Source organism: Sphingomonas sp. UNC305MFCol5.2 (genome assembly GCF_000712135.1).
GTDB lineage: Bacteria > Pseudomonadota > Alphaproteobacteria > Sphingomonadales > Sphingomonadaceae > Sphingomonas.
This window is the reverse complement of the sequence record NZ_JOOE01000003.1, coordinates 111,538-167,488: the sequence shown is the minus strand read 5'-3', so window position 1 is coordinate 167,488 and position 55,951 is coordinate 111,538. Positions and strand designations below refer to the sequence as shown.

Annotated in this window: 53 protein-coding genes and 1 pseudogene (2 of these 54 running past the window's edge); 26 read left to right on the top strand and 28 right to left on the bottom strand. The window is 66.0% G+C overall.

Annotation, left to right across the window (positions count from 1 at the left end; translation table 11 throughout):
* The 10 genes from BR78_RS0112520 to BR78_RS0112475 all read left to right on the top strand — a co-directional run.
* Nucleotides 1-219 carry the 3' end of a hypothetical protein gene (locus BR78_RS0112520; RefSeq protein WP_029936617.1) on the top strand. 297 nt of this gene lie to the left of the window's left edge, so only the last 219 of its 516 coding nucleotides appear in the window; its start codon lies beyond the left edge, outside the window; it ends in the stop codon at nucleotides 217-219.
* Between the two features lie 82 nt (nucleotides 220-301).
* A complete protein-coding gene (locus BR78_RS0112515) occupies nucleotides 302-727 on the top strand; it encodes a hypothetical protein (protein WP_231478253.1) in 426 nt (141 codons plus the stop codon).
* A complete protein-coding gene (locus BR78_RS0112510; RefSeq protein ID WP_029936615.1) occupies nucleotides 724-1,023 on the top strand; it encodes a hypothetical protein in 300 nt (99 codons plus the stop codon). Before BR78_RS0112515 ends, BR78_RS0112510 begins: the two co-directional genes overlap by 4 nt.
* On the top strand, nucleotides 1,010-1,774 hold the full coding sequence (gene sufC / locus BR78_RS0112505) for a Fe-S cluster assembly ATPase SufC (protein WP_443027677.1): 765 nt from the start codon (nucleotides 1,010-1,012) through the stop codon (nucleotides 1,772-1,774). The genes BR78_RS0112510 and sufC overlap by 14 nt, the downstream gene beginning before the upstream one ends.
* A complete protein-coding gene (locus tag BR78_RS0112500; protein WP_029936613.1) occupies nucleotides 1,771-2,853 on the top strand; it encodes a SufD family Fe-S cluster assembly protein in 1,083 nt (360 codons plus the stop codon). The genes sufC and BR78_RS0112500 overlap by 4 nt, the downstream gene beginning before the upstream one ends.
* Nucleotides 2,850-4,061, top strand: coding sequence for a cysteine desulfurase (locus BR78_RS0112495; RefSeq protein ID WP_029936612.1), 1,212 nt, complete (start codon nucleotides 2,850-2,852; stop codon nucleotides 4,059-4,061). The genes BR78_RS0112500 and BR78_RS0112495 overlap by 4 nt, the downstream gene beginning before the upstream one ends.
* Nucleotides 4,058-4,555: an SUF system Fe-S cluster assembly protein gene (locus tag BR78_RS0112490; protein ID WP_029936611.1), complete on the top strand. Its 498-nt coding sequence runs from the start codon at nucleotides 4,058-4,060 to the stop codon at nucleotides 4,553-4,555. Before BR78_RS0112495 ends, BR78_RS0112490 begins: the two co-directional genes overlap by 4 nt.
* Nucleotides 4,556-4,677: 122 nt before the next feature.
* Nucleotides 4,678-5,034 carry a HesB/IscA family protein gene (locus tag BR78_RS0112485; RefSeq protein WP_029936610.1) on the top strand — a complete coding sequence of 119 codons (357 nt, stop codon included), beginning with the start codon at nucleotides 4,678-4,680 and terminating at the stop codon, nucleotides 5,032-5,034.
* A 44-nt stretch (nucleotides 5,035-5,078) separates the two neighbouring features.
* Complete coding sequence (gene mgrA, locus BR78_RS0112480; RefSeq protein ID WP_029936609.1) at nucleotides 5,079-6,140, top strand: L-glyceraldehyde 3-phosphate reductase; 1,062 nt, start codon at nucleotides 5,079-5,081, stop codon at nucleotides 6,138-6,140.
* Nucleotides 6,137-6,604 (top strand): GreA/GreB family elongation factor, encoded by a 468-nt coding sequence (locus BR78_RS0112475; RefSeq protein WP_029936608.1) that lies wholly within the window; start codon nucleotides 6,137-6,139, stop codon nucleotides 6,602-6,604. Before mgrA ends, BR78_RS0112475 begins: the two co-directional genes overlap by 4 nt.
* Before the next feature lie 288 nt (nucleotides 6,605-6,892).
* On the opposite strand, the gene BR78_RS0112470 is transcribed toward BR78_RS0112475, so the two are convergent.
* Together BR78_RS0112470 and ligA are read right to left on the bottom strand one after the other, a co-directional pair.
* On the bottom strand, nucleotides 6,893-9,658 hold the full coding sequence (locus BR78_RS0112470) for a TonB-dependent receptor (protein WP_029936607.1): 2,766 nt from the start codon (nucleotides 9,656-9,658) through the stop codon (nucleotides 6,893-6,895).
* A gap of 166 nt (nucleotides 9,659-9,824) precedes the next feature.
* On the bottom strand, nucleotides 9,825-11,957 hold the full coding sequence (gene ligA, locus BR78_RS0112465; protein ID WP_029936606.1) for an NAD-dependent DNA ligase LigA: 2,133 nt from the start codon (nucleotides 11,955-11,957) through the stop codon (nucleotides 9,825-9,827).
* A gap of 73 nt (nucleotides 11,958-12,030) precedes the next feature.
* Between ligA and BR78_RS0112460 the strand changes: the two genes are divergently transcribed.
* Both BR78_RS0112460 and BR78_RS0112455 read left to right on the top strand, forming a co-directional pair.
* Complete coding sequence (locus tag BR78_RS0112460) at nucleotides 12,031-13,182, top strand: MBL fold metallo-hydrolase (protein ID WP_037566680.1); 1,152 nt, start codon at nucleotides 12,031-12,033, stop codon at nucleotides 13,180-13,182.
* An 11-nt stretch (nucleotides 13,183-13,193) separates the two neighbouring features.
* The gene (locus BR78_RS0112455; RefSeq protein ID WP_029936604.1) at nucleotides 13,194-13,826 is read left to right on the top strand and encodes a trimeric intracellular cation channel family protein; all 633 of its coding nucleotides are present in this window, start codon (nucleotides 13,194-13,196) and stop codon (nucleotides 13,824-13,826) included.
* Here the strand turns inward: BR78_RS0112455 and BR78_RS0112450 are convergent.
* From BR78_RS0112450 to BR78_RS0112440, 3 genes are all read right to left on the bottom strand, one after another.
* Nucleotides 13,823-14,386 carry a GNAT family N-acetyltransferase gene (locus BR78_RS0112450; protein WP_029936603.1) on the bottom strand — a complete coding sequence of 188 codons (564 nt, stop codon included), beginning with the start codon at nucleotides 14,384-14,386 and terminating at the stop codon, nucleotides 13,823-13,825. The genes BR78_RS0112455 and BR78_RS0112450 overlap by 4 nt on opposite strands.
* Nucleotides 14,383-16,278 carry a signal peptide peptidase SppA gene (sppA, locus tag BR78_RS0112445; protein ID WP_029936602.1) on the bottom strand — a complete coding sequence of 632 codons (1,896 nt, stop codon included), beginning with the start codon at nucleotides 16,276-16,278 and terminating at the stop codon, nucleotides 14,383-14,385. The genes BR78_RS0112450 and sppA overlap by 4 nt, the downstream gene beginning before the upstream one ends.
* A gap of 89 nt (nucleotides 16,279-16,367) precedes the next feature.
* The gene (locus tag BR78_RS0112440) at nucleotides 16,368-17,156 is read right to left on the bottom strand and encodes a DUF2189 domain-containing protein (RefSeq protein WP_029936601.1); all 789 of its coding nucleotides are present in this window, start codon (nucleotides 17,154-17,156) and stop codon (nucleotides 16,368-16,370) included.
* Between the two features lie 186 nt (nucleotides 17,157-17,342).
* Here BR78_RS0112440 and BR78_RS20970 point away from each other — a divergent pair, with 186 nt between their 5' ends.
* The 4 genes from BR78_RS20970 to groL all read left to right on the top strand — a co-directional run bounded on the left by BR78_RS20970 (nucleotide 17,343) and on the right by groL (nucleotide 21,241).
* Nucleotides 17,343-18,539, top strand: coding sequence for an HNH endonuclease (locus BR78_RS20970; RefSeq protein WP_051683317.1), 1,197 nt, complete (start codon nucleotides 17,343-17,345; stop codon nucleotides 18,537-18,539).
* Between the two features lie 44 nt (nucleotides 18,540-18,583).
* Nucleotides 18,584-19,030, top strand: coding sequence for a YrhA family protein (locus tag BR78_RS0112430; RefSeq protein ID WP_029936599.1), 447 nt, complete (start codon nucleotides 18,584-18,586; stop codon nucleotides 19,028-19,030).
* A 226-nt stretch (nucleotides 19,031-19,256) separates the two neighbouring features.
* Nucleotides 19,257-19,544 carry a co-chaperone GroES gene (gene groES, locus BR78_RS0112425; protein ID WP_029936598.1) on the top strand — a complete coding sequence of 96 codons (288 nt, stop codon included), beginning with the start codon at nucleotides 19,257-19,259 and terminating at the stop codon, nucleotides 19,542-19,544.
* Nucleotides 19,545-19,597: 53 nt separating this feature from the next.
* Nucleotides 19,598-21,241: a chaperonin GroEL gene (gene groL, locus BR78_RS0112420; RefSeq protein ID WP_029936597.1), complete on the top strand. Its 1,644-nt coding sequence runs from the start codon at nucleotides 19,598-19,600 to the stop codon at nucleotides 21,239-21,241.
* 10 nt (nucleotides 21,242-21,251) lie between these two features.
* Here groL and BR78_RS21750 read toward each other — a convergent pair whose 3' ends face one another.
* Nucleotides 21,252-21,671, bottom strand: a complete 420-nt coding sequence (locus BR78_RS21750) for a hypothetical protein (protein ID WP_156022310.1) — start codon at nucleotides 21,669-21,671, stop codon at nucleotides 21,252-21,254.
* 43 nt (nucleotides 21,672-21,714) lie between these two features.
* On the opposite strand from BR78_RS21750, the gene pepF reads away from it, so the two are divergent.
* Complete coding sequence (gene pepF / locus BR78_RS0112410) at nucleotides 21,715-23,580, top strand: oligoendopeptidase F (protein ID WP_029936595.1); 1,866 nt, start codon at nucleotides 21,715-21,717, stop codon at nucleotides 23,578-23,580.
* Nucleotides 23,581-23,620: 40 nt separating this feature from the next.
* On the opposite strand, the gene BR78_RS0112405 is transcribed toward pepF, so the two are convergent.
* Nucleotides 23,621-24,676 (bottom strand): mannose-1-phosphate guanylyltransferase/mannose-6-phosphate isomerase, encoded by a 1,056-nt coding sequence (locus BR78_RS0112405; RefSeq protein ID WP_081855763.1) that lies wholly within the window; start codon nucleotides 24,674-24,676, stop codon nucleotides 23,621-23,623.
* A 166-nt stretch (nucleotides 24,677-24,842) separates the two neighbouring features.
* Here BR78_RS0112405 and BR78_RS0112400 point away from each other — a divergent pair, with 166 nt between their 5' ends.
* From BR78_RS0112400 to BR78_RS0112385, 4 genes are read left to right on the top strand one after another with little or no spacing between them, the layout of a single operon-like run.
* Complete coding sequence (locus tag BR78_RS0112400; RefSeq protein WP_029936593.1) at nucleotides 24,843-26,231, top strand: TIGR03013 family XrtA/PEP-CTERM system glycosyltransferase; 1,389 nt, start codon at nucleotides 24,843-24,845, stop codon at nucleotides 26,229-26,231.
* Nucleotides 26,231-28,288 (top strand): XrtA/PEP-CTERM system histidine kinase PrsK, encoded by a 2,058-nt coding sequence (gene prsK / locus BR78_RS0112395; protein WP_029936592.1) that lies wholly within the window; start codon nucleotides 26,231-26,233, stop codon nucleotides 28,286-28,288. Before BR78_RS0112400 ends, prsK begins: the two co-directional genes overlap by 1 nt.
* Nucleotides 28,285-29,637 carry a PEP-CTERM-box response regulator transcription factor gene (prsR, locus tag BR78_RS0112390; protein WP_029936591.1) on the top strand — a complete coding sequence of 451 codons (1,353 nt, stop codon included), beginning with the start codon at nucleotides 28,285-28,287 and terminating at the stop codon, nucleotides 29,635-29,637. The genes prsK and prsR overlap by 4 nt, the downstream gene beginning before the upstream one ends.
* Nucleotides 29,621-31,702 (top strand): tetratricopeptide repeat protein, encoded by a 2,082-nt coding sequence (locus BR78_RS0112385; protein ID WP_037566677.1) that lies wholly within the window; start codon nucleotides 29,621-29,623, stop codon nucleotides 31,700-31,702. Before prsR ends, BR78_RS0112385 begins: the two co-directional genes overlap by 17 nt.
* Nucleotides 31,703-32,242: 540 nt before the next feature.
* Here the strand turns inward: BR78_RS0112385 and BR78_RS0112380 are convergent.
* The 6 genes from BR78_RS0112380 to BR78_RS0112355 form a co-directional block, all read right to left on the bottom strand.
* Nucleotides 32,243-32,785 carry a hypothetical protein gene (locus BR78_RS0112380; protein WP_029936589.1) on the bottom strand — a complete coding sequence of 181 codons (543 nt, stop codon included), beginning with the start codon at nucleotides 32,783-32,785 and terminating at the stop codon, nucleotides 32,243-32,245.
* 42 nt (nucleotides 32,786-32,827) lie between these two features.
* The gene (locus tag BR78_RS0112375; protein ID WP_197021367.1) at nucleotides 32,828-33,253 is read right to left on the bottom strand and encodes a hemerythrin domain-containing protein; all 426 of its coding nucleotides are present in this window, start codon (nucleotides 33,251-33,253) and stop codon (nucleotides 32,828-32,830) included.
* A 130-nt stretch (nucleotides 33,254-33,383) separates the two neighbouring features.
* Nucleotides 33,384-35,579, bottom strand: a complete 2,196-nt coding sequence (gene uvrB / locus BR78_RS0112370) for an excinuclease ABC subunit UvrB (protein WP_029936587.1) — start codon at nucleotides 35,577-35,579, stop codon at nucleotides 33,384-33,386.
* Nucleotides 35,580-35,950: 371 nt separating this feature from the next.
* Complete coding sequence (locus BR78_RS0112365) at nucleotides 35,951-36,424, bottom strand: YbaK/EbsC family protein (protein WP_029936586.1); 474 nt, start codon at nucleotides 36,422-36,424, stop codon at nucleotides 35,951-35,953.
* A gap of 73 nt (nucleotides 36,425-36,497) precedes the next feature.
* Nucleotides 36,498-37,001: an SRPBCC family protein gene (locus tag BR78_RS0112360; protein ID WP_029936585.1), complete on the bottom strand. Its 504-nt coding sequence runs from the start codon at nucleotides 36,999-37,001 to the stop codon at nucleotides 36,498-36,500.
* Nucleotides 36,985-37,341 carry an ArsR/SmtB family transcription factor gene (locus BR78_RS0112355; protein WP_029936584.1) on the bottom strand — a complete coding sequence of 119 codons (357 nt, stop codon included), beginning with the start codon at nucleotides 37,339-37,341 and terminating at the stop codon, nucleotides 36,985-36,987. The genes BR78_RS0112360 and BR78_RS0112355 overlap by 17 nt, the downstream gene beginning before the upstream one ends.
* Before the next feature lie 304 nt (nucleotides 37,342-37,645).
* On the opposite strand from BR78_RS0112355, the gene BR78_RS0112350 reads away from it, so the two are divergent.
* Complete coding sequence (locus tag BR78_RS0112350; RefSeq protein WP_029936583.1) at nucleotides 37,646-38,221, top strand: DUF3617 domain-containing protein; 576 nt, start codon at nucleotides 37,646-37,648, stop codon at nucleotides 38,219-38,221.
* Between the two features lie 27 nt (nucleotides 38,222-38,248).
* On the opposite strand, the gene BR78_RS0112345 is transcribed toward BR78_RS0112350, so the two are convergent.
* Complete coding sequence (locus BR78_RS0112345; protein WP_051683316.1) at nucleotides 38,249-38,701, bottom strand: hypothetical protein; 453 nt, start codon at nucleotides 38,699-38,701, stop codon at nucleotides 38,249-38,251.
* Between the two features lie 185 nt (nucleotides 38,702-38,886).
* Here BR78_RS0112345 and BR78_RS0112340 point away from each other — a divergent pair, with 185 nt between their 5' ends.
* From BR78_RS0112340 to BR78_RS0112330, 3 genes are all read left to right on the top strand, one after another.
* The gene (locus tag BR78_RS0112340) at nucleotides 38,887-39,543 is read left to right on the top strand and encodes a DUF1275 family protein (protein ID WP_029936581.1); all 657 of its coding nucleotides are present in this window, start codon (nucleotides 38,887-38,889) and stop codon (nucleotides 39,541-39,543) included.
* 73 nt (nucleotides 39,544-39,616) lie between these two features.
* Nucleotides 39,617-39,874 carry a helix-turn-helix domain-containing protein gene (locus BR78_RS0112335; RefSeq protein ID WP_029936580.1) on the top strand — a complete coding sequence of 86 codons (258 nt, stop codon included), beginning with the start codon at nucleotides 39,617-39,619 and terminating at the stop codon, nucleotides 39,872-39,874.
* Complete coding sequence (locus tag BR78_RS0112330) at nucleotides 39,871-41,568, top strand: SulP family inorganic anion transporter (RefSeq protein ID WP_029936579.1); 1,698 nt, start codon at nucleotides 39,871-39,873, stop codon at nucleotides 41,566-41,568. The genes BR78_RS0112335 and BR78_RS0112330 overlap by 4 nt, the downstream gene beginning before the upstream one ends.
* A gap of 6 nt (nucleotides 41,569-41,574) precedes the next feature.
* Here BR78_RS0112330 and lpdA read toward each other — a convergent pair whose 3' ends face one another.
* The 11 genes and pseudogenes from lpdA to BR78_RS0112270 form a co-directional block, all read right to left on the bottom strand.
* The gene (gene lpdA, locus BR78_RS0112325; protein ID WP_029936578.1) at nucleotides 41,575-42,969 is read right to left on the bottom strand and encodes a dihydrolipoyl dehydrogenase; all 1,395 of its coding nucleotides are present in this window, start codon (nucleotides 42,967-42,969) and stop codon (nucleotides 41,575-41,577) included.
* A gap of 99 nt (nucleotides 42,970-43,068) precedes the next feature.
* Nucleotides 43,069-43,335: a GIY-YIG nuclease family protein gene (locus BR78_RS0112315; protein WP_269320215.1), complete on the bottom strand. Its 267-nt coding sequence runs from the start codon at nucleotides 43,333-43,335 to the stop codon at nucleotides 43,069-43,071.
* 127 nt (nucleotides 43,336-43,462) lie between these two features.
* Nucleotides 43,463-44,680, bottom strand: coding sequence for a 2-oxoglutarate dehydrogenase complex dihydrolipoyllysine-residue succinyltransferase (gene odhB / locus BR78_RS0112310; RefSeq protein ID WP_029936576.1), 1,218 nt, complete (start codon nucleotides 44,678-44,680; stop codon nucleotides 43,463-43,465).
* 13 nt (nucleotides 44,681-44,693) lie between these two features.
* Nucleotides 44,694-47,627 carry a 2-oxoglutarate dehydrogenase E1 component gene (locus BR78_RS0112305; protein WP_029936575.1) on the bottom strand — a complete coding sequence of 978 codons (2,934 nt, stop codon included), beginning with the start codon at nucleotides 47,625-47,627 and terminating at the stop codon, nucleotides 44,694-44,696.
* 59 nt (nucleotides 47,628-47,686) lie between these two features.
* Nucleotides 47,687-48,571, bottom strand: coding sequence for a succinate--CoA ligase subunit alpha (gene sucD, locus BR78_RS0112300; RefSeq protein WP_029936574.1), 885 nt, complete (start codon nucleotides 48,569-48,571; stop codon nucleotides 47,687-47,689).
* Between the two features lie 64 nt (nucleotides 48,572-48,635).
* A pseudogene (locus tag BR78_RS20525) lies at nucleotides 48,636-48,932 on the bottom strand (GIY-YIG nuclease family protein).
* 63 nt (nucleotides 48,933-48,995) lie between these two features.
* A complete protein-coding gene (gene mdh, locus BR78_RS0112290) occupies nucleotides 48,996-49,958 on the bottom strand; it encodes a malate dehydrogenase (RefSeq protein WP_029936573.1) in 963 nt (320 codons plus the stop codon).
* Between the two features lie 299 nt (nucleotides 49,959-50,257).
* Complete coding sequence (zapE, locus tag BR78_RS0112285) at nucleotides 50,258-51,370, bottom strand: cell division protein ZapE (protein WP_029936572.1); 1,113 nt, start codon at nucleotides 51,368-51,370, stop codon at nucleotides 50,258-50,260.
* Nucleotides 51,367-51,819 carry a PaaI family thioesterase gene (locus BR78_RS0112280; RefSeq protein WP_029936571.1) on the bottom strand — a complete coding sequence of 151 codons (453 nt, stop codon included), beginning with the start codon at nucleotides 51,817-51,819 and terminating at the stop codon, nucleotides 51,367-51,369. The genes zapE and BR78_RS0112280 overlap by 4 nt, the downstream gene beginning before the upstream one ends.
* Complete coding sequence (locus tag BR78_RS0112275; protein ID WP_029936570.1) at nucleotides 51,816-52,598, bottom strand: succinate dehydrogenase iron-sulfur subunit; 783 nt, start codon at nucleotides 52,596-52,598, stop codon at nucleotides 51,816-51,818. The genes BR78_RS0112280 and BR78_RS0112275 overlap by 4 nt, the downstream gene beginning before the upstream one ends.
* Before the next feature lie 84 nt (nucleotides 52,599-52,682).
* Entirely contained in the window at nucleotides 52,683-52,988 is a 306-nt protein-coding gene (locus BR78_RS0112270) for an ArsR/SmtB family transcription factor (protein WP_029936569.1), read from the bottom strand.
* Between the two features lie 56 nt (nucleotides 52,989-53,044).
* Between BR78_RS0112270 and BR78_RS0112265 the strand changes: the two genes are divergently transcribed.
* Nucleotides 53,045-53,860, top strand: coding sequence for an SDR family NAD(P)-dependent oxidoreductase (locus BR78_RS0112265; RefSeq protein ID WP_331280243.1), 816 nt, complete (start codon nucleotides 53,045-53,047; stop codon nucleotides 53,858-53,860).
* A gap of 18 nt (nucleotides 53,861-53,878) precedes the next feature.
* Here the strand turns inward: BR78_RS0112265 and BR78_RS0112260 are convergent, their stop codons facing one another.
* From BR78_RS0112260 to sdhA, 3 genes are all read right to left on the bottom strand, one after another.
* Nucleotides 53,879-54,457 (bottom strand): ATP-dependent Clp protease proteolytic subunit, encoded by a 579-nt coding sequence (locus tag BR78_RS0112260; protein ID WP_029936567.1) that lies wholly within the window; start codon nucleotides 54,455-54,457, stop codon nucleotides 53,879-53,881.
* Nucleotides 54,458-54,494: 37 nt separating this feature from the next.
* Nucleotides 54,495-55,490 (bottom strand): C13 family peptidase, encoded by a 996-nt coding sequence (locus tag BR78_RS0112255; protein WP_081855760.1) that lies wholly within the window; start codon nucleotides 55,488-55,490, stop codon nucleotides 54,495-54,497.
* 355 nt (nucleotides 55,491-55,845) lie between these two features.
* On the bottom strand, nucleotides 55,846-55,951 hold the end of the coding sequence (sdhA, locus tag BR78_RS0112250; protein WP_029936565.1) for a succinate dehydrogenase flavoprotein subunit. 1,697 nt of this gene lie beyond the right edge of the window; only the last 106 of its 1,803 coding nucleotides appear in the window; its start codon lies beyond the right edge, outside the window; it ends in the stop codon at nucleotides 55,846-55,848.

Sequence of the window (55,951 nt, the reverse complement as noted above, 5' to 3'; positions counted from 1 at the left end):
GAGGCGCGTCCCGAAGGTGCCGGGGTGCCGCGTGCCTTCACGCTGCCCAAGCTCACCGATCCGAAGCCGACGCTCGCGCCGGGTCAGGCCGGTCCGCTGGGCCTCTCCGAACCGAGCCGCGAGACCGAGCGCCAGCGCGTCAAGCTGCCGCCGTTGCCCAAGCCGCCCTCGGACGGTCCGGTCGTCCATTTCGGGCCGGCGAAGGAGGCCGGCGAATGAGCTTTATGCGCAGTCGGCGCCGTGCAAGCATCGCGCGGGCAGGGGGATCGGGGCCGGTGTTCGGGCCCCCGGGAGTATCGCAATGATGTTCGGAATGTTGTTCGCGCTTGCCGCTGCCCAGAGCGCGGGCGGCGTCGTCGTCGAGGACACGCCGCAGATCGGCATCGCCACGCGCCATGCTCGCTGTATCGTCCGGCAGGTCGGCGTCGCGCCGGCGGCGGAAGCGGCGCGCGCGGCCAAGGTGGCCGAAGCGACGAAGGGCTGCCGCGAATTCACCGAGGGCGATTTCACGCAAGGCCGGGTGATGCTCGGCGATCGCCCGGTGAATGCGCGCTGGTGGGGCCGGATGCGGACCACGCTCGACGCAATCGAGGCGGATATCGCCGCGGCGATCGTCCAGCCCAAGCAATACAAGATCATCTGGGAACTCCCCGACGGCAGCCGGGTCGATGCCTATAATGCGCCGGAGCCGCTGAAGTCGGTCAAGCTGCTGACGGTGCCGCTGTGATCCTCGCGCTCGGCCTCGCCTTGCTTGGGAGCCAGGACGTGATCGGCGAGGACATCGTCGTCACCGGTCGTGCGCGCCCGCTCCAGGTCAGCGTCCAGCTCGATTCGAAGCGCCGCGTCCGTGCGTGTGCGATCGCCCAGTCGAGCGGCGACGAGAATTTCGACCGGCTGACCTGCGAGACGGTAGCCGCCTGCTCGCGCGAGCCCGACCGCAGCCACAAGGCGATCCAGGCCTGCACCCAGACGCAGATGACCAAGATCATCAACGATCAATTCGGCGCGAATGCCAACCAATAGGACCATGATGCTCAAGATCGACAATCTCCGCGCCGAAATCGACGGCAAGGAAATCCTCAAGGGGCTCAGCCTCACCGTGAATGCAGGCGAGGTCCACGCGATCATGGGGCCCAACGGCGCGGGCAAGTCGACGCTCGGCTATGTGCTGGGCGGCCGCCCGGGATACGAGCCGACCGGCGGAAGCGTGACTTTCGACGGTGCCGATCTGCTCGAAATGGAAGCGCATGAGCGTGCCGCGGCGGGCCTGTTCCTCGGCTTCCAATATCCGGTCGAGATCCCCGGCATCTCCAACGTCCAGTTCCTGCGCGAGGCGCTCAACAGCCAGCGCCGCGCGCGGGGCGAGGCGCCGCTTTCGGGTGGCGAGTTCCTCAAGCTCGCCCGCGCGCAGGCCGATGCGCTCGGCATGGACCAGGAGATGCTCAAGCGCCCGGTAAATGTCGGCTTCTCGGGTGGCGAGAAGAAGCGCAACGAAATGGTCCAGATGGGCATCATCGGGCCCAAGCTCGCGATCCTCGACGAGACCGATTCGGGCCTCGACATCGATGCGCTCAAGGCGGTTGGCGAGGGGATCAACCGGATCATGCGCGCGCCCGACAAGGCGGTGCTGCTGATCACCCACTACCAGCGGCTGCTCGATTATGTGCAGCCCGATTTCGTCCATGTTCTCGAGGCCGGACGCATCACGCGCACCGGCGGCCCCGAGCTCGCGCAGCAGCTCGAGCGCGAAGGCTATGGAACGGTGGCGGCGTGACCACGCTCGAACTTCCCTCTCCCCGACTGGAGGAGTGGCGCTGGGCGGACATGGCGGCGCTGCGGGCCGCTGCCGACGCCGAACCGCGTGACGTCGGGATCAAGCCCGCCGATCTGTTCCTCGATATCGAGGGCCCGCGTCTGTTGTTCGTCGACGGCGTGTTCGAGCCCGCGCACAGCCGCCCCGGCCCGGTCAAGGTCGCCCGCTTCGCGCCGGAGACCGCGCATCCGCTGGGCGGCATGGCCGAAGGCGAGGGCTGGGTCCTGTCGCTCGATCCGCAAGCGGCGCTGACCGGCATCCAGATCGTCCATCTCGGCTCGGGCGGCGAGAGCCACGTGCCCGCGCGGATCGCTTTGGCCGAGGATGCGGTCGCCACAATGGTCGAGACCTATGCGGGATCGGGCTGGGCCAACCGGCTTACCCAGATCGCGCTCGCCCGGGGCGCCCGGCTGATGCGCTCGGTGCGGCTGCTCCAGGCCGACGGTTTCGTCTCGTTGCGCGACGAGGCCGAGATCGGCGAGGCTGCGAGCCTCGTCTCGATCTTCCTCGGTGCCGGCGGGATGGGCAGCCGGATCGACGGCGCGCTGACGCTCACCGGCAAGGGTGCCTTCGCCGAGATGGGCGGCGCGCTGCTCACTTCGGGCACGCAAAAGCAGGAAGCCGCGGTCGCGGTTCGCCACGAAGCGATCGAAGGCACGTCGCGGCAAGTGTGGCGCGCCGTCGCGGCGAACCGCTCGACCGTGAGCCTCGCGGCGCGCGTCGAAGTCGCACGCGATGCGCAGCAGACCGACGGTGAGCAATCGCTGCGCGGGCTGCTGCTCGAACGCGCCGCGACGGTGAACCTCAAGCCCGAGCTCGAGATCTTCGCCGACGACGTGAAATGTGCGCACGGCGCGACGGTGGGCGAGCTCGACCAGCGCGCATTGTTCTACCTCCAGAGCCGCGGCATCCCCGCGCCGCGCGCCAAGGCGCTGCTCACCCGCGCGTTCGTCGCCGACGCGATGTCGCGGATCGGCGAGGAGGCCGTGCGCGATGCGTTTGTGGCGGATGCCGACAAATGGCTGGAGGCTGCGCTGTGAGCGTGACAACCGACACTCGCCCGCTCGATGTCCTCGCCGATTTCCCGGCGATCCCGGCGGGCTGGGCCTATCTCGACACTGCCGCCACCTCGCAGAAGCCGAAGCCGGTGCTCGACGCGATCAACCGCGGCTATGGCGAGACCTATGCCACCGTGCATCGCGGGGTGTACCAGCGCTCGGCCGACATGACGCTGGCGTTCGAGGCGGCGCGCGAGCGAGTCGCGAAGTTCATCCATGGCGAGGCCCGGGAAACGATCTTCGTCCGCGGCGCGACCGAAGGGATCAACCTCGTCGCCCAGTGCTGGGCGGGGACGCAACTCAAGGCCGGCGATCGCATCCTGCTCTCGACGCTCGAGCACCATTCGAACATCGTGCCCTGGCAGATGGTTGCCGAGAAGGTCGGCGCGATCATCGACGTGATCCCGCTCACCGCCGACCAGCGCGTGGATCTCGATGCGATGGCGGCGATGATCACGCCGGCGCACAAGCTCGTCGCACTCGCGCACGTCTCGAACGTGCTCGGCTCGGTGCTCGACGCGAAGCGCGCTTGCCAGATCGCGCATTCGGTCGGGGCGAAGATCCTGCTCGACGGCTGCCAGGCCGTGCCGCGCATGGCCGTCGACGTCGCCGCGATCGGCTGCGACTTCTACGTCTTCTCGGGCCACAAGCTCTACGGGCCCACCGGGATCGGCGTGCTCTGGGGCCGCTATGAGCTGCTCGACGCGATGCCGCCTTATCAGGGCGGCGGATCGATGATCGATCGCGTCACCTTCGCGAAGACTACCTACGCGCCGCCGCCGGGCCGGTTCGAGGCGGGGACGCCGCACATCGTCGGCGTGGTCGGGCTGCACGCCGCGGTCGATTATGTCGAGAGCATCGGTCTGGATCGGATCCACGCGCACGAGACTGCCCTGGTCCGCCAGGCGCGCGAGGCGCTGTCGCAGCTCAACAGCGTCCGGCTGTTCGGACCCGAAGACAGCGCCGGCATCGTCAGTTTCGCAGTCGAGGGGGTGCATCCGCACGACGTCGCCACCATCTTGGATGAAGGCAATGTCGCGATCCGCGCCGGCCACCATTGCGCCCAGCCTTTGATGGACGCGCTGGGCGTGCCGGCGACGGCCCGGGCGAGCTTCGGAGTGTATAATGGAGCGGCCGACATCGCCGCTTTGGTCAAGGGTATCGAACGCGTGACGAGGATTTTCGGGTGAACGAGGAACGCAAGATCGCGGTGGAGGAAGTCGACGCCGTCGATGCGCCGCCCAAAGCGCGCGTCGACGCCTTTGATGCGCCGGCCGAGGGATCGGCCGGCGGTGTCCACGAGACTTTCGAACGCAAACGCGACTACCTGACCGGTTTCCTTCAGCAGAAGCCCGAGCCGCATCCGGCCGGCGAACCCGGCGGCGAGCTGTACGAGTCGGTGATCCAGGCGCTCAAGGAGATCTACGATCCCGAGATCCCGGTGAACATCTACGATCTCGGTCTGATCTACGGCGTCGACATCACGTCGGACGGCCATGCCGCCGTGACGATGACGCTCACCACGCCGCATTGCCCGGTAGCGGAATCGATGCCGGGCGAAGTCGAGTTGCGCGTAGGGTCGGTGCCCGGCGTCGGCCATGCCGAAGTCAACCTCGTCTGGGATCCGCCCTGGGATCCGCAGAAGATGACCGACGACGCCAAACTCGAGCTGGGGATGCTGTAACTTGTAACCCCTCCCCTTCAGGGGAGGGGCAAGGGGTGGGGGATGTCTCACCGAGTAAATGCTCGCGGACAGGCCCCACCCCCCCCCCCCCCCCCCCCCGGAGGGGCTTGAAGGAAGAAGTGATGACCGAAACGAAGATCCGCACCCGCCCCGCCGCGCTCAACCTCACCGAACGTGCCGAGGCGCGCATCGCCGAGCTGATGGCCAAAGCGCCCGAGGGCACGATCGGCGTCAAGCTCTCGACGCCGCGTCGCGGCTGCTCGGGGCTGGCTTATTCGGTCGATTATGTCCGCGAAGCGGCGCCCTTCGACGAGAAGATCGAGACCCCCGGCGGCACCTTCTATGTCGACGGCGCCTCGGTGCTCTACCTCGTCGGCTCGACGATGGACTGGGTCGAGGACGATTTCGCCGCGGGCTTCACGTTCGAGAACCCCAACGCCAAGGGCGCGTGCGGCTGCGGCGAGAGCTTTACCGTCTGAGCGCTGGCGCATAGGGCGCTGTCCGACACCATCGGAGAGAGACCATGCCCTATCCACAGCCCTGGACCGCGGACCCGGCGCGCTACGACGGTCGCATGCCGTATCGCCGCTGCGGGCGCTCGGGGCTCGATCTGCCGGCGATCAGCCTCGGCCTCTGGCAGAATTTCGGCGGCACCGATGTGTTCGAGACCGGCCGCGCCATGCTGCGCCGCGCGTTCGATCGCGGCGTCACCCATTTCGATCTCGCGAACAATTACGGCCCGCCTTACGGCTCGGCGGAGGAGAATTTCGGGCGCGTCATGGCGACCGATTTCGCCGCGCACCGCGACGAGCTGATCGTCTCGACCAAGGCGGGCTGGGACATGTGGCCGGGGCCCTATGGCGATGTCGGCGGCAGCCGCAAATACCTCATCGCCTCGTGCGACCAGAGCCTGAAGCGGATGGGGCTCGATTATGTCGACATCTTCTATTCGCACCGCGTCGATCCCAAGACGCCGCTCGAGGAGACGATGGGCGCGCTCGCGCACATCCACCGGCAGGGCAAGGCGCTCTATGTCGGGATATCGTCCTACTCGCCCGAGCTGACCCGGCGGGCCGCGGCGATCCTCGCCGAATACAAGGTGCCGTTGCTCATTCACCAGCCGAGCTATTCGATGCTCAATCGCTGGATCGAGAGTGATTTGCTCGATACGCTCGACGATCTCGGCACCGGTTGCATAGCCTTCTCGCCGCTGGCGCAGGGCATGCTGACGTCGAAATATCTGAAGGGGGTTCCCGAGGATGCCCGCGCGGCCAAAGGCGGCTCGCTCAACCAGGGACTGTTGTCGGACGAGAATCTCGCCCGCATCCGCGCGCTCAACGCCATTGCCGAACGCCGCGGCCAGACGCTCGCGCAGATGGCGATCGCCTGGGTGCTGCGCGATCCGCGCGTGACCTCGGCACTGGTCGGCGCGCGGACTGTCGAGCAGCTCGACGATTCGCTCGATGCCGTGAACAATCTCGGCTTCAGCGCCGCAGAGCTAGCCGAAATCGATACCCATGCAACCGAAGGCGCCGTGGATCTTTGGAAGATATCATCCACGCTAGAGGAATTGCCGCAACGATGAGTGTCGCCTTCCGCCGCGAAAGCGACGAGGAACATAAGGAACCGAAGTTCGAGATCCCGTTGCCGGCCGGCCCCAATCTGGTCACGGCGCGCGGACTCGCGGCGATCGAGGCGAAGGTGGTCGAGCTCGAAGCGGCGATCGCCGCCGAGACCGCGGAGGAGCCGCGCGAGGTTCTCAGGCGTGAGTTGCGCTACTGGAACACCCGCCGGACCACCGCCGAGGTCGCCCCGCCGCCCGAGCAGGGCGTGGTCGGCATCGGATCGCGCGTGCGCATCCGGCTGGCGGGCAAGGAGCGGGTGATCGATCTGGTCGGCCATGACGAGGCCGATCCGCATGCCGATCGCCTCGCGTTCTCGGCGCCGCTCGCCCATGCGCTGCTCGGTGCGGAAGAGGGCGAGCGCGTCGATTTCAATGGTCGTACGGAAGCGATCGAAATTCTGGAAGTCTCTGCGATCCCGGGCTAGGGACCCGAAGTTACCGTCATCCCGGAAGTTAGGCTTTCCCGGAAACCGACAGGTTTTCGGTAGGAAAGCCTTACTGTCCGGGATCCACCTCTCCACCGGCCATTGCCTCCCGGTGGATCCCGGACAGCTCAATTTTCTGACCAAATCACCGATTTGGAGAAAATTGGCTTCCGGGATGACGGGAATTGAGGACGGACTCCAGACCGCCGCGCCGCCGCTTCCCACAAACGAAAACCGCCGCTCCATCGCTGGAGCGGCGGCTTCGTCTTTGCCGTCGGCAGGTTGGGCTTAGAAGCCCACCACCAGCGAACCCATGAAGGTGCGCGGATAGCCGATTTGCGAGTTCGGCGCGTTGCCGTACCCGGTGACCGCGCCCGTTCCCGGGTTGAAGGTCGGTCCCTGGTTCAGCGCGCCGTTGCCGCTGTTGAGCGAGCTGACCCACAGCTTGTCGAACGCGTTGAGGACGTTCAGCTGGAAGTAGGTCTTGTCGTTGAGACCAGCCCAGCCGAGCGGGATGCGCGCGTTGAAGTCGACGAGCGTATAGGCCGGAACCTTGTTGCCGAAGACCTGGATCGTGCGGGTCTGCGCAACGCCGGTCGGACTGTTCGCCGCGGTGTAGGCGACGATCTGCTGCACCGGCTCGTTGGTGTCGTAGATGTAGCGCGGGCCGGTACGCTTCACGTTGAAGCCGAAGTCGGCGAAGCCCAAAGTCGCCTGCGCACCGCCGCCGAAGGTATAGACCGGGGCGTTCGATTCACGCTTGCCCTTGGTGGGAGCATAGATCGGCGTCCCCGCCGCGGTGCGGCCGGCGACCACATTGTCCTCGATCTCCGAGTCGAGATACGAACCGAAGGCATAGACGCTCAGCTCGTTGATCGGGCGATAGGCGATCGTCCCGTCGAAACCGAAACGCTTCACCTTGCCGAGGTTGCGGTACACCGTCTTGTCGAGCTCGGCGTCGTAGGACGAAGCGAGCCGGTTCTTGTAGTTGGTGTACCAGGCCGCGACCTGTGCCTGGACCTTCGACGAGCGATAGCGCAGGCCGGTTTCCAGGTTGTCGGTGGTCTCGGGCTTCGGGTTCGCCTGATCGGCGGTCACCGGATAGAAGAACGAGTTGTACAGATTGTCCGTACCCGGCACCTGGATGCTCTGCGAGAAATTGCCGTACATCGAGAGCTTGTCGGTGATGTCGGCGACGTAGCCGATGTTCGGCAGGGCACGCTTGTAATCGACGATGCGCTGCTGCGGTCCCTGGGTCGGGAAGGTGCAGTTGGTCGCCGGCGTCGGGTTGGGCGGGCAGGTCGCGCCGTCGACACCCGCGGCGTAAGGCACGGTCTGCGTCGGGTTCGCCGCGAGCCATGCGGCCTGCGCCGCGCTGTCCGAGCCGAAGCACTCGACGAAGCCCGCCGCGCTCGAAGTGGCGCAATAGTTGTTCAGGTTCCGGCGCAGGAACTTGACGCTGATGCCCGCATCGACGCGAAGGGTGCCGTCGAAGAACTCGCCATTATATTGCGCAGCGAATTGATGCAGGATGGCGAAGGACAGGCGGTCGCGCTTCTGCAGCGCGCGGCCGTTCACGTCGAGGACCGGATCGTTGACCGGGAAGACGTCGAAGGGCTTGCCGTTATACTGCAGGAAGCCCGTCTCGCCCGTCTGGCGATGGCGTGCGCGATCATAGGTATAGGCGACGCGCACGGTCTGGCCCGGCGCGACCGTGTAGCGCAGCGACGAGATCACGCCGATGCGATGGGTCTGCGTCTGGCTCGGCGTAAGCAGGCGGACGGTGTCGAGCAGATCGCCGTCGCCGTTCAGGTCGCGGCCGAAATAGGGAACGCCGCCGATATAGCCGACCTGGCAGCTCACCGCCGCGCCATTGGGCGTGGTGTTGCAATTCGCGGCCCCGCCGGTCGGATTGACGTCACGACGCGCTTCCTGGCCGACGGTGGTGCCGCCGCCATTGGCCTTGGTGTACTGGTAGTAAGGATCGGCGGCGAAGACGAGGCCTTCGGCGAGCGTGAAGCGCGAATTGATGCGGATATTGCCGGTGTTCGACGGATTGAAGCGCTCGTCGAAGACCGAGCCGCAGCTGTTCGCGGTGTCGGCGATGCCGGGACGGGCGGTATTGGTGATCTGGCAGAGCGGCACGGAATATTCGCGCTCGTCATTCGTGATCGGGAAGCGATCACTGGTATTCGGGCCGACATTGCGCGCGCCGAGGTCGGCGCCGGTCGCCGAGTTCAGCTGCCGAAGATCGGTGCGCAGCGGCACCGAGCCCTGGAAGTTGTTGCGGTTCTCATTCCAGTGGCCGGAGATCGCGATGAAGTCGCCGTTATCGCCCAGCGGCTGATAGAGCTTGGCGTTATACTGCTGCTTCTCGACCTGCGCGCGGTCGTTGAACGGCGAATGGTTGCGCGCCGAGCTCGCCGAGAGCCACGCGCGGGTGCCGAACGACGTGAAGGTGCCGGTATCGACCAGGCCGAAGATGCGGAAGAAGTCGAAGTCGCCGACCGAGCCGATCAGCTTGACGCCGAAATCCTCGCTGGGATTGCGCGTGCGATAGTTCACCGTCGATCCGGTGGCGCCGGCGGTCGGGCTGTCCACGTCGGTGGTGCCCATGTTGACGTTGACCTGCTCGATCAGCTCGGGATCCAGCTGCTGGTTGCCGTAGATCGCGTAGTTGCCCGAATCGTTGAGCGGAATGCCGTCGAAGGTCTGGCTGATGCGGGTGCCTTCGAAGCCGCGGATGTTGAGCGAGCCGCCCGACGAACCGAAGGGATCGTTGTTGGTGTAGCTGACGCCTGGAAGCTGGTTGATCAGGTCGTTGACCGATTGGCCCGGCGCCTGGCGCTGGATGAATTCCTGGTTCAGCACGCCGCGGGTCTTCGTGGTATCGGGAACCACGATGCCGTTCACGCCGTTCTGCGTCCGCGTGCCGGTGACGACGATCTCTTCGCTGCCTTCTTCGAAGTCGATCGTGCCGGTCGACTGCGCATAGGCGCTCGCCGGAATCAGGAGCGCGGCGAAAGCCACGCCAGCAAAAAGCTTGGTGCGCATTTTAAGAAAGTCCCCTTCGGTGTGCCCTGAATGCACTAATCACGCGGTGCGGTGTACCGTCGCCGCTGCCCATGGAATTCATTTATGTCCAACCGATGACAGTCAATCGGCATGAGCCGGGCAAGCTGTTGGTAACAGTTGATTCATTTGCTGCGTTGCAAAAAAGTCACTCGGCTTCGGCGACGATTTTGGCCCAATCCTCCTCGGAAATAACGCGAATTCCGAGCTCCGCGGCCTTTTTGAGCTTCGATCCCGCGCCCGGCCCGGCAATCACCAGATTCGTCTTCGCCGACACCGAACCGGCGACTCGCGCGCCCAGCGATTCGGCCTGCGACTTGGCCTCGTCGCGACTCAGCGACTCGAGACTGCCGGTGAATACGAGAGTCATGCCCGAGACTTCGGAAGCCCGCGTCTCGACGATGAAGGGCGGCGGCGAGACTTCGGCCAGCAAATCCTCCCACAGCGCCACATTGTGCGGCTCGTGGAAGAAGTCGGCCAAGGCCTGCCCGACGGCGCCGCCGACATTCTCGACTCCGATATGCTCGGTAATCGCCTTGTCGAGGCGCGCACGGTGTTTCTGCTCGCTCTCGCCGATTGCGACGGGCATGGCATCCCGGAGCGCGATGATCTCCATGGCCAGCGACCGGATCGCGGCGAGCGTCGCATAGCGCTTGAGCAGGTCGCGCGCGGTGATCGCGCCGATATGGCGAATGCCGAGCCCGAACAGCAGTCGCGCGGCGTCGGGCGCGCGCTTGGCCTCGATCGCGGCGAGCAGGGCGTCGACGGACTTTTCCTGCCAGCCTTCCCGCTGCAGCAATTCCTCGCGATGCGGCGCCAGCCGGAAGATGTCGGCCGGCTCGGTGATCCAGCCGAGGTCGAGCAATTCGACCAATGTCTTCTCGCCCAGCCCCTCGATATCGAGCGCCCCGCGGCTGACGAAATGCTTGAGCCGCTCGAGCCGCTGCGCCGGGCAGATCAATCCGCCGGTGCAGCGGACATCGACTTCGCCTTCCTCGGCGACCGCCTCCGAATTGCAGCGCGGGCAATGGTCCGGGAAGCTCCAGGCCGGACGCTCCTCGTCGCGCGTGAGGTTCTCGACGATCTGCGGAATCACGTCCCCCGCCCGCTGGAGCACCACCCGGTCCCCGGGACGCACGCCCAGCCGCGCGATCTCGTCGGCATTGTGCAGAGTCGCGTTGCGGACCACCACGCCGCCCACCGTCACCGGCTCCAGCTTGGCGACCGGCGTCAGCTTGCCGGTGCGCCCCACCTGGATCTCGATATCGTTGAGCGTCGTCTGCGCGCGCTCGGCGGGGAATTTGTGCGCCAGCCCCCAGCGCGGCGCGCGTCCGACGAAACCCAGCCGCGTCTGCCAGTCGAGCCGGTCGATCTTGTAGACGACGCCGTCGATGTCGAAGGGCAGATCGGCGCGCCGGGCCTCGATCCTTTTATATTGCGCGAGCGCCGCGTCGAGATCGACCGGACCGACGAACAGATCGGAGACCGGGAAACCCATTGCCCGGATCGCCGCGATCACCGCCGACTGCGTCTCGCCGGGCAGAGAGGCGACTTCGCCCCAGCCCCAGGCGAGGAAGCGCAAGGGCCGCGAGGCGGTGACCGACGCGTCCTTCTGGCGCAGCGAGCCCGCGGCGGCATTGCGCGGATTGGCGAACTGGCGCGCTTCCTTGCCGCTTTCCTCCGCCTCGGCGAGCAGCCGGGCGTTGAGCGCCGTGAAGTCGCTCTTGGCCATATAGACCTCGCCGCGCACTTCGAAGATGTCGGGCGCGCCGGGAATCTCCTGCGGGATGTCGCGGATCGTCCGCACATTGGCCGTGACGTCCTCGCCGATCTGACCGTCGCCGCGCGTGAGCGCCTGGACCAGCCGGCCCCGCTCGTAGCGCAGCGAGCACGAAAGCCCGTCGATCTTGGGTTCGGCGGTCAGCGCGATCGGTTCGTCCGCCGACAGGTTGAGGAAGCGCCGCACCCGCCTGAGGAATTCGCCGACATCCTCGTCCGAGAAACCATTGTCGAGGCTGAACATCTGCCGCGCATGCGCCACCTTGGCGAGATGCCCCGAAGGCGCGGCGCCCACTTTCCGGGAGGGTGAGTCGCCGCGGACGAGATGGGGGAATTCGGCTTCGATCGCCTGATTCCGCCGCATCAGCGTGTCGAATTCTGCGTCGCTGATCTCGGGCGCGTCGTCCGCGTGATAGAGCCGGTTGTGATGCGCGATCTCGGTGGCGAGCCGCTCGAGCTCGGCGGCGGCTTCTTCCTCGGTCCGGGGCAGATCGGATGTCATGGCGTATCGGTTAGGGGAGGCGGGCGCCGCCGATCAAGCTTGATCGCGCGCGCGGCCCCCGCAAGAAGGGCGAATGCGCCTGCTCAAGCTTGCCCTGACCGGGCTGTTGTGGACCACCGTTCTCCTCTGTCTGGACCTCATCGTGCTGCCGCACTTTCTCGACCGCATCTATTATCGCGGACCGGCCACGGCGCATTTCGACGGCGCGCATTTCTTCAATCCCGATGGCGACGACGATCGCTTGCCCGCGAGCGGCAGCCGCATCGGCTTCCTCGCGCGGCGACTCTTCGGCGACCCCGGCCAGCCGGCCTGGCCCGAACGCGTCGCAGTGCGGCCAGCGAAGCCCGCCGCGCGCGTCGAAGGCGCGGCGATGCACGCCACATGGATCGGCCACGCCACCCTGCTGGTGCAGACCAACGGCCTCAACATCCTCACCGATCCCGTGTGGAGCGACCGCGCCGGTCCGCTCGGCTTCGGCCCGCGACGCGTCGCCGCACCCGGCATCCGCTTCGAAGACCTGCCGAGGATCGACCTCGTCCTCGTCAGCCACAACCATTACGACCATTTGGACCTGCAGACTCTCCGGCGGCTGTGGCAACGCGATCGCCCCATCATCGTCACCAGCCTCGGCAATGACAGCGTCATCGGCCAGGCCGGCGTGCCTGCGCGCGCGTTCGACTGGGGCGGGCGTCTCGCGATCCGGCCCGATGTCGACGTGACGGTGACGCGCAATCACCATTGGAGCAGCCGCTGGTTCAGCGACCGCAATCGCGCGCTATGGTCGAGCTTCGTGGTCCGGCTTCCCGGCGGCAATTTCTTCTTCGCCGGCGATACCGGGCTGGGCGACGGCAAATGGCCTGCCGAGGCCGCGGCGCTCGGCCCGATCCGTTTCGCCGCGATCCCGATCGGCGCCTTTCGTTTCGAGGAGGGGCAGATGGCGAGCGGCAGCCATATCGGCCCCCGCGACGCGATCCGCGTGTGGGACGGGCTCGGGCGGCCTTTCGCGTTGCCGATCCACTGGGGCACCTTCCGCCTTTCGCGCGAAGGCTATGACACGCCGCCGCGCATGCTCGATGCGATGATGCGCTGCGCCGGCAGCGATCCGGCGCGTTTCGCTCCCGTCGCGATCGGCGTGCCGGTGGAAGTGCCCGCGCTGGCAGCGCCGCCGCCGCATCCCGACATGATCGGCGTCGAACGATGTTTGACGCCACCGCTGCGACGCTAGACAAAGCCGCCATGCAAATCCAGGTCGCCGAGCATCTCGGCCCGATCCTCCCCTGGCTCGACATGTGTGGCATCGCCGTGTTCGCCGCGACCGGCGCCCTATCGGCCACACGGCGCGGCCAGACCTTCGTCACCGCCGCCTTCTTCGCGCTGATCACCGGGGTCGGCGGCGGCACGGTGCGCGACCTGCTGATCGGCGCGCCGGTCTTCTGGGTGCACGACGCCAAGGTGCCGGCGCTGATCCTCACCGTCGCAGTGGCGGTGTGGCTGACTCCGCAGCGCTGGTGGAGCGATCGCACCTTCGACTGGCTCGATGCCTTCGGGCTCGCCGCTTATGCCGCGTTCGGCGCCGCCAAGGCGATCAGCTACGGCATCCCGCCGATCCCCGCGGCACTGATGGGCGTGATGACCGCGTGCGTCGGCGGCATCATCCGCGACGTGCTGGTCGGCGAACCCTCGATCCTGATGCGCCCCGAGCTCTACGTGACAGCGGCGGCGCTCGCCTCCACGGTCTATGTCGGGCTGAGCCTCGCCGGCCTCACGCCGCTTGCCGCCGGCCTGATCGCCGCCGCCGCGGGCTTTGCGCTAAGGGCAGCGGCGATCGTGTGGAAGCTGGCGCTCCCGGCCTATCGCGGGCAACGCTAGGTCGGCCGGACGACGCCCACGTCGCTGAACTTCTTCGGCTCGACCGGCGGTACGACCGGCTCGTTGAGCTGGACCTGCCAGAAGCCGACATCGATCCACTGGCCGTGCTTGAAGCCGACTTCGCGATATACGCCCGCCCGACGGAACCCGACCGCCTCGTGCAGCTTGATCGAACGGTCGTTGGGGAGTGTGATCGCGCCAATCGCATGCACGAACCCCTGCGCCCGCAACGTGGTGACCAGCGCCCCGTACAGGAGGCGGCCCACCCCCGAGCCGCTCGACGCGTCGGTCAGGTAGATCGAGCTCTCGCAGACATAGCGATAGGCCGGGCGGTCGCGGAACTTGCTGGCATAGGCATAGCCGATCACCCCGCCATCGGCATCGCCGTTGGTGGCGACCATCCAGGGATAGAGCCCATCGCTCGACGCCATCCGCGTCCGTATCGCCCGCGCGTCGGGCGGGTCGATCTCGAACGATGCGGTGCCGGTGAGCACATGCGGCGCGTAGATCGCGGCGATCGACGTCGCGTCTTCAGGCGTGGCTGCGCGGATCGCGATCACAGGCCGATCCTCGCGATCAGCAGGCCGAGCAGGCTGCGGTCCTCGGCACGGACCATTGCCGGCCCCATCGCCGCGCATTCGAGGCAGCGCGCCTGCACCGACCCGCCCATTGCGAGCCGCCGCGCATCGCCCAGCGCCTGGCCGAGCAGCGCGCGGCGTTCGGCGGCGATCCGGCCGTAAAGATCGGCGCCCGCAGGCTGATCGGCCCAGTCGCGATCGTCATCGTCGCCCCCCGCCAGCACATCGTTGAGGAAGCGCGTCCACGCGTCGGGCTCCTTCTCCAGATACACGGCATGGACATTCTTCGGATCGAGCTTCGCGCGCGTAGCCGCCTCGGCGATCGCGGCATCGATCCCGCCGAACCGGTCGACCAGCTTCAACTGGTGCGCGACACCGCCGATCCACACCCGGCCTTGCCCGATCTCGTCGACGCGCTGCGGCGTCAGCTTGCGCGATTGCGCGACGAGGTTGACGAAGCGCCCATAGCCCGCCTCGATCGCCGCCTGCAGGATGCGATCGGTGGCCGGGTTGATCCCGCCCATCACGTCGGGCTGGCCGCTGAGCGGCGTCGTGCGCACGCCGTCGCTGGTCACGCCGATCTTGGCGAGGCTGTTCTCGAACGAAGGCAGCACCCCGAAGATTCCGATCGATCCGGTGATCGTGCTCGGCTCGGCAAAGATCGTGTCGCCCGCGGTCGACACCCAATAGCCGCCGCTCGCCGCGAGGCTGCCCATCGAGACCACCACCGGCAGCCCCTGCGCCTTGGCCTGGAGCACCGCCTGGCGGATCTGCTCGGATGCCATCGCCGATCCGCCCGGCGAATCGACGCGCAATACCAGAGCCTTCAATTTCTTCTCGGCCAGCCCCTTGAGCAGCAATGCGCTCACCGTGTCGCCGCCTGCGGTCCCCGGCCCGGCCTTGCCGTCGACGATCTCGCCCGCGACGGTGATCACCCCGATCGCGTCGCCGCCGCTCGGTGCCGGATTGGCCGCGACCCAGTCGGCGAGCTTGATCGCCTTGAAATTGCCCGCCGGCTTGCCCGAAGGCGCGCCGACGATCTCGGCGACGCGCTTGCCGAAAGCGAGCCGGTCGCCGACCTTGTCGACCAGCCCGTACGCCAGGTTCGCTGCCGCGATGTCGCCCTTCGCGCCGACCACGACTTCGTCGGGCTTGCCCAGATAATCGGCGATCCGCGCCTTGGGCCGCGCCTTGGTCACGCCTTCCTGCCATTGGCTGAAGATCGCGCCGTACAGCGCCTGATTGGCCTCGCGCGCCTCGGGCGACATGTCGCTGCGGATATAGGGCTCGACCGCCGACTTGAACTTGCCGACCTTGTAGACGTGCGCATTGACGCCGAGCTTGTCCATCAGCCCCTTGTAATAGATCTGCGTGCCCCCCGGCCCGGCGAACAGCGTGCCGCCCAGCGGATTGACCCAGATCTCGCTGGCATTGGCGGCGAGCGCATAGCCGTCGTCGGTATAGCCGGTGGCATAAGCGAGCACCTTCTTGCCGCCCGCGCGCACCTTGCCCACCGCGTCGGCGACTTCGGTGATCGTCGCCGGATAACCGCCCATGAACCGGTCGAGATCGAGCACCACTGCCTTGACGCGGTCATCGGTGCGCGCAGCCTCGAGCGCGCGGAGCACGTCGCGCAGCCGGTGCTGCTGCAGCCTCTCGCCGCCGCTGAAGCGCGCGAACGGGTCAGGCTGTTCGGGCTGCTCGACGATCGTCCCGTCAAGCGCGAGAACCAGCGCCCCGTCATGGATCGCCGCCTTGTTCGGCTTGTACGACAGGATGGTGAACAGCCCGGCGAAGAACAGCAGCATCAGCACCAGGACAAGGAAGTCCTTGATACCGACCAGAATCTTCCACGCGCCCCGAACCAGTCTCACCTGTGCCGCTCCTTCATTGCGCCTTCCTGCTACCGGATGGCGCCGGGCGAGTAAACGGCGCGTGTATTATCGATGCAACACAGAAGCGATCAGCGCACCACGGTTTTGGTGTAGAGATGCCAGGTCGCATAGCCGAGCACCGGCAGCACCACCGCCAGTCCGACGAAGAACGGGATCGATCCGGCCACCAGCAATGCCGCGACGATCACGCCCCAGCGCAGCATCACGCTTTTGTTCGCCATTACCGCCATCCGCGACGTATGGATCGCAGTCCGCGCGTCGACGTCCTTGTCGACCAGCATCGGCATCGCCACCACGCTGACGGTCAGCACCAGAGCCGCGAAGGCGAGTCCGGCGAGATTGCCCAGCACGATCAGCGTCCAGCCCTCGGGCGTCGTGAACAGGCGCGTGACGAAAGTCGCAATGCTCTCGGGCGCCGGACCCATCAGCGCGGTGTAGAGCGTCATCGCGACCACCAGCCACGCGAAGAAGATCAGCAGCAGCAACCCCGTCACCGCCATGAACGCATCGAAGGACGGGCGCCGCACCACGTCGAAGAAATGCGACCAGCCGGAGGGCAGCCCTTGCTCACGCCGCCGCGCCAGCTCGTAGAAGCCCGACGCCGCGACCGGCCCGAGCAGGCTGAGGCCGGCGGCGAGCGGGAAGAACAAGGGTATGAGCGGCCCGCCCAATGCGATCACCGCCGCCAGAAAACCCACCGCCGGATAGATGATGCCGACGAAGATCAGATCGCCGCGATGCTCGGCAAAGTCCGCCCAGCCCTGGCGAAGCGCGTCGCGCAGGTCTGCGGGGGTGATGGTGCGGACGTCATGCGCCTCCGCAGGGCGCTCGGCAGCTTCGATACGAGCGACAGTCATGACGCGCTCCTTCGATATCCCCGGCAGAGAGGATCATACGCCGGTTCCGGGCACCCGGCAACGCAAGTTCCCGTGAGGGATTTTCGCCGCGGCACGGCCGCCCGGGATGCCGCGTAAGCGAATCGATTACAGCCCAATATGCGGGCGCCGGCTAAGGAACGAAGCGCAAGCCACGGAGACCCCGTCATGGTCGATCCCGCCCGCTCTAGCGGCACAGACAATCCGATCGGTCCGCCGAGTCCGCAACTCGCCACGCAGGCCCAGCTCGCGATCAGCGCGAACCGGCTGCCCGGCGGCGGCGTCGATGTGCCGGGCCTTGCCGCCAGCGTCGAACGCGTGCGGCAGGAGAATCCCGAAGCCGCCGGCTGGGTCGAGGCGGAGATCGATCGCAACCTGTCTCCCGTCGAACGCGGCGATCTCGCCCGCGCACTGGACGGCGATACCGCGGGCGCCACGCCGCCGGCCGCCGCGAACGATACCGCGCCCAATCCCGTCGAGCTCGGGCTCGATCTCACCCAGCTCGCGCTCGACATTACCGGCATCATCGAGCCGACACCCTTTTCGGACGGCGGCAATACGGTCATTTCGGCGGGCCGCGCGATCGGATCGCTCTTCTCGGGCGATTTTGGCGCAGCCGGCGGCCACGCGGTCAACGGCGTGCTCTCGGCCGCCGGAATGCTTCCCTATCTCGGGGACGCCGCCAAGGCGGGCAAGGTCGGCAAATGGGCACAGACCGTCAGCGATGCCGTATCGGCCGTCGCCACCAATCCGGCGCTGCGTGGCGCGCTCGAGCCCGCCCTTCGCCAGGTCAAGAACGCAGTCGATGCGATCCCGCAGGGCGCGATCGACGCGCTTCCCTCCAGTGCGCGCGATGCGATCGGCCGCATGAAGGGTCAGCTCGACGAATTCTTCGGTGCAAGCGCGCGGCAGGCCGACGAAGGCGTCTATCGCGGCACGGTGCGCGGCCAGACCGTCGAGCTGCGCGGCGTCGATGCCGTGCCGACGAACTATGTGAAGCGCGACCGCGTCGAATATCAGGCGCTCCGCAACACCTTCGATTCGAAGGTGCGCGGGGACTTCCTCCGCGATCTGGCGAGCGATCCGGCCAAGGTCGATGCGCTGCGCCGCGCCGGGCTCGATCAGGCCGCGATCGACCGCATCGCTTCGGGCCGCGTGCCGCAGGGCTGGCAGGTCCACCACAAGCTGCCGCTCGACGATGGCGGCACCAACAGCTTCGATAATCTCGTGCTGATCAAGAACGATCCGCACCATCTCGCGCTCACCAACGCGCAGCGCGCCTTGGTCGGAGATCTCACGGTCGGTCAGAGCCGTCAGATAGACTTCCCGATACCCCGCGGCTTCGTCTATCCTCCAACGCCGTGAAGGATCGCACGGGACGCTGAACGCCGATGGCCGGAGACGATGGCATGGATGCAGTGATAGTGGCGGCGCGCGACGCGCAGGTGGCGGTCGGCGAAATCGTCCAGCCGGGCGCCGACGAGGCGCGAATCGCGGCGCTGCGCGCAGCGCTCCAGCGCGAATTCGGAGCAACCTTGCCCGATGATTATGCTGCGCTGCTGCGCCGCTCGGACGGCGTCGATTTCGATGGCCTCGTTCTCTACGGCAGCTGGCAGAGCGAGGCGAACCCCGGCCCCGGCGGTTTCTGGCAGGGTCTCATCGCGGCGAACAAGCTATGGCGCGAAGGGCCCGGGCACGAGGCGTATCTGGTGCTCGGCGAAACCGATATCGACCTGTTCACCGTCAATCTCGACGGCAGCGCGCCGGTGCTCCGCGACAAGGTCTCGAGCGACGTCAACGAGACCTTCCCGAGCGTAGGCGCCGCGCTCCAGCGCCTCCTCGCCACCCGAGGCTGACCCTTTCCGTGCTCCGGCGAAGGCCGGAGCGCTGGCGGCCGGCGATGTCCTTGAACCCCCGGCGCGCCGGCCTTCGCCGGAGCACGTGGCCGCTTGATCCGTCCGACGAAAGATTCCGTCCCAAACCCGTTGACGAATCCGTTTCGCCTACGCATATCCCCCGTCGTTAGCACTCGCCAAATGTGAGTGCTAAAACTTGTTCAATCTGACAAAGGATCGCAGCGCAATGAACTTCCGTCCGTTGCATGACCGCGTGCTCGTCCGCCGCGTCGAGGCCGAGGAAAAGACCGCCGGCGGGATCATCATCCCCGACACCGCCAAGGAAAAGCCGCAGGAAGGCGAAGTCGTCGCCGCCGGCACCGGCGCCAAGAGCGAGGACGGCAAGGTCACGCCGCTCGACGTCAAGGCCGGCGACCGCATCCTGTTCGGCAAATGGTCGGGCACCGAGGTCAAGGTCAATGGTGAGGATCTCCTCATCATGAAGGAATCCGACATCCTCGGAATCGTCGGCTGAACCCTGCGTTCGCCTAACCTTTTCTAACTTTCCAATTCGAAAGGTAAGCCAACATGGCAGCCAAGGACGTTAAATTCAGCCGCGACGCACGTGAGCGCATCCTGCGCGGCGTCGATATCCTCGCCGACGCAGTCAAGGTGACTTTGGGCCCCAAGGGCCGCAACGTCGTCATCGACAAGTCGTTCGGTGCGCCGCGCATCACGAAGGACGGCGTCACCGTCGCCAAGGAAATCGAACTCAAGGACAAGTTCGAGAACATGGGCGCGCAGATGATCCGCGAAGTCGCGTCGAAGACGAACGACCTCGCCGGTGACGGCACCACCACCGCCACCGTTCTCGCCCAGGCGATCGTTCGCGAAGGCATGAAGTCGGTCGCGGCCGGCATGAACCCGATGGACCTCAAGCGCGGCATCGATCTCGCCGTCACCAAGGTCGTCGAGGACATCAAGTCGCGCTCGAAGCCGGTCGCCGGCACCAACGAGATCGCCCAGGTCGGCATCATCTCGGCCAATGGCGACACCGTCGTCGGCGAGAAGATCGCCGAGGCGATGGACAAGGTCGGCAAGGAAGGCGTGATCACCGTCGAGGAAGCGAAGGGTCTCGAATTCGAGCTCGACGTCGTCGAGGGCATGCAGTTCGACCGCGGCTATCTGTCGCCTTACTTCATCACCAACCCGGACAAGATGACGGTCGAACTCAACGATCCGTACATCCTGATCCACGAGAAGAAGCTGTCGAACCTGCAGGCGATGCTTCCGATCCTGGAAGCCGTCGTCCAGTCGGGCCGTCCGCTGCTGATCATCGCCGAGGACATCGAGGGCGAGGCTCTGGCCACGCTCGTCGTCAACAAGCTGCGCGGCGGCCTCAAGGTCGCGGCCGTCAAGGCGCCGGGCTTCGGCGATCGCCGCAAGGCGATGCTCGAGGACATCGCGATCCTCACCAAGGGCGAAGTCATCTCGGAAGATCTCGGCATCAAGCTCGAGAGCGTCACGCTCGGCATGCTCGGCACCGCCAAGCGCGTCTCGATCGACAAGGACAACACCACCATCGTCGACGGTGCGGGTGAAGCCGATGCGATCAAGGGCCGCACCGACGCGATCCGCCAGCAGATCGAGAACACCACCAGCGATTATGACCGCGAGAAGCTCCAGGAGCGTCTCGCCAAGCTCGCCGGCGGCGTTGCCGTGATCAAGGTCGGCGGCGCTTCGGAAGTCGAAGTCAAGGAGCGCAAGGACCGCGTCGACGACGCGCTGCACGCGACCCGCGCTGCCGTCGAGGAAGGCATCGTCCCCGGTGGCGGTACCGCTCTCCTCTACGCGACCAAGGCGATCGAAGGCCTCAAGGGCGCCAATGACGACCAGACCCGCGGCATCGACATCATCCGCAAGGCGCTCTACGCGCCGGTCCGCCAGATCGCGCAGAATGCCGGTCATGACGGTGCGGTGATCTCGGGCAAGCTGCTCGACGGCAATGACGCGAACCTCGGCTTCAACGCCCAGACCGAGACCTATGAGAACCTGGTTTCGGCCGGCGTGATCGACCCGACCAAGGTCGTTCGCACCGCGCTCCAGGATGCGGCCTCGGTCGCCGGCCTGCTCATCACCACCGAAGCGGCGGTGAGCGAGCTGCCGGAAGACAAGCCCGCCATGCCCGCCATGGGCGGCGGCATGGGCGGCATGGGCGGCATGGACTTCTAAGTCCTTCCGTTCAGGTCGGAAATGCGAAGGGCCGGGGAAACCCGGCCCTTCTGCTTTTGCGATGAACCTTGATGACAACGCGACGACAGGGTCTTGATTTCCTGATCGAGATCAGGAACTTGGCAGCGTGAATCGCGTGGGGATTGCGTAAGTGTTCAATTGGTTTGCGGGGCGGTCGCGTTGTTTCGGCGGCAAGCACGAGCGTTCGGAAAAACATATCGAACGTGCCGGAAACGACGAGCCTTTCGTCAGCAAATGCCGGTTCTGCGGCACGCCGATGCGTCGCCGGGCCAAGCGCGACTGGGTGGTGATCTCGCGCGCCGAATATCGCGACGTTCGCCGCGGCGCCGCCGGCCGGGGTGTGTTGGCCCCCTAAACCAACAAAGCGCTTTCCTTGTGGGAAAAAGCGCGACAGATTGACGGCTTCCAACCTCGCGTCGAGCCTACCGGCGCTTCTTCCGGGGGAAGCCTTAATGACCGAACTATCCCGCCGCGAGGCGCTGACCGCCGGCGCGTTCGCTACGCTCGCCACTGCAATGCCCGCCTGGGCACAGGATGCGGCGCAGACCACCGCCGGTGCCGCCTGGGATCTGACTGAAATCTACCCCAGCGACGCCGCCTGGGACGCAGCGCGCAAAAGTGCGCTCGCCGCGCTTCCGGGCATCTCCAAATATAAGGGCCGCCTCGGCGAGAGCGCCGCGACGCTCGCGGAAGCCCTGACCCTCCAATCCGATCTCGGCCGCACGATTGCGCGGGTCTATGTCTATGTCAGCCTCAAGGCCGACGAGGACGTCCGCGTCGCCACCTGGCAGGAGAAGCAGGCGCAGGCGATCGACCTCTATACGGCGTTCGGCGAAGCCACTGCCTGGTTCTCTCCCGAGATTCTAACCGTCGGCAAGGCCAAGATCGACGGCTTTATCGCCGCAAACTCCACGCTCAAGACGCGCTTCGACTTCTATCTCGCCAATATCGTCCGCCAGGCGCCGCACACGCTCTCTCCCGAGGGCGAGGCAATCCTGGCGAGCGCGACCGCGCCGCTCCAGGCGCCCGGCGATATCTCGGGGCAGCTCCGCTCGTCGGATATCCCCTGGCCGACGATCAAGCTTTCGGACGGCAAGGAAGTCCGGCTCGACAGCCAAGGCTATACGCTCAACCGCGACGCCCCCAATCGCGCCGATCGCAAGGCGGTGTTCGACGCGTTCTGGGGCGCGCATGGCAAGTTTCAGAACTCGTTCGGCGCGACCTATAATGCGCAGGTCAAGAGCGACATCTTCATCGCCAAGGCACGCAAGTACCCGACCGCGCTCGCCGCGGCGCTCTCCGGCAACAACGTGCCCGAGACCGTCTATCGCACGCTGGTCGCCGAAGCGAACCAGGGCCTGCCCCAGCTCCACCGCTATTTCGACTTGCGGCGGCGGATGCTCAAGCTCCCCGACATCGCATATTACGACATCTACCCGCCGTTGGTGTCGCTCGATCGCCCCTTCACGCTCGAACAGATGCGCACGCTGACGCTCGAAGCAGTCAAGCCGCTCGGCCCCGACTACCAATCCCGCATGGCCAAGGCGACCGCCGCGAAGTGGATGGATCCATGGCCGCGTCAGGGCAAGCGTCCCGGCGCCTATATGAACCCCGGCGCGTTCGACGTGCATCCCTATCTGCTGCTCAATCTCTCCGAGAAATATGACGGGATGAGCACCTATGCGCACGAATGGGGGCATGCGCTGCATTCGCTGCTCGCCAATTCGACGCAACCGTTCGAGAAGGCCGATTATCCGATCTTCCTCGCCGAGATCGCCTCGACCGCCAACGAGCAATTGCTGGTCGCGTACATGCTGAAGAACGCCAAGACCAAGGAAGAGAAGCTCTTCTATCTCGGCCAGCAGATGGAGAATTTCCGCGGCACCTTCTATCGCCAGACGATGTTCGCCGAGTTCGAATTGAAGGCGCACGATCTCGCCGAAGCGGGCGAAGGCCTGTCAGGCAAGAAGTTCACCCAAGTCTATTTCGACCTGCTCAAGCGCTATCACGGTCCGAACATGGGCCTCGACCCGGCTTACGGGAACGAATGGGCGTTCATCCCGCACTTCTACAACAGCTTCTACGTCTATCAGTACGCGACCTGCATAGCCGCGGCGACGTATTTCGCGCAGTCGATCCTCAAGGGCGGCGCGAAGGAGCGCGACAATTATTTGTCGGTGCTCAAGGCCGGCGGCTCGGATTATCCGGTCGACATCTTGAAGCGCGCGGGGCTCGATATGGCGTCGCCCGCGCCGTACCAGGCGCTGATCGCGACTTTCAAGGACACGCTCGATCAGGCCGAAGCACTGCTCGTCTGACGACAGAGCGAGCGCGGCCAGGCGCCGCGCTCGCCAGCCCTCACCGCTTCATCGCCTCGATGATCTTCCTGATGTCCTGGCTGCGTCCGCGCGGGAGAACGAGGATATCGTCTCCCGCCGCCACTACGATCAGATCCTGCACCCCGACCAGCGCGATGCGCTTGCCCGCTTCGCTGCGGACGAGGCAGTTCTCCGCATCGATCATGATGACATCGCCGCGGCTGACATTGCCGTGCGCGTCGCATTCGCTGATCGCGTGGAGCGCATCCCAGCTACCGACGTCGCTCCAGCCCATCGCGACCGGGACCACCGCCACGCGCGGCGCCTTCTCCATCACCGCATAGTCGATCGAATCCGACGGAGACTGCGCGAACTCCCCGGCATCGGGCCATATGCGCTTGCCCTCGCGTCGTGCCTTTTCCATCGCCCGCTGCGCAGCGACCAGCATGGCGGGCGCGAAGACGCTCAGCGCTCCCAGATACATGTCGGCGCGGAACAGGAAGATACCGCCGTTCCAGGCGTGATCGCCCGACGCGAGCATCTCTTCCGCCTTGTCGCGCGGCGGCTTCTCCACGAACCGGTCGACGCGATGCACGCCCTCCGCAAGCGCCTCCCCGACCTTGATCCAGCCATAGCCGGTCTCCGGCGCATCCGGCGCGATCCCGAAGGTGACCAGCCATCCCTCCTGCACAAGGGGCAGCGCCGCATGGATCGCCGTACGAAAGGCGTCGACATCAGCGATGACATGGTCCGACGGCATCACGAGTATCGGAGCATTGCCGCCGCCTGCGGCGATCGCCGCGAGCGCGATGGCAGGCGCGGTGTTGCGCCCTGTCGGCTCGAGGATCAGCGCCTGCGTTTCCACCTCGACAGCGGCGAGCTGTTCTTCGATCTGATCGGCATGAAAGGCGTTTGCGACGACGATCGGGCGGGCGAAACGCTCGCCCATGGTGCGTCGCGCGGTCAATTGCAGCATCGTCTCCTCAGCGGTCAGCGGCAGGAGTTGCTTGGGTTGTTCAGGGATGGACAGTGGCCACAGCCGGGTCCCCGATCCTCCCGACAGGATCACGGGAATGATCGGTTTCACTTCCGGCATGACAAATGGTTCCCTGATTAAGCCTTAGATATAGGTACTTACCCCGCGCGATTAAACGATGTGCGGACGAAACGGTTTCCGTGGCCTTCGCTGTTTCCGACACTTTCGTGCGCGCCGCAACGCGTGTCGGGTTTGTTTACACTTAGCAGATAGTGGTGAGCGCACCATGATCCGCCTGTTCAAGCATTACGTGCCCAATGCCGTGCTTCTGCTCGGCCTACTGGATGTCGTCCTGCTGGTGGCGGCAGGCGAGCTCGGCTGGATTCTGCGCGCGCATCAAGTCGGCATGGCCGCCTTGCCGATGACCACGCGCGCACCCCAGCTGTTCGGCTATGCCGCCTTCATCGAAGTCGCGATGGTCGCCGTCGGCGTTTATGGCGCCGATGCGCTCCAGTCGCTGCGCTATGCCATGGCGCGGCTGATCGTGGCGATCTCGCTGGGCGTGATCGCCCTGAGCGTCCTTTATTTCATGATTCCCCAGATCAGCTTCTGGCGCTCCAACCTGCTTTACGCGATGGTCCTGTCGGTCTTGCTGCTGATTTTCCTGCGTGTTCTGCTCGGCAAGACTCTGGGGAGCCAGGTGTTCAAGCGACGCATCGTCGTGCTGGGAGCGGGTCCGCGCGCGGCACGCCTGAAGGTGCTGTCGAAAGGGCCCGGCGCAGGTTTCGCCGTCGTCGGCTATGTATCGATGAGCGAAGCCAATCGCGTTATCCCGGAGGCGATCGCCCGCGACGCGATCTACAATCTCGCCGACCATGTCGTCCTGCTCAATGCGAGCGAAGTCGTGCTCGCGCTCGAGGAGCGGCGCAATGCGCTGCCGCTCAAGGACCTGCTGCGGGTCAAGACCACCGGCGTCCATGTCAACGAGATCTCGACCTTCCTCGAGCGCGAGACCGGTCGCGTCGATCTCGACAGTGTCAATCCGAGCTGGCTGATCTTCTCCGACGGCTTTTCTTCGGGCCGGATGGTGTCGAGCGCTTTCAAGCGACTGTTCGATATCGGCGCCAGCCTTTTGCTGTTGGTCCTGACGCTACCGCTGGTGCTCGTAACTGCGATTGCGATTCGGCTCGAGAGCAAGGGTCCGGCTTTCTACCGCCAACGCCGCGTCGGGCTCTACGGCGTCGGCTTCGATGTCATCAAGCTGCGCTCGATGCGCCAGGACGCCGAGGTCGGCGGCAAGGCGGTCTGGGCCGAGAAGGACGACCCGCGCATCACCCGGATCGGACGAGTCATCCGCAAGCTGCGCATCGACGAGCTGCCGCAGTGCTGGAGCGTGCTCAAGGGCGAGATGAGCTTCGTCGGCCCTCGCCCCGAACGCCCCCAGTTCGTCGAGGATCTCGAGCAGAAGCTGCCTTATTATGCCGAGCGTCATATGGTGAAGCCGGGAATCACCGGCTGGGCGCAGATCAACTACCCCTATGGCGCGTCGATCGAGGATTCGCGCCAGAAGCTCGAATACGATCTGTTCTACGCCAAGAACTATTCGCCCTTTCTCGACCTGCTGATCCTGCTGCAGACGATCCGTGTCGTGCTGTTCCCCGCAGGCGCACGCTGATGACCGCAACGCTGATCCTGTGGAGCCACGCGCTGGCGGCTTTGCTCTTCGGCGGCGTCACATTGTGGACGATCCGCGCCCCGACGAGCGGCTTGCCGCGTCGTCCACTGGCGCTGGCGCTGGGGCTGACATCGCTCTGGGCTTTGGCGGTCGCAGGCATCGGCGGCGGTGAAATGGTGACGCGGATCGTCGAGACGCTTCGGAACCTTGCCTGGCTCGGCTTCATGATCACGTTGCACCAACGCGACGCCAATGATCGCCCGCCGCTCGCATTGGGCACAGTCTATGGAGTAGTGGCGCTTGTCAGCGGAGGTGCGCTGGCACTTCACATCGCCGCAAGCGCCGGTGCGCCCGATGCCGCCGGGCAGATCGGCAGCGCGGCGCTGCTGCTCCGTATGCTCGTCGCCGTCGCCGCTCTTGTGCTGGCTCAGGCACTCTATTCAGCACTCAACCCCGCCGCCGGAGGCGGGTTGCGCTGGATCGTGATCGCATTGGCGGGGATGTGGATCGCGGAGTTCGCGCTCTGCTGCACCGAATATGTCGGCGCCCAGCCGCAGCCGCAATCGATCGCCGCGCGCGGCGTGGCGATGATCGCAGTGGCGCTGGCGATGATCACTGCGCTCCAGCGCAAAGGCGAGCTGAACGTCCAGGTTTCGCGCGCCGTCGCCTATCAATCGCTATCGTTGGTCGCGATCGGCGCCTATTTCGCGCTGCTCGCTCTCGCGACGAGTGCCATCGCCACGATCGGTGGCGAGAACGCGCGGATATTCCAGACCGCATTCGTTCTCGGCTCGACCGCTGCAATCCTCACCCTCGTCTCCAACGGGTGGCTACGCGCCTGGATCAAGGTCAAGCTCGCCAAGCATTTCTTCCGTCATCGCTATGATTATCGCGCCGAGTGGATGCGCTTCACCGAAACGCTGGGCGCGCCGGACGGCGCCACGCCGCTCGACGAGCGCATCGTCAAGGCGATTGCCGACCTGACCGACTCTCCCGCCGGTCTGCTGCTGGTGCCCGACGGTGCCGGCTTCGGCCCCGGTGCCAGCTGGAACTGGGACCGCGGGCTGTTTCCCGCCACCAGCGATGCGCCGCTCGCCGGCCATCTCGCCGCCACCGGGCGGATCATCGAGCTCGACGGCATCCGCAACGACCCGCACAGTCCCGATGCAGCACCGGTTCCGGACTGGATGCTCGACATCGCCGACGCCTGGGTGCTGGTGCCACTGCCGCATCTGGGCAGCCTCGCCGGCGCGATCCTGCTCGCGCGCCCGCCACTCGACCGCGAACTTGACTGGGAGGATTTCGACCTGCTCAAGGTCGCAGGCCGGCAGGTGGCGAGCTATCTCGCCGAGGCGCGCGCGCAGGGAGCGCTCGCCGAGGCGCAGCGCTTCGACGAGTTCAACCGGCGCTTCGCGTTCATTCTTCACGACATCAAGAATCTGGTGAGCCAGCTCACGCTCACCGCGCGCAATGCCGAGCGGCATGCCGACAAGCCGGAGTTCCGGGCGGACATGGTGGCAACGCTCAAGGACTCGGCGGAACGGATGAACGCATTGCTCGCTCGGCTTTCGCAGCATCATCGCGGACGGAGCGAGGCGCCGCATGCGATCGAGGTCCAGCCCGTGGTTCAGCGTGCGGCGACGAGACGCGCTCGGCAACATCCGGTGCATATCTCCGGTATTTCCAATGCGATCGTGCATGCGGATCCGGTGGGACTTGAGCAACTGCTGGGCCATCTGGTCCAGAACGCGATCGACGCCAGCGCGACCGATGCGCCGGTAACGATCGCAATAGGCGCGGACGGGCTCAATGTGACGATCGACGTGATCGATCAGGGCTGCGGCATGTCGCCCGCCTTCGTGCGCGACAAATTGTTCAAGCCGTTCGTTTCCTCGAAACCCGGCGGCTTCGGCATCGGCGCGTTCGAGGCGCGCCAACTCGCCGCGGCGATGGACGGACGGATCGAAGTCGCGTCGCGCGAAGGCCAGGGGACGCGCTTCCGCGTGGTGCTCAAAGCCGCACATGCCTCCGATCTCCGCCAGGAGCGTGCCGCATGACCGAGATGAAGAAGCTGCTGATCGTCGAGGACGATGCCGGGCTGCAGCGTCAATTGCGCTGGGCCTATGAAGGCTATGAGATCCACACCGCCGCAAATCGCGAGGAGGCCATCGCCGTCATCCGCGCCGAAGAGCCTCAAGTGGTGACGCTCGATCTCGGCCTGCCACCCGACCCCGACGGCACGACCGAGGGCTTTGCGGCGCTCGAGACGATCCTCCAGCTCCGCTCCGACACCAAGGTGATCGTGGCGTCCGGGCACGGCGCGCATGAATCGATGCTCAGGGCGATCTCCCTCGGCGCCTGGGACTTTTATCAGAAGCCGATCGATATCGATGCATTGGGCCTGATCGTGGCGCGCGCTTTCCACGTCCACGCACTGGAGGCAGAGAACCGTCGCCTCGCCGACCGCGCCGAAGCCGGCGCGGTGCTGGGGGGGATGATCACCGGCGCGCCCGAGATGCTCAAGGTGACCCGCACGATCGAGCGCGTTGCCGGCGCCGACGTATCGGTGATGTTGCTCGGCGCCAGCGGCACCGGCAAGGAGCTCCTCGCCCGCGGAGTCCACGATGCGAGCCCCCGCAAGAGCGGTGCCTTCGTCGCGATCAACTGCGCGGCAATTCCGGAGACTCTGCTCGAAAGCGAGCTGTTCGGACACGAAAAGGGCGCCTTCACCGGCGCAGTAAAGACCACCGAAGGCAAGATCGAGCTGGCGCAGGGCGGCACGCTGTTCCTCGACGAGATCGGCGACGTGCCTCTCCCCTTGCAGGTCAAATTGCTGCGTTTCCTGCAGGAGCGCGTGATCGAGCGGATAGGCAGTCGCAAGCCGATCGCGGTCGACACTCGCGTCGTATGCGCGACACACCAGGATCTCGACGCGATGGTCGCCGAAGGGCGCTTCCGCGAGGACCTCTATTACCGCCTTGCCGAAATCGTCATCCGCATCCCCAGTCTCGCCGAACGTCCAGGCGACGCGGGGCTGCTCGCGCGGCACTTCCTCACCAAATACGCGGCTGCGATGCAGACCGGGGCGCGAAGCTTCGCCCCCGACGCGCTCGCGGCTATCGACGCTTGGGGCTGGCCGGGCAATGTCCGCGAACTCGAAAACCGGGTGAAGCGCGCCGCGATCATGGCCGAAGGAAAGATGGTCACCGCCGCCGATCTCGACCTCGAGGACAAAGCCGACGTCATCCCGATCAACCTCAAGGCCGTACGCGAGCTCGCGGACCGCAAAGCGATCCGCCACGCGCTCGCCCGTGCCGAAGGCAATATCTCCGGCACGGCGCGGCTGCTCGGGATAAGCCGCCCTACTCTCTATGACCTGATGAAGGCCTATGACCTCCAGCCGTAAGCGCTCCCGCTCGTCGCGACGCAAGCCCGTGTTCCGCCGACTGATCGTGATCGGTGGTGCGATCGGGGCGTTCGCATTGGTGCTCGCGGCGTGGTTCATGACCTCTTCGACGCGGCGCGATCCGGCTGCGGCGGAGCAGGCGGTCGAACGCGGCAACAAGCTGCTCGATGCGCACAACGCCAGCGCTGCACGCGAAGCGGCGCTCTCCGCCGTCCGCGCCGATCCAGGCAATGCGCAGGCGCACCTGACACTCGCCAGGGCCATGCTGGCGCTCGAAGACGGCGTCGGGGCGGAGGCCGAGCTGCAACGCGCAATCGATGCCGGCTACAAGCCGAAGCAGGTCGCGCATCTACGCGCACATGCACTGCTGCTCCAGGGCGCGGAAGAAAAGGCGCTCGCCGAAGCGGACAAGGCCGAACCGGCAAACCGCATCTATGTTCTGCGCATCCGCGCCCGCGCGCTCGCCTCGCTCGGCAAGCTGCCCGAGGCGTTCGCGGCGCTGGAGGAAGCGGCGCGCGGGGCGCCGCGCGACGCCGATGTGTGGACCGACGTCGGCCGGCTGAAGCTCAATGCCGGCGACCAGCTCGGTGCGATCCGCGCTTCCGAGGAAGCGGTGAAGCTCGACGGCGGTAGTCTCGACGCGCTGATGCTGCGCGGCGAGATGGTGCGCAGCCAATTCGGGCTGGTCGCGGCGCTGCCGTGGTTCGAGGCGGCGCTCAAGCGCGATCCGACCAACCATGAGGCGCTGATCGAATATGCTGCGACGCTGGGCGATGTCGGGCGGACGCGCGACTCGCTGGCGGCGACGCGACGGGCGCTGGCGGCGCGCCCCGGCAGCGCGCAGGCGCTCTATCTGCAGGCAGTGATCGCGGCGCGCGCAGGCAATGGCGATCTCGCGCGTGGACTGATCGAACGCGCGGGCCCGGGTCTTTCGCAGGTTCCCGCGGCGCTGCTGCTCGGCGGAGCGCTCGACATCGAGGCCGCCGACTACGAACAAGCGATGGAGAAACTGAAACCCCTCGTAGCCAACCAACCGATGAACATCGCGGCACGCAAGCTGCTCGCCGTCGCATTGCTGCGCACCGACAGTGCGCGCAACGCGATCGATCTGCTGCGCCCGGTGATCGCGCGCGGCGACGCTGACAGCTATGCATTGACCTTGGCGGCGCGTGGTTTCGAGCGGATCGGCGACCGCGCGACCGCGGCGCAGCTTTTCGATCGCGCCGCCTATCCCGCGCGCAACGACGCGGGCGTGTTCGCTGCCGACGACAGCACCGCAGTGCTCGCCGGCGATGCGGCCCAACGTCCTGGCGACCCCACCACAACGGTGCCGCTGATCCGCGCGTTGATCGGCCAGGGCGACAAGGCCGGCGCCCTTGCCAGGGCGCAGGACCTTGCCGCGCGCCATCCCGGCGCGCCGGCCGCGCATTTGATCCTCGGCGACACGCTGATGCTGATGAACCGGCCGGCCGATGCCGTCGCCGCCTATCGTCGTGCCGCCGGCTTGCGCTTTGACGAACCGGCGATGCTACGGCTGATAGAAGCATTCGACCGCGCCGGTCAGCGCGCGGATGCCGCCAAGGTGCTCGCGCTGTTCCTGTCACAGAACCCCGTCAATGCCGCGGCGTTGCGCCTTTCGGGCCAGTGGCAGCTTGCCGCAGGCGACTATGAATCGGCGATCGACACGTTCGAGCTGCTGCGCACCCGCGTCGGCGACGGCGATGCCGCACTCAACACCGATCTCGCGAGTGCCTATGCCGGCGTCGAGGAATTCGAGGCGGCGGCGGATTTCGGCGAAGCGGCCTATGCCCTCGCCCCGTCCAATCCGGCGGCGGCAGACGCTTATGGCTGGGCGCTCTATCGGAGCGGCGATGCGGCGGCAGCGGTAGAGCTGCTGCAAAAGGCGGTGATGCTCGCGCCGCGCCATGCCGGGCTGCGCTGGCACCTGGCGCAGGTTTATGCCGACCTCGGCCGCAAGCCAGAGGCACGGGCGGAAGCACAGGCAGCGCTGGCCGACCCGCGCTTCGGCGATCGGGCCGCGGCCGCGGCAATGGCCCAATCCTGATCGCACGTTTCGAGCCAGGCAACCTATCGAGGTCGTTCGATGCGCGGGCCAAGCGAATTTCATGGCCATGATCGCTCGTATTCGAAATGCTCGCGCACGACAGGCGGCGAGCGCGCTATACTCCTAGCGCGGATATTCTTTCGCCTAAAATGAAAGAGGCCGCCGGGGCCCATCAGGGACCCGGCGACCTCCGACATGGTCAGCGGTCGGAGCGTTCCAACCCGGGAGACCATGCGGGCCGCTGTGCCGATGGCTGGCGAGCGTTGTTTGGAGGAGAATACCTCCCGCTTGCCCTACGGACGGAGGACTTCCGCCCGCGCCTTCAGCTCAGCGGCGCGTCTCCCGAACGAACTGAACCGACCCCATTGCTGAACCATGAGACATCGGATCACCTCCTTTCGCAAGTTGAAGAACGAGCGTGGCTTGCCGCCACGGACGAATCTTGAATCATCGCGAGTCGCAGAACAAGTCTTGTAATGCATTGCAGATGGTGCGATTCTTAGAGTTCTGTGGTTCGCCGCACGCGCGTCGCGATGCGACTCAGCCGCGGCAATCCTCCGCCACACGCAGGATTTCGGCCCAGGCGGGCACGACCAACGCCGGTGCGCCACCGCCCTGCACAACGAAACGGCCGCGGCTATAGCCTATTGCGTCGATCAACGCGTCGCGTGCCGCAAGATCAGCGGCCGCGCCCGTCGTGGCAGGGCTGACAGGGAGAGTCCGAGCAACGCTGGTAGTGCGGATGGTGAGGGTCGGTGCCGAGGTCTGGCCGTTGCGCGTCAGGACGATGCGGCTGCGAGCACGATCGCAGCGAAGTGTGAATTCGGGTGCCAGGCCCGACACGCCGAAAGACGCGATGCTGCCCTGTGCATCGGTGCGATAGCTCCAATTGCCCGGAGTGAGCGGCCAATCGCGCCAATCCGCACTGACCAGCGGCGGCGGTGGCGACGGGGCGGGAGCCGGGGCGGGCGTGGGAAGGGCGACCGGCGGCGCGGGCCGAGGCGGGGGCTGGCTGGGCGCAACGCAGCCAGCGAGCAGCAGGGCCATAGCGGAGACGCTGGCAAGCACGAACGAGCGACGCATGCCGCGCCTTATGGGGGAAGTCCCCTGCAGCCTCAACCGCGATCAGGCGGCGGCCCGTTGGCGCGCGATGATACGCTCTGCGTGAGCGTAGAGCACCTCTTCCTCGCGCGCGATCCGCTCGGCGAGGTCGGCCATCAGGATACGGGTTTCGGCGCGGAAATGTTCCCATTCCTGCGTGATGCGGCCGACCGGCCAGGCAGCGACATAACTGGCGAAAGCCGGCCCGAGCAGGCCATGTTCCTGCCGATAGAGCCATGCGACCTGCGTCGCGATCGCGTCGCCCGAGAAGAGCAGCCGATCGTAGATCAGCCAATCCTCGCGGTTGCAATGATCGAACAGCGCCTGCGCCATTCGCCAGCGCATCGCGGCGACGGCAGCGGTATCGGGCGTTGCGGCGGACACGATCGCGAGGAGTTGCGCGGCCTGCGCCTCAAGCGCTCGATGTTCTGCGCAAAGCTCCTGAATCACGCCTACGGTCCCCTTGATCCGGACCAAGTCAAAAGCACAATATTGCGCGGACCGTAAGTCCGTAGAGTCCCCGATCAGGATTCATTACGGATGCATATTTGCACATTTTACTTACCATTTCTGCGGGTGGTCATCGCGCCCGCGCGCCCCCGAACCGCGTTTTGCTCTGCTTGCCGTAGCGGGTCTTGCGCGTACCCGGCTTGCCTTCGTTGCTGCGCCCCATGATCGGCGCCTTGTGCTCGCTTGCCGGCAGGCCGAGCTCCTCTGCCTCGAGCGCACGGATCTCGTCGCGCAGCCGCCCCGCCTCCTCGAATTCGAGATTGGCGGCGGCATCGCGCATCTTCTTCTCAAGTTCCTCGATATAGCCGCGCAGATTGTGGCCGACCATATGCGGCCGGTCTGCATCGATCTCGACCGTCACCCCGTCCTTCGACGCCACATGCGCGATGATGTCGCCGATGTTGCGCTTGATCGTCTCGGGCGTGATGCCGTGCTCGATATTATAGGCGTGCTGCTTCTCGCGGCGACGCCCGGTCTCGGCGAGCGCGCGCTCCATGCTGCCGGTCATGCGATCGGCATAGAGGATCACGCGGCCTTCGACATTGCGCGCGGCGCGGCCGATCGTCTGGATCAGCGAAGTCTCCGAACGCAGAAATCCTTCCTTGTCGGCATCGAGGATCGCGACGAGGCCGCATTCGGGGATATCGAGCCCCTCGCGCAGCAGATTGATCCCTACGAGCACGTCGTACACGCCCATGCGGAGATCGCGGATCAGCTCGATGCGTTCGAGCGTCTCGGTATCCGAATGCATATAGCGGACCTTCAGTCCTGCCTCGTGCATGTATTCGGTGAGATCCTCGGCCATGCGCTTGGTGAGCGTGGTCACCAGCGTCCGATAGCCCTTGGCCGCAGTCGCCTTGCATTCCTGGATGAGGTCCTGGACCTGCTCCTCGACCGGCTTGATCTCGACCGGCGGGTCGATCAGCCCGGTGGGGCGGATCACCTGCTCGACGAACACGCCGCCCGCCTGCTCCATCTCCCACCCGCCCGGCGTCGCCGAGACATAGGTGGTCTGGGGGCGCATCGCGTCCCATTCGTTGAACCGCAAGGGCCGGTTGTCGATCGCCGAGGGCAGGCGGAAGCCATATTCCGCCAGCGTGATCTTGCGCTTGTGGTCGCCGCGCGACATGCCGTTGATCTGGCCGATCGTCTGGTGGCTCTCATCGACGAAGAGCAAGGCATTCTCGGGCAGATATTCGAACAGAGTGGGCGGCGGCTCGCCGGGCAGGCGGCCGGTGAGGAAACGGCTGTAATTCTCGATGCCCGCGCAGGAGCCGGTCGCTGCGATCATCTCGAGATCGAAATTGGTGCGCTGCTCGAGCCGCTGATGTTCGAGCAGTTTCCCCTCGGCCTCGAGCTCCTTGAGCCGCTCGGCGAGCTCGTGCTTGATGGCCTCCATCGCCTGCTTCATCGTCGGGCCAGGCGTCACATAGTGCGAATTGGCGAAGACGCGGACATAGTCGAGCGACGCCACCTTGCTGCCGGTCAGCGGGTCGAACTCAGTGATCTCCTCGATCTCGTCGCCGAAGAACGAGACGCGCCAGGCGCTGTCCTCATAGTGCGACGGGAAGATCTCGAGGCTGTCGCCGCGCACCCGGAAATTGCCGCGCGCGAACGCCTGATCGTTGCGCTTGTACTGGAGCGCGACGAGCTTGCGGATGATCTCGCGCTGATCCTGGACCTGACCCTTCTTCAAGTCGAAGATCATCGCCGAATAGGTCTCGACCGAGCCGATGCCGTAGAGGCACGAGACCGAGGCGACGATGATGACGTCGTCGCGTTCGAGCAGCGACCGCGTCGCCGAATGCCGCATCCGGTCGATCGCCTCGTTCACCGAGCTTTCCTTCTCGATGTACGTGTCCGAGCGGGGGACATAGGCCTCGGGCTGGTAGTAATCGTAATAGCTGACAAAATATTCGACGGCGTTGTCGGGAAAGAAGCTCTTGAACTCGCCATAGAGCTGCGCGGCGAGGATCTTGTTTGGGGCGAGGATCAGCGCCGGGCGCTGGAGCTCCTCGATCACCTTGGCCATCGTGTAGGTCTTGCCCGATCCGGTGACCCCGAGCAGCACCTGATCGCGCTCGCCGGCGCGCGCCTGCTCGACCAATTCGGGGATCGCGAAGCGCTGATCGCCCGACGGCTGATAGTCGCTGACCAGCTTGAACGCCTTGCCGCCCTCGCTCTTCTCGGGGCGATTCGGCCGATGCGGGACGAAGCTGTCGCCGGTGTCGGGCTCGGCGAGGGAGGTGCGGATCTGGATCGGCATGGCTGGGATATGGGGCCTTTATCAGAGGACGCAATTATAGCCTGGGTGACTGATCAAGTTTACGCGATAGCGGATTTTCAGGCGGGAGCGGCAGGTTTGCGCCGGGAACGCGCCCACGACGCGCCTGCGACGCGGCACCCACGCGGCATCCATGCGCCCGATACGCGGCGGCCATGCGCCACCTGCGCGGCAGGTTCGCGCCCGCTACGCGCCGAGTACGCGCCGGATTCGCGACACTCGCGCGGCAGAGGCGCGGCGCCGAAGCGACACAGCGGAGAGAAAGAAGATCGAGCCGCCCGTCCATCGTCGGAACAAAAGCAGATCAAATCCTATTTTACCAGCCCCCGCGAAAGGAGGGAGGGTCGTAGTGCTCAGCTGTCGGCGGGAAGACGGCAGATATCCACCCATTCCGCATCGATCAGCGTCGCGAGGCGGTCTGGCGCGACCCTGATCGAGCTGTTGAGCGACCCCGCCGCAGGAAAGACGATCGCGAAGGCACGAAGGCTGACGTCGCAATAGATCGGCAGCGGGGTTGCAAGTCCAAAGGGGCAAACGCCGCCGATCGGGTGACCGGTGATCGCAAGCGTTTCGTCCGGATCCAGCATGCGAGGCCTGTCGCCAAACGCCGATTTGGTCTTCTGATTGTCCAGCCGGGTGTCCCCGCGCGTCACCAGCAGCACCACCCGGCCGTTGATGCGTAGCGCCAGTGTCTTGGCTATCTGGCCGGGCATTACGCCCAGCGCTTCCGCAGCCTCTCCCACCGTGGCCGTGCTTCGCTCGACTTCGATAATCGGCAGATCCGGAGCGCGTGCGGAGAGATCGGCTTGTACGGATTGATAGCTCATGCCAAAGCGAGGTAACCCAGCTCCCGCCCAACTCCAATGCCGTCCCCACGCGCCCGGCTCCGGCCGACCCGCGCTATACGCTTATGCTGGAAAGCAATTCGTCGAGCTGCTCCAACTGCTCCGGCAATCCGGCCGCCGAGCCCTGCAGTGCTTCCTCGAGCGCTTCGCTGGACGGATAGGCTTCGTGGAAAGTCAGCAGCGTCTTCCCGCCCTGGTCCTCGAAGGTCACGGTCGTGATCGCGCCCTCTTCGCCCTCGTCGTTGGTCCAGACGATGCGCTCGTTCGGCACCACGTCGAGATACTTGCCGTAAAAGGCCATCGTATCCGAACCGCCGGCGCCGAATTCCAGTCGATATTTGCCGCCGGTACGGACGTCCATATCGCATGATACCAGCGAAATGCCGGGTGCCGATTTCGGCACCCACCAGCGCTGGAACAGCTCAGCCTGGCTCCATGCCTTGTAAACCATGCTCGGCGGCGCATCGAATGTCCGCGTTGCGACGAGTTCGCGATCCCCTTTGCGCTCGACTGACGTGCGGTTCCGCGCAACCCCTGCGCTGTTAACCTGCTGATCCATCGTTTTCCTCCTGTTTCAATTCGCCGATGATTTCGTCCAAAGCGTCGAAGCGGGCCTCGAAGAGCTTGCGGTGCGCCTCGATCCACTCGGCCTCCGCCGTGAGGCCACGTTTCCCAAGCTTGCAGGTTCTCACCCGCCCGACCTTCTGCGTGACGACGAGCCCCGCCCGTTCGAGAACCTGAACGTGCTTCTTCATGCCGGTCAGCGTCATCCGGAACTTATCCGCGAGACTGGTGATCGACGCGTCCCCTCGCCCAAGCTGATCGATGATCCCGCGGCGAGTCGCATCGGACAGCGCCGCGAACGAGAGATCGAGAGGAGGGCTTGCATACTGAACCATATAGTTCAGTGTCTAACCTGATCGCGCAGGAAGCGCAAGCCTCCCGAACTTTCCCTGCCGTAGACCGGTCATTCGAGGCCCCGCGGCGGCGGCAGCAAAGATCGTCTGCCGCAGGTCAAAAGCGGACCTTCGCCGATGATGAGGGAATGTCGGCTTTCAGAGCCTACCTCCCGAAACCACTCCGCTGGCAACCGGTTCGGTAGACGTCTATTGCATCCGGCACTCGGCCGTACGCCGCATGGGCGCATTGCCAAGCGACGCCAATTCGGCTTTCAGTCCGCGCAGAACCAAAGGGAATCTCCACATGCGCGCCACCATCGTCCTCGGAACCGTCGCCCTTGCGCTGGCAGGATGCCAATCCGCCGAGGAGAAGCACGCGGCCGAGACCGGCGAGATCGAAGTGACCAACGCGAAGACCGAGCAGGTCTCCAGGCTGATCAAGGCAGCGGCACCCAAGACCGCGGTCAAGCCGGGGCTGTGGAAGGCCGAGCTTCGCATCGAGGCAGTCGATGTCGGTCCCGGCGCCGACAACGCGAAGCAGCTCGAACTCGCCAAGAGCGTCGAGCGCAATGCGACCGAATGCAAGACAGCCGAGCAATTGAAGCCGTTCGACATCGCCAAGCTGGAACAGGCCGCCGGCGCGTGTACCTTCGTCCGCTATGTCTCGAAAGGTGGCAAGGTCGATGCCGAGATCCAGTGCAGCAAGAAGGCCAGCGAAGCGGGTACGACGCTGCTGATCAACGGCACCACTTCGGCCACCGGCTTCGATGTGGTGACCGAGAACCGCACCGGCACCAAGGGCCAGCCGGGCTACTCACTGCTGCGGATGCGCTCCACGGGCACGCGCGTCGGCGAGTGCGCGCCGCAGGCGAAGGGCTGAACGCGGTAAGGCACTGCCCCGTCCGGCTCAGCCTTCGTTCCGGCGATAGGCGATCCGCCACATGATCACCGCGATCACCGCCGCCAGCCCCGCGAGGAGCACGCTCGATGCCATCGCGCTCAGCCAGCGGAACAGCCAGGTGCGGCCGTCCATCTCTGGCATGTCCAACATTCCGAAGCCATAGGTCTGCGCGCCGACGAAGATCACCATCGCGATCACTGCGCCGACCAGCGCCGCATGCCAGGCCCGGCGCCGGCCGGCGACGTGCATCACCAGCCAGACCGGGCCGCCCACCGCAGTGATCGCCAGTCCGGAGAAGATGCCGCCGATCAACCAGCCGCCAAGCAGGTTGAGCGGTTCGCGCTGACCGCCGAGCAGCAGCAAAACGAGCACGATCACGCCGGCCAGCGCGCTGCCCGCGCCGAGCGCGATCCCCGCCCGGTCGATCGTGGTATCGTAACGGCGCTGCACGCGAATCACGCGTCGATTGATCTGTTCCAGGGCCCCTCTCCCGAGCCCCGACGATACTCCTGCGCGGACGCCGCCTCAAGCGGCGGCGCGACGGTTCAGCGCAAAGCGTTGCAGCGGCGTCGTCAAACATCAGGTGGTGGCAAGGGTCCCGCTGCGGCATTAGAACAGCCCAGCACCGGTCACGGAAGTTCAGGATGCAACACAGCGAAACCCCGATCGCCATTGCGCTTCTCTGCCTCGCCGCGGTCACCGGCTATGTCGATGCGCTCGCCTTCATGCACGCCGGCGGGTTCTTCGTCGCCTTTGCGAGCGGCAATGCGACGCGGTTCGCAGCCGGAATCGGCACGGGCGTCGGCCGCGAAGCGATGATCGCCGGCGGACTGATCCTGAGCCTGATGAGCGGTACGATCCTCGCGAGCGTGCTGGCGCGGGCTACGGGCGCGCGGGCGCGCGGCGCAGTGATGGCTGCGGCGAGTATGATGTTGCTCGCCGCGGCGGCGATTGCCTGGAAAGTCTCCGGCATGAGCGCGCTGCTGCTGCTCGCGACTGCAATGGGAATGGTCCATCTGTTGTTCCACCGCGAAGGCGCGATGCCGTTGACGGCGACGATGGTGCGCATGGCGGAGGATCTCGCAGGTGCGCTGATGGGGGACCCGGATCGATGGGGCTGGGCGCGGCAGCTCGCACTGGTCGCGGTGTTCGCCGCGGGGGCGGTGATGGGCACTAGCGCCGAAGCGATGCTGGGCATCCATGCCTTCTGGTTCGCGGGGCTGGCGGCGGCAACGCTGGCGCTATGGTTTGCACTGCTCGACCGGAGAGCGACCGTCAAAGGTTCGCCGGTCCGTACATAAGTATTTTGCGGTATAACTGATGTTCTAGACATCATATTCCAAGGAATTTACATCTGCGGCGAAGGAGTCGCGGATGATCACTGCCGCTCAGATGCGCGCCGCGCGGGCGCTGCTCGGAATCGACCAGCGCCAGCTTGCCGAAATGTCCGGCGTGTCGCTGCCCACCATCCAGCGGATGGAGGCGAGCGAAGGCAATGTGCGCGGCGTAGTCGACACGCTGACCAAGGTGATCGAGGCATTCGACCGCGCGGGCATCGTTCTGATCGGCGAAGGCACCCCCAGTCCGCAGGGCGGGCGCGGCGTGCGCTTCCGGGAGCCGAGCGCGAAATGACCGGCAAGGCGGCGTTCGGCGAGCTTTACACACCCAAGCTGATTACGGTGCTGCGCGAGGGCTATGGCGCCGCCACGCTCAAGGCCGACGCCGTGGCGGGGCTCACCGTCGCGATCGTGGCGCTGCCGCTGTCGATGGCGATCGCCATCGCGTCGGGCGTGGGGCCGGAGCGCGGACTCTATGCCGCGATCGTCGGCGGATTCCTGGTCTCGGCGCTGGGGGGCAGCCGCTTTCAGATCGGCGGGCCGGCGGGGGCGTTCATCGTGCTCGTCGCCGCGACGGGGATGCAGCACGGCATCGACGGGCTCATCCTGGCGACGCTGCTGTCGGGCCTGATCCTGGTGGCGATCGGGCTGCTGCGGCTCGGCACCTTCATCAAATACATCCCCTATCCGGTGACGGTGGGCTTCACTGCCGGGGTCGCAGGGATCATCCTTGCGAGCCAGTTCAAGGACCTGTTGGGGGTGAGGCTGGCGGGACCCGAGCCTGGGCCGATCGTCCCCAAGCTGACGGCGCTGGGGAGTGCGCTGCCGACTGTCAACGCGGCCGCGGTTGCCGTGGCGCTGGGCGCAGTCACGCTGATCATGATCCTGCGACGGTTGCGGCCGCATTGGCCGGGTTTCCTGATCGCGGTGGTGGCAGCGGCAATCGCGACGGCACTGCTCGGGCTGCCGGTGGAGACGATCGGATCGCGCTTTGGCGGGATCCCGCGCGCGTTGCCCGCGCCGACACTGCCCGATATTTCGCCCGCACGGATCGTTGCGGTGCTGCCCTCGGCGCTGTCCTTCGCGCTGCTCGGGGGCATCGAGAGCCTGTTGTCGGCGGTAGTGGCCGACGGCATGACCGGGCGGCGGCACCGGTCGAACTGCGAATTGGTGGCGCAGGGCGTGGCGAACATCGGATCGGCGCTGTTCGGCGGGATCTGCGTGACGGGGACGATCGCGCGCACTGCCACCAATGTGCGGGCAGGTGCGCGCGGGCCGGTTTCCGGCATGCTTCATGCGCTGTTCCTGTTGGGCTTCATGGCGCTGGCCGCGCCGCTCGCCAGCTATATCCCGCTCCCAGCGCTTGCCGCAGTGCTGGCGGTGGTCGCGTGGAACATGGCTGAGATGCACGAGTTCGCGGTGCTGCTGCGCGCCTCGCGGGGTGACGCGGTGGTGCTGCTCGCGACGTTCCTGCTCGTGGTGTTCCGCGATCTGACCGAAGGCATATTGGTGGGCTTCGGTATCGGGACGTTGCTGTTCCTCCACCGCATGGCGCAATCGGTGGAAGTCGAGACCGGTCTACCGCTGATCGAGGAAGACCGCGCGGACAGCGACGACGGCTATGACGCGGCGCTTTCGACCGATTCGACGATAGCGGTCTATCGCATCTCGGGCGCCTTCTTCTTCGGCGCGGCGGGGGCAGTGGGGGCGGCGCTCGACCGGATCGGCGAGCAGCCGAGTGCGCATGTGATCGACATGTCGGCAGTGCCGCTGGCCGATTCGAGCGCCGCGGCGAGCATCGCGGGCTTCGCGCGGCGTGCGGCACGAAACGGGGCGGCGGTCTTCATCGCCGGCGCACGGCCCGCGGTCCGGCACTTGCTCCGGGCGCACGGCGCACGCCCGCCAGCGGTGCGATACCGCCGAAGCGTCACCGAGGCCGCGGCCGAGGCAAGCCGCGAAGCACATCCGGGAGATGCGTCCGCGGCATGACCCGCCTCAGACGTGGATCGGCTTGCCCAGCACGGCCATCGCGGCTTCCTTGATCGCCTCGCTGTGCGTGGGGTGGGCATGGCAGGTATAGGCGATGTCTTCGGAGGTCGCGCCGAACTCCATCGCCTGTGCGACCTGCGCGATCATCGTGCCGGCGACCGAAGTGATGATCCACGCGCCGAGCACGCGATCGGTCTTCGCATCGGCGATGACCTTCACCCAGCCGACGGTGTCGTCGATCGCCTTGGCGCGGCTGTTGCCTGCCATCGGGAACTTGCCGACCTTGATCTCGCCCTTTTCCTTGGCTTGCTCCTCGGTGAGGCCGACGCCGGCGATCTCGGGATGCGTGTAGACCACGCTCGGGATGACATCGTGGTTCACGATGCCGGTGAGGCCGGCGATGTTCTCGGCGACCGCGATGCCCTCGTCCTCGGCCTTGTGCGCGAGCATCGGGCCGGGGATGACGTCGCCGATCGCCCAGACGCCGTCCACGGCAGTACGGAAGCTGTGGTCGGTCTCGATCTGGCCGCGCTGGTTGGTGGCGAGGCCGATCTTGTCGAGGCCGAGACCGTCGGTGTTGGGCTTGCGGCCGATCGAGACGAGCACGGCGTCGGCCTCGATCGTCTCGGCAGTGCCGCCGGCGGCGGGCTCGACGATCACGGTCGCCTTGCCGCCGTTGACCTGCACGCCGGTGACCTTGGTCGAGAGCTTGATCTCCATGCCCTGCTTCTTGAAGATCTTCGCGGCTTCCTTGCGGACTTCGCCGTCCATGCCGGGGAGGAGCTGGTCGAGGAACTCGACCACGGTGACCCTGGCGCCGAGGCGCTGCCAGACCGACCCCAATTCGAGCCCGATCACGCCGCCGCCGATGACGACGAGATGCTCGGGGACCTTCTCCAGCGCGATTGCGCCGGTCGAATCGACGACGGTCTTCTGGTCGATTTCGACGCCAGGGAGCGGCGTGACCGACGAGCCGGTGGCGATGACCACGTTCTTCGCGGTGACCTTGCGGTCGCCGACCTGCACGGTGTGTGCGTCGACGAAGGTGCCGAGGCCCTTCACCCACTCGACCTTGTTCTTCTTGAACAGGAATTCGACGCCGCCGGTCAGGCCCTTCACGGCCTTGTCCTTGTCGGCCATCATCGCGGGGAGGTCGAGCTCGACACTGCCGAGCTTGACGCCGTGCTTGGCGAGCGCGCCCGAGGCGGCTTCGTGGAAGAGCTCGGAGGCGTTGAGCAAAGCCTTGGACGGGATGCAGCCGACATTGAGGCAAGTGCCGCCCAAAGTCTCGCGGCTCTCGACGCAGCCGGTGCGCAGACCAAGCTGCGCGGCGCGGATCGCGGCGACGTAACCGCCGGGGCCGGAGCCGATCACGAGGACGTCGAAGTCGTATTCAGCCATCTACTTGCTCCACTCGTGCTCCTGCGAAAGCAGGAGCCCAGGGTTATCGAGCGCGTCGCTTTTGGCTCTGGGCTCCTGCTTTGGCAGGAGCACAGGAAGTCAGAACAACGTCTCGTACAAATCTTTCCACTGCGGGTTATGTTGTTCGATCAGTTCGATCTTCCAAGCCCGCTTCCATTTTTTCATCTGCAGCTCGCGAAGGCGGGCCGCGTCCAGATCGTCATATGCCTCGTACCAGACGAGGAGCTTGCAGCCATGTTCCTTGGAGAAGCCATCTACGAGACCGTTGCGGTGCTGGCAGGTCCGTACCGGCAGATCGCTGGTGACGCCCAGATAGAGCGTTCCGTTGCGTGCGCTCGCCATCAGATAGACACAGCCGGATTTCGTATCTGCCTCCTGTCCAAGTGCTCCTGCGGAAGCAGGAGCCTAGGGTTGCAAGTGGTGTACTCCAGTTACCCTGGGCTCCTGCTTTCGCAGGAGCACTGGTGCGTTCTCACAAGTCGATCAGCAGGCGGGTCGGGTCCTCGATCGCGTTCTTGAGCGCGACGAGGAAAGTGACTGCCTCGCGGCCGTCGATCAGGCGGTGATCGTACGACAGCGCCAGATACATCATCGGGCGGACGACGACCTGGCCATCGCGGACCACCGGGCGGTCCTCGATGCGGTGGAGGCCGAGCACTGCCGACTGGGGCGGGTTGATGATCGGAGTGGACATCAGCGAGCCGAACACGCCGCCGTTGGAGATGGTGAAGGTGCCGCCCTTCATCTCTTCCATCTTGAGCGTGCCTTCCTTGGCGCGCTTGCCGAAATCGCCGATCGTCTTCTCGATGCCGGCGACCGACAGGTCCTGCGCGTCGCGGATCACCGGGACGACGAGACCCTGGGGCGCGGAGACTGCGACCGAGATGTCGGCATAATCGTGATAGACGATCTCCTCGCCGTCGATCGACGCGTTGACCGACGGGATGTCGCGCAACGCCTGGACGGCGGCCTTCACGAAGAAGCCCATGAAGCCCAGGCGGACGCCGTGCTTCTTCTCGAACAGATCCTTGTACTTCGTCCGCGCGGCGATGACTTCGGTCATGTCGACGTCGTTGAACGTCGTCAGCATCGCGGCGGTGTTCTGCGCTTCCTTGAGGCGCTTGGCGACGGTCTGGCGCAGGCGCGTCATGCGGACGCGCTCTTCCTTGCGGCCGCCCGACGCGGCGGGAGCTGCGACAGGTGTCGTGGGTGCCGGCGCGGCTGCGGGCTTGGCGGCTGCGGCGGCGACGACGTCGTCCTTGGTCAGGCGGCCATCCTTGCCGGTGCCCTGCACGGTCGAGGGATCGACGCCGGTTTCGAGCACGGCGCGGCGCACGGAGGGCGAAAGCGCTGCGGCGGCATCGCCCGCAGCAGGCGCCGGAGCAGCGGCGGGAGCGGGCGCCGGCGCCGCTTCGGCAGGTGCCGGTGCGGGGCTGGGCGATGCGGCCGCGCCGCCGCCTTCACCGACCGTCGCAATCACCGCGTCGACCGCGACGGTGTCGCCGACCTTGACGAGTTGATCCCCCATCACGCCCGCGACGGGCGAGGGAACCTCGACCGAGACCTTGTCGGTCTCGAGGCTCGCGATCGGCTCGTCGAGCTTGACCGGGTCGCCGGGGTTCTTGAGCCACTCGCCGAGCGTCGCTTCGGTGATCGATTCGCCGAGGACCGGGACTTTAACGTCTGCCATTTTCTCTACCTCGTTAGGACTTGCGCGTCCGGCGAATCTCTTCGCGGACATTGTGGCCGAGCGCTTCGGCGACGAGCGCCCCCTGCTCGGCGGTGTGACGCTTCATCAGGCCCGTCGCCGGCGATGCCGCCGCGGCGCGGCCGGCATAACGCGGGCGCTGCGGCTTGACGCCCGCATCGACCAGGCACTGCTCGATGAACGGCTCGACGAAGAACCAATAGCCGTTGTTCTTCGGCTCTTCCTGCGCCCAGACCACTTCCTCGACATTCGTCATCTTCTTGAGGCGCGCAGTGAGCGGCTCGCCCGGGAAGGGATAGAGCTGCTCGATGCGGACGATCGCGGTGTTCTTGTCGCCCGCCGCATCGCGCGCCTCGATCAGGTCATAGGCGACCTTGCCGGTGCAGAGCACGAGGCGCTTCACGTCGGCGTCGGCCGGGGCCGAGGGATCGGAGAGGATGCGCTTGAAGTGGCTGTCGCCGAGGAAGTCCTCGGTCTTCGACACCGCGAGCTTGTGGCGCAGCAGCGACTTCGGCGTCATCTGCACCAGAGGTTTGCGGAAGTTGCGGTGCATCTGGCGGCGGAGCAGGTGGAAATAGTTCGCCGGAGTGGTGATGTTGACCACCTGCATATTGTCCTGCGCGCAGAGCTGGAGGAAGCGCTCGGGACGCGCCGAGCTGTGCTCGGGGCCCTGGCCTTCATAGCCGTGCGGCAGCAGCATCACGAGCCCGTTGGCGCGCAGCCACTTGGCTTCGCCCGACGCGATGAACTGGTCGATCATGATCTGCGCGCCGTTGACGAAATCGCCGAACTGCGCCTCCCACAGCACCAATGCCTTGGGATCGGCCGAGGCATAGCCGTACTCGAAGCCGAGCACGCCGTACTCGGAGAGCGGGCTGTCGAGCACTTCGAAATTGCCATGCGGGATCGTCGAGAGCGGGATGTATTTGGCTTCGGTCTTCTGATCCACCCAGACGGCGTGGCGTTGGCTGAAGGTGCCGCGGCCCGAATCCTGCCCCGACAGGCGGACGCCGAAACCTTCGGAGAGCAGCGAGCCGAACGCGAGTGCCTCGCCGGTCGCCCAGTCGAAATTCTCGCCCGATTTGAACATCTCGCGCTTGGCGTCGAGCACGCGACCGAGCGTCTTGTGGATATCGAGACCCTCGGGGATTTCGGTCAGCGTACGGCCGAGGCTGTCGAACAATTTCTTCTCGATGCCGGTGTCGACGCTGCGGCGCGCGGTCTCGGCATCGGCGGGGGCGCCGAGCCCCGACCAGCGGCCGGCGAACCAGTCCGCCTTGTTGGGCAGATACGACTTGCCCGCCTCGAACTCGCCTTCGAGCAACGTGGTGAACTGATGCGTCTTCTCGTCGACGAACGCCTGATCGGCGACGCCCTCGGCCGCCAGGCGCTTCGCATAGACTTCGCTGACCGGCGGGTGCTGCTTGATCTTGGCGTACATCAAAGGCTGGGTGAAGCTCGGCTCGTCGCCTTCGTTGTGGCCGAAGCGGCGATAGCACCACATGTCGATCACGACGTCGCGCCTGAACTTCTGGCGGAATTCGATCGCGACCTTGCACGCGAAAGTGACTGCCTCGGGATCGTCGCCGTTGACGTGGAGGATCGGCGCCTGGACGCCCTTGGCGACGTCCGATGGATAGGGCGACGAGCGCGCGAATTGCGGGCTCGTCGTGAAGCCGATCTGGTTGTTGATGACGAAATGGATGCAGCCGCCGGTATTGTAGCCGCGGATGCCCGAGAAGCCGAGGCACTCCCAGACGATGCCCTGGCCCGCCATCGCGGCGTCGCCATGGATGAGGACGGGAAGGACCTGCTCGTGCTCGGCGAGATCGCTGCGCAGCGTCTGCAGCGCGCGGACCTTGCCGAGGACGACCGGGTCAACCGCCTCGAGGTGCGACGGGTTGGCGACCAGCGACATGTGGACGCTGATCCCGTCAAACTCGCGATCGGTGCTGGTGCCGAGGTGATATTTCACGTCGCCCGATCCGGCGACGTCGTCGGGATTGGCCGAACCGCCGCCGAATTCGTGGAAGATCACGCGGAACGGCTTCGACATCACGTTGGCGAGGACGTTGAGGCGGCCACGATGCGCCATGCCATAGACGATCTCGCGGATGCCGAGCTGGCCGCCATATTTGATCACCGCCTCGAGCGCGGGGATCATCGCTTCGCCGCCGTCGAGCCCGAAGCGCTTGGTGCCAACATATTTCTTGCCGAGGAAGCGTTCCCATTGCTCGGCTTCGATCACCTTGGAGAGGATCGCCTTCTTGCCGTCGGGCGTGAACTGGATGGCCTTGTCCTTGCCCTCCATCCGCTCCTGGAGGAAGCGGCGCTCCTCGACATCGGCGATGTGCATGTATTCGAGGCCGACATTGCCGCAATAATTGGCGCGCAGGATGTCGATGATCTCGCGGACCGTGGCGAATTGGAGCCCGAGCACGCCACCCAGATAGATCGGGCGATCGAGATCGCTGTCGGGGAAGCCGTGATATTCGGTGCGCAGATCCTCGGGCAGGTCCTGCCGCGCGAGGCCGAGCGGATCGAGATTGGCGGCGAGGTGGCCGCGCACGCGATAGGTGCGGATGAGCAGCATCGCGCGGATCGAATCGCCGGCGGCCTTGACGATATCGTCCTGCGACGGCGCCGCGGCGGCGGCGGGCTTGGGCGCCGCGCCTGGCTTGGTCGGCTTCGGCGCGGGCTCCATCTGGGTAGGATCGAGGCCGGCGGTCAGCGCGTCGGTCTCGCTCAGCGGCCAGCGCGGATTGGCCCAGCTCGGACCTTGGGCGGTGTTCTCGAGACCCTCGAACCATTGCCGCCAGCCCGGTTCGATCGAATTCGGATCGCTCTTGTAGCGGCGGTACAATGTCTCGACGAAGGCGGGGCTCACGCCGCCGGCGATGTCGTCGAAGTCGAGGCCCTCATAGCCCATGGTCAATTCCGTTCCGTGGTAGCGCTCACATCCTCATATAGGCGTGCGAACGATGCAATTTACCCCTTGAGCACTTCGACCAGCGTCGAGCCGAGCTCGGACGGGCTGGGCGAGACGCGGATGCCGGCGGCTTCCATCGCGGCGATCTTGCTCTCGGCATCGCCCTTGCCGCCCGACACGATCGCACCGGCATGGCCCATGCGGCGGCCCGGAGGCGCGGTGCGGCCCGCGATGAAGCCCGCCATCGGCTTCTTGCGGCCGCGCTTCGCCTCGTCGATCAGGAACTGCGCGGCCTGCTCCTCGGCGTCGCCGCCGATCTCGCCGATCATGATGATCGACTTGGTCGCTTCGTCCGCGAGGAAGAGTTCGAGCACGTCGATGAAGTTGGTGCCGTTGACCGGATCGCCGCCGATGCCGACTGCGGTGGTCTGGCCGAGGCCGGCGTTGGTGGTCTGGAACACCGCCTCATAGGTCAGCGTGCCCGAGCGCGAGACGACGCCGACCGAGCCCTTGGAGAAGATGCTGCCGGGCATGATGCCGATCTTGCACTCGCCGGGGGTGAGCACGCCGGGGCAGTTCGGGCCGATCAGCCGCGACTTCGAGCCCGACAGCGCGCGCTTGACCTTGACCATGTCGAGCACCGGAATGCCTTCGGTGATCGTGACGATCAGCGGGATCTCGGCGTCGATCGCCTCGAGGATCGAGTCCGCGGCGAAGGGCGGCGGCACGTAGATCACCGACGCATCGGCGCCGGTCTTCGACTTGGCTTCGGCGACGGTGTTGTAGACGGGAAGCTCGAGATGCTCGGTGCCGCCCTTGCCCGGCGTGACGCCGCCGACCATCTGCGTGCCATATTCCAGCGCCGCCTTGGTGTGGAAGCTGCCGGTCTCCCCGGTCATGCCCTGGGTGATGACCTTGGTGTTCTTGTCGACGAGGATGCTCATTGGGTCCGCCGTTCCTTCTAAACCTGTTCACCCCGGCGAAGGCCGGGGCCCAGTTCGGAAACGTTCAAGGTGTCGCGATACGATCGTAGAGGTCGTCCCATTCGGGGGGCATCCCTTCGATTTCCCGCAACTTCCAGGCTCGCTTCCATTCCTTCATTTGCCGTTCGCGCCTGCGCGCGGATTCCAGACTTGCGTGCGGCTCGTACCAGACGAGCAATTTGCACCCGTATTTCTTCGTGAACCCCTCGGCGACCTCGTTGCGATGCTCTCATACGCGCTTCGCGAGATCGAATGCGGAGCCGAGGTAGAGCGTTCCATTCCGCTCGCTCGCCATGATGTAGACATAGCCTTTGTCTTCCATCGCGGCTGCTCCGCAACTGGGCCCCGGCCTTCGCCGGGGTGGGTTCAGTTCATTCCATTCCGATTAGTTCAGGCTCTCGTCGATGGCCTTGCAGGCGACGAGCAGTTCCTTGACCGCGTCGACCGAGACCTGGAGGTTGGCCTTGGCTTCGTCGCCCAGCTTGATCTCGACGACCTTCTCGACGCCGCCGGCGCCGATGATCACCGGTACGCCGACATAGAGATCGTCGACGCCGTACTGGCCGGTCAGGTGCGCCGCCGCGGGCAGGACGCGCTTCTGGTCGTAGAGATAGCTCTCCGCCATCGCGATGCCCGAAGTGGCGGGGGCGTAGAAAGCCGAGCCGGTCTTGAGCAGGCCGACGATCTCGCCGCCGCCCGAACGGGTGCGCTGGACGATCGCGTCGATGCGCTCCTTCGTCGAGAAGCCCATCTCGATCAGATCGGGGACGGGAATGCCCGAGACGGTCGAATATTCGATCACCGGGACCATCGTGTCGCCGTGGCCGCCGAGCACGAAGCTGGTGACGTCCTTGACCGAGACCTTGAACTCGTCGGCGAGGAAGTGGCTGAAGCGCGCCGAGTCCAGCACGCCCGCCATGCCGACGACCTTCTGGTGCGGCAGGCCCGAGAATTCGCGCAGCGCCCAGACCATCGCATCGAGCGGGTTGGTGATGCAGATCACGAAGGCGTCGGGAGCGTTGGCGGCGATGCCTTCGCCGACCGCCTTCATCACCTTCAAGTTGATGCCGAGCAGATCGTCGCGGCTCATGCCGGGCTTGCGGGCGACACCGGCAGTGACGATGATCACGTCGGCGCCGGCGATGTCGGCATAATCGTTCGAGCCGATGATCTTCGCGTCGAAGCCCTCGACCGGGCCGCACTGGCTGAGATCGAGCGCCTTGCCCTGCGGCACGCCTTCGACCACGTCGAACAGGACGATGTCGCCCAGACCCTTGAGTGCGGCGAGGTGCGCGAGCGTACCGCCGATGTTACCGGCGCCGATCAGCGCGATCTTCTTGCGGGCCATGGAATCTCCTCAGCGTAGTCGAGCAGCCGCAGACGCAGTCGTGCGCCTGCGAAAACGGGGGCGGCTTAGGCCCATAATAGAGCCGCCGCAACCCGAGTCTCGCAAGGATCAGGGATTATCTTTGCAACTAATTCGCAACTGCAATAAACGTGGCCGCACGCCGCTGCAGGTCAGCGCTGCGACCCGGCGCGTCGGCGATATTGCTCCGCGAGCACAGTGAACGCCTGTTTGCGCGCGCCGGTTTCCGGGATCAGGCCCTTGCGGCTCCAGCCCTGCTGGAAATGCTCCGCACCGCTAGCCTAATGCTCGCCGTGACCCTCGGCCAGATATTCGTCCGAGGCCATTTCGTGGAGCCGCGAGGCGGTGCGTTCGAATTCGAACGCGCCGTCGCCGGCGATGTAGAGGTCATCGGGTTGCGCATCCGCCGCGGCGAGCAGCTTCACTCGATTTTCGTAGAGCGCGTCGATCAGCGTGACGAAGCGCGCGGCCTCGTTGCGATTCTCGGGGCCGAGGCGGGGGATGCCGACGAGGATGACGGTGTGGAAGCGGTGGGCGATCGCGAGATAATCGGGCGCGCCGCGCGCTTCGCCGCACAGCCGCTTGAACGAGAAGACTGCGACGCCCTTCACGCATCGCGGCACATGGATCTCGCGCCCGCCCTGCACCGGCAGATCGCAGGACGGGACGCGCGCGGCATCCTCGACCGGATAGTCGGTGAGGCGGAAGAATGCGGCGGAGAGCTGAGCGGTGGCTTGCGTGCCGTTGGGGACGAGCCAGGTGTCCATGCTGCCGAGGCGATCGAGCCGGTAGTCGACCGGGCCGTTGAGCGTCAGCACGTCCATCTTCGCCTCGATCAGGGCGATGAAGGGCAGGAAGAGCTGGCGGTTGAGCCCGTCCTTGTAGAGCGCTGCCGGCGCGCGGTTCGACGTGGCGACGACCGTGAGGCCATGACCCATCATCTCGGTGAACAGCCGCGACAGGATCATCGCATCGGCGGGGTTGTTGACCACCATCTCGTCGAAGGCGAGCAGCCGGATGTCGTCGGCCAGTGCATCTGCGACGGCGACCACCGGGTCTGCGGTGTTCTTCTGGCGCTCCACATTGAGGCGCTGATGCACTTCGAGCATGAATTCGTGGAAATGGACGCGGCGCTTGCGGCGGATGTCGACGCAGTCGAACAGCAGGTCCATCAGCATCGACTTGCCGCGACCGACGCCGCCCCACAGATACACGCCGCGTGCTGGTTCGGGGGCGCGGCCGAGTGCGCGCCACAGGATGCTGCCCTTTTTGGGAACCGCCTCGAGTTCCTGCGCGAGCCGATCGAGCCGCTCCGCGGCGGCGGCCTGTTCGGCGTCGGCGCGAAGCTCGCCCGCGGCGACCAGCGCGTTGTAGCGGGCGAGGACTTTGCTCACTTGGCCGAAGGCTTCCGGATCGTGCCGAGGAAGCTGGCGACCATCACTTCGTCCTGCACCACCACGCCGCGCAGGAAGAGCAGCCGGCCGGTCTCGCGGAGCAATTCGATATGCGCTTCGGTGGGCACGCCGATCGCGCCGCCGGTGATGAATTGGATCGACATGTCCAATGTCGATGCCGGGCCGCTGAGCACGCCGAAGCTGCGTCCGGCGGCGAACAGCGCCATGTCGATGAAGCCGGCGAGCGCGCCGCCATGGATGTGGTCGCGCAGGTTCGAATGCTCGTGGCGAAAGGTCGTGCGCACCCGCGCCACCTTGCCGTCGCGCTTGACCGACAGCGCGCCGATAAAGCCGTTGAATCGCCCCTGGTCGAGCATCTGCCAGCGCTTCCAGCCCGGCAGATCGGGATCGTCGTCGTAGCGGAAATGCTGCTCGACGAATTCGCTCAAAGCGCCCGCTCGGCTTCCATCTTCTTGATCTCGGCGATCGCCTTGGCCGGGTTCAGACCCTTCGGGCACACGTTCGCGCAGTTCATGATCGTGTGGCAGCGATAGAGGCGGAACGGATCCTCGAGCTGGTCGAGCCGCTCGCCGGTCATCTCGTCGCGGCTGTCGGCGAGCCAGCGATAGGCCTGGAGCAGGATCGCCGGGCCGAGGAACTTGTCGCTGTTCCACCAATAGCTCGGGCAGCTGGTCGAGCAGCAGGCGCACAGGATGCATTCGTACAGGCCGTCGAGCTTGTCGCGCTGCTCGGGGCTCTGGAGACGCTCCTTGCCCGAAGGCGTGGTCGACACCGTCTGCAGCCACGGCTTGATCGAGGCATATTGCGCGTAGAAGTGCGTGAAATCGGGGACGAGGTCTTTGATCACGTCCATGTGCGGCAAGGGCGTGATGCGGATATCGCCCTTGATGTCCTCGATCGCAGTGGTGCAGGCGAGGCCGTTGCGCCCATCCATGTTCATCGAGCACGAGCCGCAAATGCCTTCGCGGCACGAGCGGCGGAAGGTCAGCGAGCTGTCCTGCTCGGACTTGATCTTGATGAGCGCGTCGAGGACCATCGGCCCGCAGGCGTCGAGATCGACTTCGAAATTGTCGTAGCGCGGGTTCTCGCCCGAATCCGGGTCGTAGCGATAGATCTTGAACTTCTTGACGCGCTTCGCGGACGCGTCGGCCTTGTGGTCCTTGCCCTTGGTGATGCGGCTGTTCTTGGGCAGGCGAAAGTCGGCCATTCCTCGGAGTCCTTGAGCGACGGTGTTCGCTGCGCGGGCTATGCCTTTCGCAAACGCAGCGCAACCCCGTAGGATGCGTGCGCGTCAAGCTTTGTTGGCGAGCACCGAAGCGAGCAGCCCGGGAAAGCGCGTGTCGAAATCGGTGCAGCGCAGGCGATTGATGCGCTCGCGCCCCTCGATCGAAGTCTCGATCAGCCCCGCGGCACGGAGCACGTTCAGATGATTGGAGATCGTGCTCTTGGGCGTCCCCTGCGCGCAGGCGGTGCTGGCATTGAGGCAGGGGCATTCGACGAGCTTGGCGACGATGTCGAGCCGCACCGGATCGGCGAGCGCGTGCAGCGCCGCCGCGAGGCTCACGTCCTTGAGGTCGGGGTGCACCAAGCGATCCATGCCTCCGATATAGAAACACTTTGTCGTTTCCATAATTCGGGAATATTGAACTATCCTTGCCGCTCCCCAAGTTCCGCTTCGTCCCGGCAGCCGGCGAAGCGATCGGCTGGGGACCGGAGATTTGGAACATGTCGAAGAAACTCGCAGGCAAGCGCGCGCTGGTGACCGGCGGATCGCGCGGGATCGGCGCGGCGATCGCCAGGCGGCTGGCCGCGGACGGCGCCGACGTCGTCATCACTTATGCCGGCAATCACGAGGCCGCCGCCGCGACCGTCAAGGCGATCGAAGGTGAAGGCGTGAAGGGGCTGGCGGTGCAGGCCGACGCAGGCGACGCCGCTGCGGTGACTGCCGCGGTGAACCAGGCGGCCGACACGTTGGGCGGGATCGACATCCTGGTCCACAATGCCGGGGTCTTTGGCGGCACGCCTGTCGATCAGGGTGGGTATGAGGACTTCCGCCGGGTGTTCGCGGTCAATGTCGACGGCGTGGCCGCGGGCACGGTGGCGGCGGTGCCGCATCTCTCCGATGGCGGCCGGGTCGTGATCGTGGGCAGCGTATCGGGCGATGTGTCGATGATAGCCGGAATGGCCAGTTACGGCGCCAGCAAGTCGGCGGTGCAGGGCCTGGCGCGCGGCTGGGCGCGCGATCTCGCGCCGCGCGGCATCCTGGTCAATGTGATCCAGCCCGGGCCGATCGATACCGACATGAACCCGGCCGACGGCGACATGGCCAAGATCATGCTGCCGAACATCCCCTTGGGACGTTATGGCCGCGCGGAGGAAGTCGCGGCGCTGGCGTCGTTCCTGGCGAGCGACGAATCGTCGTTCATCACCGGCACGACGATCGATATCGATGGCGGCGCGACGGCGTAAGCCGCCATCGCTTATTCGTCAGATCACATCCAGCACGAGGCCGAGGTCGCGCGCCTCCTCGGCCTCGATGTACCAGTTCGAAGGTGCGCGCTTCCGGACCTCGTCGAACGCGATCTTCGATCCGGCGACGAGGTCGCGAAAGCCTTCTTCCTCGATGCGCACCGATTCCTCGACTTCGTGGAGATTGGCCTTCAATCCGGCGACGACGCTCTCGAGCGGGCCCGAAATGTTCACCGTCTTGGTGAGGATCCGTTCGTGGATCATGATCCGGGTGCCGCGCGTGAGGAAGCGCTTGTCGACCGGGAAGCTCGCCATGAAGGTGGCACCGGCCGAATAGACTGCGACCTTGCCGAGAAAGAGCGTCTCGCGGCCCGTATAGTCGCGCAGCAAACGGAGCTCGTCGCCCATCAGCCGGGCGACTTCGGGATCGCCGCCGAGGGTCGAGATCGCGACGACCAACGATCCTTCGGGCGGGGCCTCGCCGAGCTGCCGGCGGAAGCTCTCGTACATCGCATGGTCGACCAGGCCGTGGAGCGAGATATGCGGCCGGCTGAGCAGGGGGTAACGCGTCGCGCGGTTCTCGGAGGGGTTGGGCATCGCTTGCGCAACCACCGCTGGCGCTTGCGGTTCCTTGTCAGGGCTTGAACGCGTCGGTCGCCGGGGCGCCGACCGGGGCGGTCGCCACCTTGGGCATGCGCGCCTCGAGGGGGACGAGCCATGCCTCCACGCCTTCGCCGATTGTCGCCTGCGGATTGGACGGGGGAAGGTCGCCGGTCGTTTCCCAGCCGCTGATCGTCTCGCGCGCCTCGATGAGCGCATCGTCGAGCGGCTGAGGCTTGCGGAGCGCATGGTTGATCAACGCGTCGCCGAAAAAGGTCCAGTCATTCTCGGCGCGGCAGCCGAACGACGTGCGATCCGAGGATGCGGCGGTGAGCAGGGCGGTGTCGTCGTTCGACAGCGTGGAGACGAAAATGCCCGAATAGCAGGCGCTGAGGATCAACACGCGCTTTCTGATCCCGAGCTGGTCGAGAAAGGCGGCGAAGCGACGCGGCGTGATCAGCCCAAATCCCTCGTCGCCGTCATGATAGGCGATGCCGACCGGCGCGCCGTGGCTGGTGAGATAGAGGACGAGCACGTCCTCGCTTTTGTCCATTACCTCGGCGGCGCGCGTCAGCGCCAAGGCGAGCGAGCGCGGCGTGCCCATCGCCAGCGTGCTGGGCGCGCGGCCGTTGGTCCCGGCGAGCACGATGCTGCGCCCGGCGGCGTCGTAACGGCGCGCCAGCACCTTGCCCGCCTCGCGAGCCTCGCGCCCGAACACCGGATCGCTGTCGAGCGCGGCCGAAACGACATAGGCATCGATCACGCCCCTGCGCTGTGGCTGGAGTGCAGCCAGCGCGGCGGCGAGCTTGCGCTGCTGGTCGGACTCCCACTGCGCCGAACGGCCACGTTCGAGATGCGGGCCGAGCGCACCCCCGTCATCGGCCAGCCTCGGCCAATCGGTGGTGTGCTGGGGCGGGCGATAGCTTTGTCGGCTTCCCGACTGGCCCGAGGCCGAGGCGGTGATCGCCACCGGCAGGAGCAGCACCGCGAGCACGCGCGCGAATCCGCGCAGACCGACAGGCAATCGCATCAGCCACCCCTTCCGCCGAACAGGGTCTCAATCTGGGGCGGCGGCGGAAGCTGTCAAGGCGGTGGGAGGACCGCACAGGAAATTGCGCGCGGCACGTCACCCGCCCGACCTCTTCGACGTTGTCCGGTCGAGCGGGACGATCTGGCCTACCTAGGACCGATCGACATTCACCACTGGGGAATGCGGTTGGCCCTCCCCGCAACCGTCACCCCGGCCGAAGTGCCGGGGTCCACCGGGAGGCAAGGGCTGCGCAAGAGCCTTGAGCACTGCCGGTGAGGCTGAGTGGACCCCGGCACTTCGGCCGGGGTGACGGCGGGTATGGGAATCGCACCAAAATTCTGGATGTCGATCGGCTCTAATACACCCGCTTCTTCGGCTTGATGTATTCGATCTCGTCGGTGAGCGTGTAATCGTGGACCGGTCGGTAGTCGATCGCGACGCCGCCGCCCTTGCCGCCCCAG

Excerpts from the sequence above, each read along its gene's own strand:
- BR78_RS0112340 (WP_029936581.1), top strand. The coding sequence starts at position 38,887 with ATGCAACACAGCGAAACCCCGATCGCCATTGCGCTTCTCTGCCTCGCC.
- BR78_RS0112350 (WP_029936583.1), top strand. The coding sequence starts at position 37,646 with ATGCGCGCCACCATCGTCCTCGGAACCGTCGCCCTTGCGCTGGCAGGA.
- BR78_RS0112385 (WP_037566677.1), top strand. The coding sequence starts at position 29,621 with ATGACCTCCAGCCGTAAGCGCTCCCGCTCGTCGCGACGCAAGCCCGTG.
- BR78_RS0112485 (WP_029936610.1), top strand. The coding sequence starts at position 4,678 with ATGACCGAAACGAAGATCCGCACCCGCCCCGCCGCGCTCAACCTCACC.
- BR78_RS0112405 (WP_081855763.1), bottom strand. The coding sequence starts at position 24,676 with ATGCCGGAAGTGAAACCGATCATTCCCGTGATCCTGTCGGGAGGATCG.
- BR78_RS0112335 (WP_029936580.1), top strand. The coding sequence starts at position 39,617 with ATGATCACTGCCGCTCAGATGCGCGCCGCGCGGGCGCTGCTCGGAATC.
- BR78_RS0112260 (WP_029936567.1), bottom strand. The coding sequence starts at position 54,457 with ATGCCCAACCCCTCCGAGAACCGCGCGACGCGTTACCCCCTGCTCAGC.
- BR78_RS0112365 (WP_029936586.1), bottom strand. The coding sequence starts at position 36,424 with ATGAGCTATCAATCCGTACAAGCCGATCTCTCCGCACGCGCTCCGGAT.
- BR78_RS0112330 (WP_029936579.1), top strand. The coding sequence starts at position 39,871 with ATGACCGGCAAGGCGGCGTTCGGCGAGCTTTACACACCCAAGCTGATT.
- BR78_RS0112360 (WP_029936585.1), bottom strand. The coding sequence starts at position 37,001 with ATGGATCAGCAGGTTAACAGCGCAGGGGTTGCGCGGAACCGCACGTCA.
- uvrB (WP_029936587.1), bottom strand. The coding sequence starts at position 35,579 with ATGCCGATCCAGATCCGCACCTCCCTCGCCGAGCCCGACACCGGCGAC.
- BR78_RS0112275 (WP_029936570.1), bottom strand. The coding sequence starts at position 52,598 with ATGGCCGACTTTCGCCTGCCCAAGAACAGCCGCATCACCAAGGGCAAG.
- BR78_RS0112440 (WP_029936601.1), bottom strand. The coding sequence starts at position 17,156 with ATGACTGTCGCTCGTATCGAAGCTGCCGAGCGCCCTGCGGAGGCGCAT.
- sucD (WP_029936574.1), bottom strand. The coding sequence starts at position 48,571 with ATGAGCATCCTCGTCGACAAGAACACCAAGGTCATCACCCAGGGCATG.
- BR78_RS0112470 (WP_029936607.1), bottom strand. The coding sequence starts at position 9,658 with ATGCGCACCAAGCTTTTTGCTGGCGTGGCTTTCGCCGCGCTCCTGATT.
- BR78_RS0112400 (WP_029936593.1), top strand. The coding sequence starts at position 24,843 with ATGATCCGCCTGTTCAAGCATTACGTGCCCAATGCCGTGCTTCTGCTC.
- lpdA (WP_029936578.1), bottom strand. The coding sequence starts at position 42,969 with ATGGCTGAATACGACTTCGACGTCCTCGTGATCGGCTCCGGCCCCGGC.
- BR78_RS0112355 (WP_029936584.1), bottom strand. The coding sequence starts at position 37,341 with ATGGTTCAGTATGCAAGCCCTCCTCTCGATCTCTCGTTCGCGGCGCTG.
- BR78_RS0112305 (WP_029936575.1), bottom strand. The coding sequence starts at position 47,627 with ATGGGCTATGAGGGCCTCGACTTCGACGACATCGCCGGCGGCGTGAGC.
- sufC (WP_443027677.1), top strand. The coding sequence starts at position 1,010 with ATGCCAACCAATAGGACCATGATGCTCAAGATCGACAATCTCCGCGCC.
- ligA (WP_029936606.1), bottom strand. The coding sequence starts at position 11,957 with ATGACATCCGATCTGCCCCGGACCGAGGAAGAAGCCGCCGCCGAGCTC.
- groES (WP_029936598.1), top strand. The coding sequence starts at position 19,257 with ATGAACTTCCGTCCGTTGCATGACCGCGTGCTCGTCCGCCGCGTCGAG.
- mdh (WP_029936573.1), bottom strand. The coding sequence starts at position 49,958 with ATGGCCCGCAAGAAGATCGCGCTGATCGGCGCCGGTAACATCGGCGGT.
- groL (WP_029936597.1), top strand. The coding sequence starts at position 19,598 with ATGGCAGCCAAGGACGTTAAATTCAGCCGCGACGCACGTGAGCGCATC.
- odhB (WP_029936576.1), bottom strand. The coding sequence starts at position 44,680 with ATGGCAGACGTTAAAGTCCCGGTCCTCGGCGAATCGATCACCGAAGCG.
- pepF (WP_029936595.1), top strand. The coding sequence starts at position 21,715 with ATGACCGAACTATCCCGCCGCGAGGCGCTGACCGCCGGCGCGTTCGCT.
- prsK (WP_029936592.1), top strand. The coding sequence starts at position 26,231 with ATGACCGCAACGCTGATCCTGTGGAGCCACGCGCTGGCGGCTTTGCTC.
- prsR (WP_029936591.1), top strand. The coding sequence starts at position 28,285 with ATGACCGAGATGAAGAAGCTGCTGATCGTCGAGGACGATGCCGGGCTG.
- BR78_RS0112475 (WP_029936608.1), top strand. The coding sequence starts at position 6,137 with ATGAGTGTCGCCTTCCGCCGCGAAAGCGACGAGGAACATAAGGAACCG.
- mgrA (WP_029936609.1), top strand. The coding sequence starts at position 5,079 with ATGCCCTATCCACAGCCCTGGACCGCGGACCCGGCGCGCTACGACGGT.
- BR78_RS0112255 (WP_081855760.1), bottom strand. The coding sequence starts at position 55,490 with ATGCGATTGCCTGTCGGTCTGCGCGGATTCGCGCGCGTGCTCGCGGTG.
- BR78_RS0112380 (WP_029936589.1), bottom strand. The coding sequence starts at position 32,785 with ATGCGTCGCTCGTTCGTGCTTGCCAGCGTCTCCGCTATGGCCCTGCTG.
- BR78_RS0112460 (WP_037566680.1), top strand. The coding sequence starts at position 12,031 with ATGCGCCTGCTCAAGCTTGCCCTGACCGGGCTGTTGTGGACCACCGTT.
- BR78_RS0112430 (WP_029936599.1), top strand. The coding sequence starts at position 18,584 with ATGGATGCAGTGATAGTGGCGGCGCGCGACGCGCAGGTGGCGGTCGGC.
- BR78_RS0112270 (WP_029936569.1), bottom strand. The coding sequence starts at position 52,988 with ATGGATCGCTTGGTGCACCCCGACCTCAAGGACGTGAGCCTCGCGGCG.
- BR78_RS0112515 (WP_231478253.1), top strand. The coding sequence starts at position 302 with ATGATGTTCGGAATGTTGTTCGCGCTTGCCGCTGCCCAGAGCGCGGGC.
- BR78_RS20970 (WP_051683317.1), top strand. The coding sequence starts at position 17,343 with ATGGTCGATCCCGCCCGCTCTAGCGGCACAGACAATCCGATCGGTCCG.
- BR78_RS0112455 (WP_029936604.1), top strand. The coding sequence starts at position 13,194 with ATGCAAATCCAGGTCGCCGAGCATCTCGGCCCGATCCTCCCCTGGCTC.